Origin of the sequence: Yinghuangia aomiensis (assembly GCF_039542225.1) — a bacterium.
Lineage (GTDB): Bacteria > Actinomycetota > Actinomycetes > Streptomycetales > Streptomycetaceae > Yinghuangia > Yinghuangia aomiensis.
Window position 1 is genome coordinate 518,743 of sequence record NZ_BAABHS010000001.1, and the last position, 44,917, is coordinate 563,659.

A 44,917-nucleotide genomic window follows, 5' to 3' on the forward strand; every position below is an offset into this window, starting at 1 on the left:
CCCAGGTGGATGATGTGCTCGCTGCGGAGCTCATTCGACGTGCAGCCGAGGACCAAGCCGCACGCGAAACGTCTATGGAGACCGGCGACGCCGACGCGATGACGCGGGTGGACGCGGAGAACTCGGAAGGGGCGCATTGTGCGTGGTTGCTGGCTCAGCACGCTGACCGTGCACCGCAGTTCCAGAAGCAGGTTCTCACCCTCCTTGAAGCCGCCGTTGCAGCCGGCGACGCCGCGCAGCGCGAACTCGCCTATCTGACCAATCGCGTGTTGGTCGCGGATGTGCATGTTGACCGAACGAAGTCGCCGACGGTGCGCCTGAAAACGTGCCTTCCGGGGAGGTGGTGGGGTAAGTCGCGCGGGGTTCACGCCGCTTCGCCGAGGAGGCATCGGCCCCGGGACACGTTCGACGCGCTCGGTCGTGCCCCACCGGCGCGCTCAGTGGGGCCGGAGGTGTTCGGGTAGGTTTTCCGATCCGACCAGGACCAGACGGAAGCGCTGGTTCAGACCGCCGTGGCTGGTGTACTGGTTGATCGGCGTGTGGTCGTCGGGATTGGCGCCCTGTACATCCAGGCACTTGCCGGCGAACGTCCTGATCTCGAACAGCCCTCGGCCGACCGGGTGAAGGGTGAACCGCTGGTTCGGCCCGCCGTGCCTGGTGTATTGAACGATCCGCGTGCGGTCCTTGGTGCTGGCGCCATGTACATCCAGGCACTTGCCGACGAACGTCCTGATCTCATAAAGGCCTTGACCGAGCGGGTGGAGAGTGAACTGCTGGTTCGCCCGCCCGTGGCACCCGTACTGGACAATCCGCGTGTGGTCCTCGGTGCTGGCGCCCCACACGTCCAGGCACTTGCCGGCGAACGTCCAGATGTAGAACGGGCCCAAAGGAGCCGCGTCGAGCCGTCGTAGCGCACGAGCCAGCTCGGTGGCGTTCAGGTACCGCTGATCGGGGTCTTTGTTCAGCAGGGTCAACACGAGGTCGTCCCACGCGGGCGGGATGCCTGCGGACACCGAGTTGGGCGCGGGCGGTTCCTGGGTGAGGTGCGCGGACAGGTGGCCCATCGTGTCGGGGGCTTGGAAGGGCGGCTGACCGGTGATCAGCTCGAAGAGGAGGCAGCCGAGGGAGTACAGGTCGCTGCGTGGCTCCGGAAAGCCGCGTGCCTGCTCGGGGGCCATGTAGGCGGGGGTGCCCACGATGAAACCGGTCTGGGTGAGCTGGTCCGCGGTCGCTGTGGGGTGGTGGTCGGCGGCTCGCGCGACGCCGAAGTCGAGGACCTTTACGGTGCCGGACGGCGTGACGACGATGTTGGACGGCTTGACGTCCCGGTGCATGATCCCAGCGCCGTGTGCCTCGGCGAGGGCTTCGGAGATCTGTGCGCCCCACCGGGCCGCGTCCGGCAAGGCGACGGCGCCCCGGCTCAGCACGTCGTTCAGGGGCTCGCCGTGGACCAGCTCCATCACCAGGAAGGGGACCTGATCGTCTCCGGCACCGGTCTCGCCGAGGTCGTGGACCGTCACGATGCCGGGGTGCTGGAGCCGGGCGGTCAGCCGTGCCTCACGCAGGAACCTGGCGCGCGCCTGAACGCCGCGGTGTCCGCCGCCGGCGAGCTTGGAGACCAGTTTCACCGCGACGGAGCGACCCAGCGTCTCGTCCTGCGCCTCCCAGACCTCCCCCATCCCACCCTCGCCGAGCTGCCGCACCAACCGGTAGCGGCCTGCCAGGAGTTGGTCCTGCACAGCCAAACCTCCCCCGTCTCGGACATTCCCTGCGTCTCCCGCGACACGGCACAACGCGCCCGCGCACCACCCTGCGTGACGACTGTAGCGCCGAACGCCCCTGAGAATGACCTTGGTTGCCGCACCGCGCGGTCGAATGTGCTTCCACCACACGCAGGCCCCAACCCGTCAACGCGAAAAGCCGAGCATTAGGCCCCTGCTGCCCGGTGCTGATTCGGAGAAGGCGACCCCAGCTGAATGGGACGCAGTAGCTCGACGATGCCGACGGCGGGCTGCGCCCCCGGCCAGCAGCCGACCCTGACCGTCTCGACGAACGGCGCGCGGCCATGGGGATGGAGTCAGCGGCGGACTACGACCGGCGCATGCACGAGGTGTACCGCGGCCGTTGAGACCTCCGAGTACGTCGCCTTTTGACGGCCCGCTCTGTCGATGGGGTCGCTCGTTGTGGGCGGTTGGCCGTCACGGGCGGTGCCGGATGTCCGTATCGGTCGCTGCTTGCGCGGCGGGGCGACCGATCGCTGCCGCTCGGGAGTGACCCTGCGCCGGCTTGGTGGTTGTGTTCAGGGCACTCGGGGTGGGGAGTTCGGCGAGGCGCCGGATGCGCCAGGCGGTGACGTGGGCGGGGTCGGTGGCGGTGTGGAGTTCGCGGCTGCTTACCGCTTGGCGGAGGAGAGCGTCCGGGTCGTGGCCGGCGTGTGCGGCCTGGTCGAGCGTGGCGGTCAGTAGATCCATGCCGGTGGGGCTGATTTTGTGGTGCAGGGCGTCGGGCAGGGCGCGGAGCGCGGCCGCGGTGTGCCGGTGTCGGGCGTCGGCGGGGAGGTTGCGCGCGGCGGCGGCGAGGTGAGCGACCGGGGCGGACTGGCGGTAGGCGTTCCAAAGGTGGTCGGCAGCCTGGCGGGCTGCGGCGGCTTGCTGGCGGTGGCCTTGGGCGGCGTGCCAGCGACCGGCGGCGATGACGGCGACGACAAGGGTGGCGAGGACGGTGCCGAGGGCACCGCCGTCCTCGGGTCTGGCCGGCCCCGCGCTGAGGATGTCGCGGGCGGCGCGGCGTAGGGCGCGTTGGTCGGCGTTGGCGGCGCGGATCTGGGAGCGGGCGGCGCGTTCGTAGGTCCTGGCGGCTTCCTTGAGTTGCTGGCGCAGGAGTGGTTCGTGGTGGCCTTCGGCGAGGGCTTCGAGGACCTCGTGGATGCCGGCCGTCGCGGCGGCTGCCCGTTGCCGGCGTGCTGAGTCGGAGGCAGCGGATCGGGTCCTGTCCGGGCCGGGTAGGAAGTCCGGTTCGGGTTCCGGGGTGTCGAGAAGGTCGTGGGCCTGGTCGAGGGAGTCGGCGGCCGCGTGGCGGGCGCGTCCGGCGCGGGACGACCGTGTAGTCGGCCTGCGGCCGCCGGGGCGCCGTGTGGTGCCGTGTGCCGTGTCCTCGGTGCCGACCGCTGAGCTGTCGAGGACGGTGGGGTCGGCGTCGGCAAAGCGGCGGCGCAGCTTCGGGAGTGAGAGGTCGCCGGCGAGCGTGGACCCGGCGAACCAGACCTGGCCGCCGGCCTTGTTGCGGTCCCCGAGCTTGCCGACCGCGTATCCGATGATGTCGCCGGAAGGGGCGGTGCGCTGCTTGACGAGCAGGCCCGCACGATGCAGGCGGGCGAAGAACTCGCGTTCGGTTGCAGCCCCGGTGGCAGCCAGGCGTACAGCGGCGTGGAGTTCCTCGCGCGGGGTGAGTGCGGTGCCGGTGCGTTCGGCTTTGAACTGCTCGGCGCTGCTGGGGCGTCTTGCGGCGGTGCCGTCGCCAGGGTTGAGCTGCCGTAGTCCGAACTCCTTCTCGATCTTCCGGCATTCGGCTTGGGCCTTGCGGCGGTCGTTGTCGATGGTGCCGACGGTCAGGTTCGCACGGACGCGGGTGACGACGATGTGGATGTGGTCCTCGGCGTGGCGGACGGCGATCCACCGACAGCGGTTCGGTTCGTCCTCGTTGGCGAGACCAACCGCGTGGACGATGCGTTGTGCGACCGTGGCCCATTCGTCGTCCGTGAGAGTGCGGTCGCCCGGGGCGGTGCGGACCGGGCAGTGCCACACGTGACCCTTGGGTAGTCGGCGTCCGCTTTGTTGGCGTTGCGCGACGTGGAGGTCGAGGGCGTCCGCGACCTGGTCGAGGGTGACGCCGGGGTGGCGTCCGGGGTCGGGGGTGAAGCCGTCCCAGGACGCCACGATGTGCGGGTCGGTGTGTTCGTCGCGGTGTCCGGGACCGTAGAGGTATTCCAGGAGTCCGCGGACGCGGTCGCCTTTGCTGATGTCCGGGACCACGGTTCACCGCCGTGCGATCCGCAGAGCTGCGGAGTCCACGGATGCGATTGCGGACGCCAGTTGGTTGCGGAGCGCGTCGAGTCCGCGGAGCGTGGCGTCCGCGTCCGGGAGGAGTCCGGGATCCAGGAGTCCGGAGTTGAGGACGCGGGCGACCTGGTTGAGGTTCGTTCCGACCCGCGTGAGTGCGGTCCGCGAGGCCGCGAGTTCCGCGACGGCCTCGTCGTTCGCGGACTCCGCCATCACGGTCACCAGGGCGACGCCGAGTCCGGGATGCGTGTCGTGGATCCGGGCGGCGGCGACCAGCAGCCGCGCCGAGAATCCGGCCGGGGTCAGACCGGCGTGCACGGCGGCGTCGCGGACGGCGGCGAACTGGTCGGGCAGCAGGTAGGCGCACACACGGTGGCGGCTGTGCTCGGGCTGGTACTGGCGCCGCCGCCGCGGCGCTGCGGGCGTGGTGGGCGGCTGGGTGGTGTGCGCGTGGGCGGCGGCGACGAGGAGGCGGTGCGCGAAGTCTGCGGGACGCAGCTGCTGACGCGCGGCAGCGGCAGCAACAGCGGCATGCTCGGCGGCGGTCAGACGTGCGCATACACGGCGCTTGGCGCTGCTGGAGTCGCGCGCGTCGGCGGCAGCATCTCCCCCTCCCGGCGCCTCCGCCGGCCCCTGCTGCGGCCCCCCGGCCGAAGCGGGGCACCCGTCTCCCGCGCACCCCCGGGCGTGGGCAAGCGTCGTTGGGATCCCGACGGGATCCCAACGAGATAGCTTGCTCCGCTGCGGGCCGTAGCTGCTCGGCTGCCTTTCGTCACGCGACGGGTACGTTTCGGCGGCGGTCACGCGACGGTCCGGGTGGCGACGGTGCGGTCGACGGCGTGCTGGAACTCGGCGACGAACGCGAGCGCATCGGCGCCGGTCGGCAGCGGCTCGGGCTCGCTCGGGTAGTCGCGTCGGATCATCCAGCCGTCGTCGTCGGTCTTCCACGCGGCCTGGATGAGGCCGTTCACGACAAGGGTGATCAGCCAGGCTTCCACCACGGCGGCGGTCGTTTCGGCGCTGTCGATGAGGGGCTGGTTCATGGGTCGCTCCAGTTCAAGGGGCCGGGCGGGCGGCATGGGTGCCGCCCGCTCGGCGGCGTGGGTGACGGGCTAGTTCGGGGCGGTGTCGTCGCGCAGCGCGGCCATGAGGCCGTTGATGCGGTCGTTGGAGATCCGGTGGCCATGGGTGCGGATGACCGTCGCGATCTGCTTGCGGCTCAGACGGCCGTCGGGGAGCCGCGGTGCGGTCCGCGCGAGCGCGATCAGCGTGTCCTCGGAGACCGGTTCGCCGCGCGGAGTTCGCTCGGGACGGGGTCCGGAGTCCCGGCGTCCGGAGACCCGGCGCGTGCGATCGGTCCGCGCGGACTCCGCCGTCCGCCGATCGGCACGCGAGGATTCTGCCGTCCGCTGCCGCGTTCCGGACTCCGCCGCGCGGTGCGGACCGCGGGGGCCGCGTCCGCTCCCCGGACGCGACGACGCCGCCGCTTGCATGCGCGGACTCCGCGACCGCGCCCGGACGCGCACCGAGTCCGCTGCAGCGTCCGGACTCGGGCCGGAGTTCGAGTCCGCTCCGAAGCGCATCGCCGGGGACTCGACCGGCGAGTCCGCGGCCGGGGTGGGCGCGTCCGGATCGGATTCGCGGCTGCTGCCGGCGAGGACGCTGTTGCTGCGTGGGGGAAGGTCATCGCCGCCGACCGCGGGGTGCGGTTGCGGTTGGGCGGTGTCGTGCGGGAGCGCCCGGGCGATGTGGCGGTTCGTGTCGGGGCCAGGGGGCTCGGGCGCGGGCACCGGGGTGAGGTACGGGCCCGTCTCCGTGGGCTGCGGCGCGTGGTGCTCGGTAGGGGTTCCGCCGTCGCGGGCGAGGACGATGTACAGATGGACGGCGCCGGCGATGGCCAGCGGCGCTGCCATGGACAGGACGCCGACCGCGATGTCGCCCAGGTGCAGGCCGTCGGTCGGCGTTTGCTGGTTCAGGCGCACGGCGTGCAGGGAGTTCGCCCACACGCTGGTCGCGGTGGCGATGCCGACGAGGGACCAGGCGTAGACGCGGGCCCGCAGCCGAGCGTCGCGCAGGACCAGCAGTGCGCGGATGCCGTAGGCGATGAACCCGTCGATCAGCAGCGGGAACAGCCACGTGAGCTGGCTGCGGACATGGATCGCGCCGGCCATCTGGCGCAGAGCGTCGAAGGACTGGGCGAAGGCCGCGCCGCCGAGCGCGATGATCGCGACCCGGTCCCAGCGGCTGACACGGGTCGGGGAGCCGGACGCCGGCACACCTACATGCCGCGTCATGCCGCCGCCTGGACGGTCGTTGCACTGGTGCGGCGTGGGAAGTCGAGGACGACTGCACCGTCGGCGGCTGCGGTCGCCTGCTCCTGTTCGATGGCGCGCAGTTCCGATTCGTCGGGTTCGATGTCTGCGTCGTCGAAGCCGGGTGAAGCCGGTGCCGCTCGGCGCGGAGTGTCGTGTCCGGTCCGGAGCTTCTTGGCCTGGTCGCGGGTGAGGCCGAGCCGCCAGGCGAGTTCGTCCATAGGCAAGCCGTGGGCGACGAGGTGCTTGGTGACGGCGGCCTGTTCGCGCGGACTGAGGTGGATGTCCGCACCGCCGAGCGCGGCTTCGACCCGGTCGGCGTCGAACCGTTCCGCGAGGGCTTCGAGGAGGGGCTGGCGTTCGGCCCAGGTCAGGCCGCCGCGGATGCCGGTGCCGTAGCGCATCCCAGGCTCCTCGACGGCGAGCGCGGCCTCCAGGCAGCGGTCGCGGACCGGGCACACGCCGCACATCGCCAAGGCTTCGCGGGTGTTGCGGCTCCCGGTGCGTTCGAAGGCATCAGGGTCCGGGGTGTGGCGGCAGGCGGCGTTGTCGATCCACGTCGAGTTGCCGCGGCGCGGGTAGTCCGCGCGAGGGGCGGTCTGTTCGGGCATGGCAAGGATCCGTTCTGCGGCGAGGTCGGTCAGGTCACCGCCGGGCCAGGGGCAGGGACCGCGTGACCGAGCCGTCGTGGCGCGAGTCGGGGAAGTGGATAGGGGAGCGGTACCGCGGTCAGAAGCCCGCGGCGGGCGGGATGTCCGCGGCGGCACACGGGCCGCACAGGCCGCCCCAGCGGTCCCGGCCGGTCCGGGACCTGCAGGAGGTGCACCGGGCCTTGCCGGCGGGCGGCTGGGCGGATTCCCGGGCCGCTCCCGGATGATCGCCCTCGGGCATCTGCACGGTGGCGGCGTCGGCTTCGTGCCTGCTGCGGCAGGCGATGCACAGGACGCCTTCGCTGCCGGGGACGCCGCAGCCGGGGCAGGCGTATCGGCTGCTCGGACGTGCCGGTTCGGCGGGTGCGGGCGTGGCCCGGGTGTCGCCGCCCTGATGGCGCGGCTGGACGTGGTGGTTGGTGCGGCGGTCCTTGCGGCGTTCGGCGCAGGCCGTGCACGCGGCGGCGGTGTCGACGTCGATGCCGTCCTCGCATCGCGGATGCCCGCACTCCCCGCCTCGGACCAGGGCGACCGCGACACCGATCGGCCGTTCCAGCGCACCGGCGGCGTGCTGGGCGGCGTAGCGGTGGGTGTGCCAGCGCCGGGCGGCCCGGGCGGCGAGTTGCTCGACCGATCGTTCGCCGAGCTGCGCCTCGATCGCCGTGACCAGCGTGCGCGGAGCCGGGTTCCCGCCGGCTGCCTCGACCAGCTGCGTCAGCTCAGGCGGCAGCGCGGCGACCACGGCCGCGACGTCGGCGGTCAGCAGCGGAGTTCGATGCGGGTGGGACTTCCCCGCCGGCGTGCCGTTGCCGGACGCGGCATCGCCGCCTTCAACGCCCAGGTCCTTACCTGGGTGAGATGCCCTTCGGGCGTCAGCGGCGCTACGCGCCGAAGGCGCCTCTGGTGAAGGGATCTTGTAAGGGTTCTCTATAAAGGGCGTCACCGGTGCAGCCACCCTGGCGTCACCCGTGCGGCTACCCCTGGCGTCACCGGTGCAGCTACCCCCCGGTGCGTCAGTGTCCGACTGAGGCTGGTTCGCGGTGTTGTCGGGGGTGGCGTCACCGGTGACGCCACCCCCGATAACGGAGCCCGCGGCCACGGCATCGTCGCGACCGCCGTGGTCGGCCGAGACGGGGCGCTTGGCGCTGCGTCGGCGTTCGGCCTGAGCCTTGGCGACGGCGGCTGCCGATGCACCGGCGGACAGCGGGTCCTCCCAGGTGCCGTTGCCGTGCCACATCACCCCCGCGTCGTGCAGGTGGTAGACGTTCGCGTCGTGGACGGCGGGGTTGTCCGGGTCGATGCGGCGCTCGATCGAGATCAGGCCGGCGACGTCGAGTTCGGCGAGCGTGCGGTCCAGCGTCGACAGCGACACACCGAGCTGCCGCGCCAACTCCTTGCGGTACGGCTTGCCGTCGCCGGTCTCGCGGGACTGCGTCCCCGCATACGACACGAGGATCGCGTACAGGACGCGGGCGTTCGCGCTGTACCGCGGGTCGCACATCCACCGCGACGCGACCATGCCGAACGGCAGGTTTCCCCCGCGACGGACTTCGGGAGCCAGGCTCACCGGTCATCCCGAAAGTCAGTGACCAGGTTGCCATGGTGGAGATCGAAGGTGTGTGGCGTGCGCCAGTCGACGTCGGGATAGAGCCGGGTTACCCAATGGGCCACTGTGATCGCGGTGCTGCGAGGTAGCACGAATGGGACGCCGGACGCTCGGAATGGAGTCACGCAGTAGGCGCCTTTGGCGCAGATGGATATCCGTACCCGGGATACTTTGGGTGCAATTTCCCGAACAAATTCGGCGACCGCTTCCGGGGTGCGTGTGCCGCGAGCGGACGGGACCGCCGAGACCGGCGAGGCCTCTTCAGGCATGGGGGTATCCTCCGAGGTGCGTGACGGGCCGGGTGTCTGGTAGGCCGCCGACCCGTCGCTGTGCTGTTGCTCTGCTCACATGGCAGGCGCATGTTCGGGTGTCTGGAGGTTGCCGCCTCCAGGCGCCCGACCTGCTTCTGATGACGGTGACCAGGGAAACCGCCAGTGCGAGCACTTTAGTACTCGATGGGCCCGAGAAGCTACATCACAGTGCTCGCATCGCCACCAGGGTGCTCTCGCTTGACGCATTCCGCCCTCCTTGCGCACTCTGGTGTGACGTGACGGCAGGGGGCGAAGGGGAAGGGCAGTGGCCCATGGCAGGCAGCGGACGCAGCGGTGACGGCCGCACCCTGTCTGAGAAGTTGGCGCACCTCTTCGGGACTGTGCACCCGGCGTCCCGGGGTCCGTACAGCAACGCTGAAGTGGCCCGGGAGATCCGCGCGGCCGCCGACGATGACGCCGGCCTGTCCGCGAGCGCCATCGCTCAGCTTCGTTCCGGCGCCAAGACCAATCCGACGATGAAGACCATCGAGGCGTTGGCCTCGTTCTTCGGTGTTCCGCCGGCGTACTTCTTCGACGATGCCGTGGCGCGCCAGACGGACGCCGAGATTGCTGAGATCACGGCCATGAGGGATGTGCAAAGTGTCGCCATGCGCGCCAGCGGCCTTTCCGAGGGCAGTTTGAAGATGGTTCTCGCGGTCATCGATCACGCCCGGGCGCTGGAGGGGCTCCCAGAGCTGGATGAGGGCGAGCCGCCGACCGGCTCGTGAAGTTATGGGCGTATGGCCTTGCTTGCCCGATTTGGGGTCGTGACGTTTGTCATTGCACAGTGGCGCGCTTTGGTTTCGCCGCCAACGTGGCCCTAGAGTCCCGTGTACTCCGCAGTCATTGATAAATCGACCGCGGTTGGTAATGCACGACTCCGGGTTTCCCGGACCATTCTCCGGGAGCACGCGTGAACCTGCGCGGACTACGGGCTGGCTGCCTACAGCGGATCCGGGACCTGCGCATTCCCGCGCCGTTCGACATCGACGAGTTCTGCGCGAACGTTTCGTCGATGCGCGGCCGCCCGCTCGTGCTCACGCCGCTGCCGGAAATCGAGCACCGCGATGTGCCGTGCGGGATGTGGCTGGGCACGACCAGCATCGATTACGTGTACTACGCGGCCGAGACATCGAAGCCGCACCGCGATCACATCGTGGTTCACGAACTCGCGCACATGCTGTGCGGCCACAAAAGCTCCATCGATGCGGACTTCGCGCGCCTCCTCCTGCCGGGTACCAACCCGACGTTGATTCGGCGGCTTATGGGACGGAGCGGCTACCCCAACTCCCAAGAGCAAGAAGCCGAGATGATGGCCACGGTGATCATGGAGCGCGCATATCGCGACGCTGGGGCGCCGTCGCAGCACGCACGGTCGGGACTCAAGCGCCTTGACGCGACCCTTGGCCTGACTCCTGAAGACGAGCCGTGGCGATGAGCGCTACCGATGTTCTCCAGGTCGTGGCCACAGTGGCCATCGTGGCCGTCGCGGCCGTCCGAATCCCGAGTGCGGTCCGTCGTGCGGATGACCGCCCGCTGTGTCTGGCTCTCGTGGCGCTCGGCCTGGTGATGGTGCAGTGGTTCGTCGACCGTTTCGGCATCGTGGATGTCGATCGTGTCACCGACGTCCACAGCCTTACCACGTTGCTGCGGCACCTCTTCGGCCTGGCAGCCACCCAAGCGACGTTGGCCTACTTGGCGCTGGTCACCAATGTGGGCCGCACCGTGAAGGCCCGGCGGCTTCGCTATCTGCTGTCGGCCGTCGTCGCTGTCGGCATGACCACCACGTTCGCCCTCGTGCCGCGCCTGTCCGAAGTCGACGACTTCTTCACCGCCTACGCCGGCGAGGCTGCAGCCACGGCGTACTGGGTGATCTTCATGTCCTACCTGGCAATCGCACTCGGCTGGGCGTTGGTGATATCCGTCAGCTATCGCAGGGAGGCCGACAAGAGCCCCTTGCGCACAGGACTGGGCTGGGTGGCAGCCGGAGCCACGGTTGGCGTTGGCTACATCGTTCACAAGAACGTCTATGTCATCGGTCGACAGTTCGGAATCGACCTCATGGCTCCGAATACGTCTACCGCTGTCACTGCGGCGCTCTTCGGAATCAGCCTGGTTCTGATCACCGTCGGAACCACCATTCCTCTCGCGGCGGCATGGCTGGATGCCGCACGCGATCACAACAACGACCGCCGCCTGAAACCGCTTTGGGCGACCCTCGTCGAGGTGCAGCCGACGATCGTTCTGGGGTCAGACGCGGAGACCGGAAACCGCCTGTACCGGCGGTACATCGAAATCCAGGACGGCCTGCTCGAACTCCGGGACTTCTCGGACGTGGCCTCTTTTGCCTCCGCCTCGGCCTACGCGAAGGCGCAAGGCATGACCACGGAAGCAGCGGAGGCGTTTGCCGAGGCAGTTCGAATCCGCGTTGCCGCAGCCCGACATCGTGCAGGCGCGCGGGTCGGCCCAGACGAGAGGTGCGTCCCCACCCTCGTCGACGACTACCAAGCCGAAGTGGCGCGCCTGGCCCGAATCGCCCAGGCCCTGAGGAACTCGCAGGCCACTTCTTATGCCGACTCGTTGATCGTCGGCTACGCAGCAAGACCCCGCACTACCAAGGAGCCGACACCATGACCGGGCTCGCCACCCCTGCGACGACCTCGAACCTGCGCCGACGAGGCGCTCGGCTCGTGACGGAGGTGTTCGCGCCGGCCATTCTCGTCGTGGGCGTTCTCCTCGCGGTCGGATGGCACAGCACACACTCGATCACCGGCGTCGGTTGGGGACTCCTGGCCGCGTTGTTCTGCGGCATCATCCCGATCTCGTTCATCCTCTTCGGCGTTCGGAGGGGCTATTGGACCGACCGCCACGTTCGTGTCCGCCAACAGCGGGCCGTGCCCATTGCCGTGACAGCTGCCTGCGTGATCGTCGGCCTCTGCGCGCTCGCAGCGCTGGACGCGCCTCGGGAAATACTCGCCCTGATCCTGGCCATGCTTGCCGGGCTCGCAGCGACCATGGCGATCACCGCCTTCTGGAAGGTGTCGGTGCACACGGCAGTCGCGGGCGGAACGTCCACGATCCTCATGCTCGCGTACGGCCCCGTCATGCTCGTTACGGTGCCAGCGGTCGCGTTGGTCGGCTGGTCCCGAGTCGTGCTGAAGGACCACACCGTGGCCCAGACCATCGTGGGCGCTCTTGTGGGTGCCGTGGCCGCGGCGGCGGTGTTCTCCTGGGCACGTTGAGACTGCGCGGCAGGAAGGCAGGACCCCACAATCGTCTTGGTGCCGAACGCCGCAACTCCCAGCACCAGTGACCCTTCGCCGCGACGCCGGTTGCCCTGTTCCCGGTCGGCGACGGTCGTGACTCGTGCATAACGATCGGGTTGGGCCTTGCAGTCGACCGCGCGGGGGCTTCGGGACTCTCGCGTAGTCCTGACCGGGGATCGGCCAGAGCCGATCATCTGGCACTGCCTGATAGTCCTGGGCGGGCCCGGGTGAAGTCCCGCCGCCTTCCCAGTCGACCCACTCCCGCCACATGGGGTGGGCGACGACCATCACCCATGCGCCGGAGCGGCCGCGTCGCCAGCGGACCGCGCGCGCGACGACCGTGCCTGTCCCCTCTGGCAATGTAACCCACACCCACGGTCCGCCGGTCGATGGAGGCGGGGGAGCGTCGCCGGGCGGGGGTGGCCGCCGTGGCGGCGCAGGGTCGGCAGGAGGCATGCCGATGTCGCGGCGGCACGTTCGGCGAACGTGCCCCACACGCCTGCATTGTTCTTACGCCCCACACATGAATCGTACTGGTGTTCGATTCATTCTGGTCCGTGTCACCCGGCGCGACAGGCGAGGATGGTGTGCCACACCTCTTGCTTCCTCTGTCCGGAGACGATCATCTGATGGCCTCGCATGCGCCTATGCCGGAGGACCTGTGGCAATGGGTCGCGAACCGCGTCCCTGGCGCAGACGGGGGCGCGGACGTGTCGTGGCCCCGAGGAAACTCCAGGGTCTGGAGGGTGGCGTCCGAAGGCGGCGATTCGGTGTTCGTGAAGATCAGCCCCAGCGTCGCGGCTTTCGAACGCGAAATCGCTGGCTACGCGCACGCCGCTGCCGCGTTGCAGCCGCACCAGGCACCGCGGCTCTTGGCCGTAGACCTGGACCTCTTGGCGATTATGAGTTCGCCGTTGCCCGGCCGCGTCGTGCGGGGCCTCCCCTTGGAAGCGGCGGAGGAACGCGAGGTCCACGAGCAGGCCGGGCATCTTCTGCGCGGCTGGCACGACCACTCCCAGGCCCCCTCCGCCCATGACAAACAGACGATCTACGCCGCAATCATCGCCCAGGCCGACGAGGCCAACGCCTGCCTGGAACGCACGGCCGCATACTTGGACAGCGCCCAGTGCGCACTCGTGCAGTGCGTCGTCGACGAACTGCCGCTCCTCGTCGATGAAGTGCCGATTGTTTTCCGGCACGGCGATCACGCCACCCGCAATTGGCTGTGGAACCCGGCCGGCAGCGTCGGGGTTATCGATTTCGAGACCGCCGCTGTCGGTATTGCCGCGGAGGAGTTTGTCTGGCTGTCAGGCGCGGTGTGGCCCGAACGCCCTGACCTGAAGAACGCACACCTCACCGGGTACGGGCGCCCCCTGTCCGAGGCCGAGGAGAGGCTCCTGCTCCTCCTGGCCGCCCGCCTCGGAGTCTCCTACCTTTCTTCCGGGCTCACCAAGAACCGGCCCGACCTGGTGGCCCGCGGTCGGTACGTGCTGGAACGCATGGCGAGGCAAGCCTGCCATCCAAGGCCGGGGAGTCAGCCCATGTGACGCGTGGCTGCACGCCATCGGGTGCAGAGCTCGTGGACCGTGGAGTATCGGAGGGTGGGATCTGCGGCAGTTGCCTGCTCTACGACACGGAGTTGGTCGCTGGTGCCCCGCCACGCGGACTCTGCGTCCCCGGAGTCCATCAGCAGCCGGATTGCGCGGCCGAGTGCGTAGACCGTGGTGCGTTCGTTGATTTCGGCGCCGGCGGTGGTTTCTTCGGGTGCCATGTATCGGGTGGAACCGGGGAGCCGTTCCGTGCCAAGGGTGAACGGCCCGGGGCGGTACTCATCCAGGTCGCACAGGTGCATCCGGTCACGGGCGAAGTCGTAAAGGAAGCACCCGTCGTAAAGATCAACTCCGACGAACCCGGCGGCGGCGATGACCAGGTGGGCCTGCAGGATGCGTTCGAGTGCCTGGTGGACCAGGGGCAGCGGTAGTCGGCGAAAGTGGGCCATCGGCGCAGTCGGGGCGGTGCGGTCCGGCCTCGTGTGCACGGTGGGGTGGTAGAGCACCTGCCCGTCAACCCACGGATAGACCAAGGCCGGTCGGTTTGCTGCGGTGAAGCTGTGGCGCACGGGAATGACGGCGGTGTGGCGGATCCGGGTGTGGAACTCTCGGGCGCGGTCGAGCGATCTGGCTCCGGCCGGTGTGGTGGCGGACTTGACGAACCAGCGACTGTTGTCGCCGGTGCGCACGCCGTATGAGATACATCCGGAGTCCTGCGCGTCGAATACGCGGAAGATGTGCCCCACGGTGGGGAGGTACGAGTCGAGCGGACCGCTGCTGCGGACGGCGAGTAGGCCGGAACCGGTGGGCATGCCGCCATCGTGCCTGAGAACACCCATCAATTCCTGGGCGTATGTGGACCGACAGGGGGAGCCGTCGAATCGGGACCGCTGCGCCTTCTTTTGCCCGGTCCCGGCCCGGGCGAGCAGGTCGGTGGTCGGTGGGGGCGGGGCCGGCGGTCATACGGCGAGCCGGTGGCGGAGCCAAGCGCGGTCGGCGTGCGCGGCGCGTTCGCGGTAGGCGCGTAGTTCGGGTCCTGTGGGGGCGCGGGCTTCGGCTTCCCAGTAGCCGGTCAGACCGATGGCCAGACCGGTGACCGCGTCGGGCGGTGCCGCGGCGTATGCGGGGACGGAGCTGACGAGTTGTTCGGCGGCGGAGGGGGTGTGGCCGGCGATGATCAGCTGCGCGATGAGGGTTGCGGGGTCCGCCCAGGCGGCACCGCGGACGGCCCAGGCCCAGTCGACGAGCCATGCGCGGCCGGTTTTGTCGATGAGGATGTTGTCGGCGCGGATGTCCAGGTGCGCGAGGGTGTCGCCGTCGCCGGTGTCGATTGCGGCGGTCTCGGCAGCGGTGAACGCGTCGATCTTGTCGAGGTACCAGGGGTGCAGGTCGGCGGGCGGGTTGTCGGCGAGGCGGTGCCATCGGGTGAACAGGTCGGCGAAGTCGTCGACCATGGTGCGGGCGCCGGGCAGCGGGCAGAGTGTCAGCGCCGGGGCCAGGTGGGCGAGCAGGTCGACGACGGCTGGCAGGTCGGGTGATCCGGGGGCGAGGTCGGGGTGGCGGCCGTCGACGGCTGTGTACGCCTGGATGTGCCACGTGGAGGTGTCATCCGCCCACCACAGTCGCGGCACGGACGTATGCGCCGGGAGCGCCGCGTTGACCACCGCCTCGGTCCGGTACATGTCGGCGAGTTCGTGCTCGGCGGGGATGCCTTTGAGGAAGACGGTGCGGTCGTCGGCGAGGCGGGCGGTTGAGGCCAGGCCGGTCGTGTACCCGCCGTCGTGGCTGCGTGTGTGGACCACGGGGGACCCGAGGCGCTGTTCGACGGCGGCTCGGGTGTCGGGGTCCAGGTCGGTCCAGCGGCGGCGGGGTGCAGACACCGGCGGCGATTCCTCTCGTGGTTCAGATGCGGGTTGAGGGCCTGAACTCCGTGCCGGACGCGGGTTCTGCCCTGCGGGGAGGGCGTACAGCAGGTTCGTGTAGGCGACGGCGCCGCCGTGGAACATGACTTTGAAACCGGGGATCGAGCCGGTGAAGGCCTCGGTCCCGATCACCTCTTTGCTGCCGCTGGAGATGACGAGGGCCCGTAGCCACGCGAGGAGTTGCGTGGTGTCGACGCCGCCGTCGTTGCCGAGGTCCGGGACGGGGACGGGGTCGAGTGCGGTGTCGGCCTCGGTGGGGTCCTCGGGGGTGTTGTAGTCGTCCCCGGGGCGCTGCTGGGCGGTGATCTGGGTGTAGGCAGTTCCGCCGGACGTGGTCGTCAGGACGAGCCCGTAGGCGCTGTACATGACGTTGCTGTCGCCGAAGTTGCGGACGTCGGTGACGGCTGGGGGCGCGGCAGCTTCCATGAGCTGGGCCAGGAACGTTTCCAAGCGGGCGGGGCGCACACATCCTCCTGAATTCCGAGGCCGTGTTCGGCATGTTTGGTGCATTTTGCCGGTATCGGTGGTGGCAGATGTGGGTTCCTCGTGAGACGCGCCGACGGCCCGACGGACGAACTCGGTCGTGAGGTGTCGCCGGCTTCAGGACTCGTGGCGCGTGGAGCGACTCACCCGGGCCCGAGGGGTCTTCAGGTGGTGCTGCTGTGCTGGGTGTCGGGCACTTGGGGCAGCCAGGAGACTGCGGTGTCCCGGCAGGATTGGTTGACCGGGATGAGGCGGGGGTCGTCCGGGTGGTCGAGCGCGCTGATGGTGATGCCGATGGTGGTGTCGCCGTAGTCCCGGGCGGCGATGCTGCTGCCGCAGCGGGGACAGAAGGCACGCGCGGTCTCGCCCGGGTAGGTGTCGAACCACGTCGGTGCGCCGCCGTCGCCAGTCCAGGACAGCCCGGCCGAGGGGAAGCCGACCCAGGCCATCATCGGGCCGCCGCCGAGCTTTTGGCAGTGCGGGCAACTGCAGGTGTGCGGATAGTCCGGGGTTCCGGTCACGGTGAACCGGATCCGTCCGCACAGGCAGCCTCCTGCATGGACCTCGGTATGGACCTCGGTGTTACGGCTGTCGGCCATCGGTTCGGATCCTTTGCTCTGTGGCCGGCTCGGCCGAGTGGACTTCTTCGGGGGTGTTCGGGTTGTCGAGGTGGGCCGGGAACGCCGGAACCGGCGGACGGTGGCGGGATCATCGAGCGCGCCCGGCCCGGGCGAGGTCAGGGCGCGTGGCCGACGGGCGCGCTGGTTGCGCTTGCCGAGTAGGTGAGGTGGAGGCGGCGGTGTCGCTTGTCGAACACCGCGCCGCCACCGAGGGCGTGGTCGGGCGTGCCGGGGGGATAGGCGGTGATCTGGGGCAGGGCGGTGCGGTCGTGGTCCCAGGCGCGGATCAGCTCGGTGATGCGGGCGGCGAGTCGGGGGCCGCGGGGTCCGTGGCCGGTGGCGCCGAGTTCGAGGTCGAAGGCGTGCTCGGTGTTGGCGGGGTCGGGGCGGTGGGTGAGGTAGGCGACGGAGTCGCCGTCGACGAGGGTGGCGGTGCGCAGCGCGATTCCTCGGTGGGGTCCGGGGTCGACGATGCGGAAGGCGCCGGGTTCGGCTGCGATTCGCAGCCACACCGGGTCGATCGAGGTCCTGCGGGGCAGGATCGCCCCCGACCACACGGTGGTCCCGGGCCTCTTCAGGGCGGTGCCGACGGCATCCGGGTCGATGGGTTGGCCGGTGTCGTAGACCAAGCGGGCGTCGTCGGAGTCCAGTGGTGCGGTGAGTTCGCCGCCTGCACCTGAGCCTTGCATGGGCACGAACCCGCACATCTGAACGGACCGGCTCGCCAAGGTGCCGTCGTCGGTGAGGTCGAAGCCGATGGAGCGGGTCTGTCCGGCCCACCGGAGCGGCACGACGATCCGTCCGCCGGGCGCGAGTTGGTCGGTCCACGCAGGCGGGATGTCCCATGTCCCCACCGTGATGATGACGCGGTCATAGGGGGCGTGCGGCGGCCACCCGTATTCGCCGTCGCCTTCGTGCACCAGGACCTGGTCGTAACCGCTGGCCGCGAGGCAACAGCGGGCGCGCGCGGTGACGTCGGGATCGATGTCGATGCTGACGACCAGCCCGGTCGGACCGACGAGCTCCTGGATCATCGCCGCGTTAAGGCCCCCGGAGCCGACTTCGAGGACGCGCATGCCCGGCCCGATACCGGCCTGTTCGAGCATGAAGGCTTGGATCCGCGCGGCCGAGACCGAGCTGAGCGCTGCTCCGTCCTCGTCGCGTTTGGTGACGTAGGCAGTCCCCGCCGCGTACGCCTCGACGAGGCTTGCCTCGGGGATGAACACGTGGCGGGGGACCGCGAGGACGGCCGCGGCGACGGGGTCGCTGCGGACCGCGTCCACGCCGCGCAGTTCCTCCAGCAGGCGGGTGCGCAGCTGCTCCGCGGTGAGTTCGTTCAGGTCAGGTGTGCCGGTGGTCACGGGTGGCGTCTCTCTCTTCGGCGGGGTGGTGGTCGGCGGGAGGCACGTGTGTAGGGGCGGACTCGTGCATCAGGTCCCGGGCACCCGCAGTCGCGTCGCGGCCGGAAGCATGTCCGGGCGGTCCGTGTGGGCGTGCGGTGTCGGCCGCTGCCGCAGTCGGCGGCGGGGATGACAGTTCGGGGGTGCGCGGGTCCGGGACCGCGGGTGGACGCACGCGCAGGCCTCGGACGCAGGCGGCGGCAAGCGGGAAGGCGGCCGCGGCGATCAGGAGGACGCCTGCGGCGGCGAGTGTGTGGTGCATGCCGGCGCGGTCGGCGGTGGGGCCGGCGGCGAGGTAGGCGGCGGGGACGAGGGCTCGTTGCCCGGTTCCGGTGATCGCGGTGAGCCGGTTGAGGACGTCGATAGCGAAGGTCTGCTGCGTCCAGGTCTGCCACACGATGATCGCGGTGTTCAGGGCGGCGCCGACCGCGAACGTTGCTGCGACCAGCACGGCCAGCGGGGCGTTGGCGGCCATTGCCATGGGGGGTCCGGCCATCACCGCAGCGGACACGCACGTCGTCCACCCCGGCCTGACCGGCGGCCTCTTCAGGCACACCGCTGCCCCGGTTACGAGGCCGGCCGTGAACGCAGTCACCACCGTGCCCCACCCCGCGGCCCCGCCGAGCCGGTCGACGGCATACGTAGGGCCGAGGACGAGGTACGTGGCGAGCCACAGCGGCACCACGAACGCCCCGGACACGGTCAGATAGACCACCGCCCGGTAGCGCCTGAATTCCGCCCACCCGGCGACGACGGATTCCCGAACCGACGGCTCGGTACGCGGGGGGTCTGCGACCCGTAGCCGGGTGATGAACGCGGCCGCCGCGAGGAAGCTCGCGGCGTCGATGGCCGCGGCCCAGCCCGGCCCGGCCGCCGCGATCAGCAGCCCTCCCACGGCCGGGCCGCCAATCTTGACCGTGTTGATGCCCGCCGACATCAGCGCGACACCCGCCCCCTGCAACGGTTCCGGAAGGGTCTTGGGGATGAGATTGGCGCCGCTCGACGCTGACAGGGCCGTGACCGCACCGACGAGGACCGCGAGCGCGATCAGGTACGGGACACGCATGGCCCCGGTCAGCAGCAGGACCGCGGACGTGGCCTGCAGCAAACCCAGCAGCCGGTATCCGGCGACCTGGACGACGCGCGGCGGATACCGGTCACCGATCACCCCGCCGACGAGAGGCAGCAGTGTCTCCGACACCATCCCCGCCGCCAGGACGATGCCGAGATCTGTGGCGGTGCCGCCGACCTGCAGCGCCCCGAACGCCAGCGCGAGGGGCGCCATGCTGCTCCCAGCGGCCGACGTCCACCGCGCAGCCGCCACGATCCGGTACTGCGGAAATGCCAACGGCTTGACGGAGGCACGGGCCCCTCTCGGCTGGCCGGGCACGCCCGGCGCGCTCATGGCGCCCACCGCCGCAGCGACGGGGTGCGCGGGGGTGTGTCCAGGAGCGGTTCGACCGCGGCCGCAACGTCGCACACGGGCTGGCGGGTGGTGTCGAGGACCTCGCCGAAATCGGACAGCCACTGGTGCGCGGCGCGGTAGTCCTCCGCGCGACGCTGCCGAAACCTGCGGACACGGGCGGCGGTCTCCGCGTCAGCGTCGAACCAGGTGTCGGACACGATGCGGCGCAGCAGCGTGTCCGGTGCGGTGTGCAGGGTTACGTGCCGAACGGCGAAGCCGTGGCCGTCGAGCCGCTGCAGGATCTCCTCGAGATACGTGCGGCGCAGCACACTCATCGGCATGACGAACGGGCCGGGGTGGTCGAGTGCGAGGGCGGCCGCGGCGGCTGGGACGAGCGCCCGCCATGCTCGCGTGTCTTGGTAGTCGCGTGCCGCACCGGGGAGTTGGTGGCGCACCAGGGTTCCGACGGCTTCGGGATCGTAGACCAGCACGTCGTGCCGCATGGCTTGCAGCAGGTGTGCGCACGTGGTCTTCCCGCCGCCCAACGGGCCGTTGATCATCAGCAGGACCTGCTGCTCGCGCACGACCAAGCCGTCAGGGACCGGGTTCACGGCGAACCTCCGCCTGTGATGGCCCCGTTCTCTGCACCGGGCGCTGCTCCGAGACCGGTCGCTTCGGGAGCTCGGGAGGCCCGGTCCGCGGCTGCCGTCATGTCGTTGTGAACGGGCGGGCGCGTGGCTTCCTGAGGTTCGGGTGAAATGGTGCGGAGGCGCCGGATCAGGGAACGCGCGACCAGGAGTGCGGGAAATGCGTTGGCGACCAGCGGCAGCGCGACCGCGGCCGCCGTCCCCGTTCGGGTGGCAGTCCGGCCAGCGAACAACGGGGTGAAGTCCCGCTCCTGCAAACGTTGCTGCGGTACCGGGGATGCGTGGTCGTCGCCCGCCGCCGGGGTGAGCGGGGCCGTTGGGGGTGGGGTCAATCGACAGCCCCCCGCGCGGAGACGCCGTACCCGGTGCCGCCTCGCTGCCGTGCCTCGACGGCCCGGAGCACCCTGGCGTGTCCAGCGGGCCCTTGGAGGACAGCCGCCTGCGCGAGGGTGGCCCAGCGCCAGGATCTCGACTCGTTGTCCAAAGCCAGGTCGGTGTCCGCGTGGATGGTGCCGCCGTCGAAGACGAACTGTAGGACCGGTGCGGCCATCTCGCCGTCCATGTCCGGATCCGCGGGCCGCCAGTCCACGTCCAGCAGCGGCGCCTCGGCTGGCAGGCGCAGCCCGGTTTCCTCGGCGAGTTCCCGGGCCGCCGCCGAGCGGGGGTCCTCGCCGGCGTCCACGGCTCCGCCAGGCAGGAGGTGGCCGTCGCGGTAGGTGGGTTCGAGGAGCAGGACACGGCCGTCGGGGTCGGTGACGAGGACGGCCGCCGCGATGTAGTGGCGCGGCAGGGCGGCCAGCCATTCCGCGCGGGGTACAAGAGGCCGGTCCTGCTCGGTGTCGTGTGTCATCGTTCGTCTCCCGTCTGAGCGGGGACGCGCACGATGGCCTCCCACTGCGCCCACGTGCCGCCCTGCTCGGGCGAGCGTTCGCGCCGGGTGAGCCGGATCGGGAGCACGGGCTCGCAGCCGGCGAGCAGGCTGGCGAGTTCGGTCTCGGAGTAGAAGTGGACGGCGAGACCGACTTTGTCGGGCCGGTGGCCGCCTGGGCGGTAGAGCACCGTGCGGGAGCCGTCGTCGTGTTCGCCGATGACGTCGTGGTCGCGCACGATGTCGGTGCCGATTGCGTTCACCCGCACGCAGAACAGCCCATCGGGTGCCACACGATGCAACGCCGCCTCAAGAAGGCCGCGGGCTTGGTCGCGGGTACCGTGCTGGAACACCTGGATACCGAGCACGACCGGATACGTGGCGCCGCCCGGCAGTGAGTCGAGAGAGCCGTGGAGCAGCCGACCGGCCCGCTCGGGCGCCCGGCGGGCGAGTTCGGCCAAGCCGACTGCGGAGATGTCCAGGCCCAGCAGATCGAGCCCGCCAGCCACCAGCGGGAGGTAGTTGCGGCCGTTGCCGACGCCGACGTACAAGCCGGTCCCGGGCAGCAGGCCCTCGCTGTCGGCGGCGGTGAGGATGTCCTCGACGAACGGCTCCGGAGCCAGACCGAGGAACCGTCCCTCGGCGAACTCGCCGTCCCAGTAAGCCTCGGCATCGGCCTGGCCATCGTTCTCGTTGCGGGTCACGACAGGTCCTCCGCGGGATCGGTCGGGGGCACCAGGCCGCCAGCGGCTTCGCTGACCGGCTCGGCATCGGCGCGGGGCGTGGGCACCGGGCGGGCGCCGCGCCGTGCATCGGGCACCTCCGGGCCGGGCGTGCAGGAGGAGGTCCCGTCGGGTGGGGTCGTCGGGGACGGGATCTGCAGTTCGCGGGCCTGGATGTCGAACATGCGCCGGAACGCTCCGTCCAAGGCCATGAGTTCGTCCCAGGTGCCGGACTCGACGACCCGGCCGCGGTCGAGGACGACGATCTGGTCTGCGCGGCGGGTGGACGCCATGCGGTGCGAGATCAACACCACGGTGTGGCCGGCGTCGGCCAGTACCCGCACCTTGTCGTACGCGGCGATCTCGGCGGCCGGGTCCAGGGCGGCGGTCGGTTCGTCCAGGATCAACAGGGCTGCCTGCCGGTACACGCCGCGTGCGAGCGCGAGCTTTTGCCACTGGCCTCCGGACAGTTGCACGCCGCCGGCGAACGAACGGGACGCGAGGGTGTTCCAGCCCTGCGGGAGGTCGGGCAGGAGGGTGTCGGCGTTCGCGGTGGCGATGGCGTGGTGGAACACCGGGTCGTTGTCGTAGGTTGGCAGGTCTGTGGGCGCTTGGGGGCCGTCGGTGCCGCGCGCGGTGGGCAGGCGGCCGATGCGGATGTTGTAGCCGGAGGTGAACGGAAAGCGGACGAACTCCTGGGTGACGAGCCCGACATGGGCGTACACGTCGTCGCGGTCGAGGTCGCGGACGTCCACCCCGTCCCAGGTCACGGCGCCGCTGTCCGGCGCGTACACAGCTGCGATGACTTTCGCGAGGGTGGACTTGCCCGAGCCGTTCTCCCCAACGAGCGCGACCACACTGCCCCGGGGGATCGTCACGTTGACCTTGTCGAGCGCGGGCGTGGCCTTGTCCGGGTAGGTAAACGTCACATCCCGAACGTCGATGACCGCCGGCGCGCCGGGCACCGGCAGCCCGCCGGACGGGGTCGCGTGCTGCTCGGCTTCGGTGCACGCGGTACGGAAGTCGTCGAACCACAGCGTCTCCGCGAACAGCCTCGCCGCCTGCTGGACGACGTTCCGTAAGCCGCTGGATCCGCTGCGGATCGCAAGCACCGCGGTCCCCGCGGTGGCCAGCGGCACCCGCGAGGTGAGCAGCAGCCACCCCAGCACGACATACGTCGCGCCGGTCGCCAGGCCGCTCGCTGCGGCTGCGACCCAGTTGGTCGCGGCGGTCGCGCGGGCGAGCCGGACCTGTTCGCGCTCGGAGTCGTCGGACAGGGCGGAGAACTTGTCGATGAGGTGGTCGCCCGCGGCGTGGACGCGCAGTTCCTGCCCGGCGTGCTGGGACGTCAAGTACCAGCTGATCTGGTCGAGCATGCGTTCGTTGTCCCGCCAGGCGCGGCGGGACGCGTAGCCGCGGCGGGAGGTGGCGAGGGTTCCGTAGGCGTGCGGCACCACGATCAGCAGGAGCATGGGCAGCAGGACTGGATGCAGCACGGTCAGGACGCCGCCGGCGGCGATGAGGGAGATGACGGCGCCGGTGATCCCGACGGCGTGCCCGAGCATTGCTCTGGCGGAGTCGCAGCCGCTGCGGGCGGCGTCCAAGAGCTTCGCGAACTCCGGAGACTCCATGTGCTGGAGTTCGACGCGGATGGTGCAGCGCAGGAGTTCCTCGTCGGCGGCGCGTTCGACTTTGGGTTCGAGGCGGCCGGCCGCGATGGTGGAAATGCCGGCGAAGATCTGCCCGAGGATTGCTGCCAGGCCGATGGCGAGCAGGGCGGGGAACGAGGCGCGGACTCGGTCCGGGGTGGGGCCTGCGGCGAACAGTTCGACCATCGCCGAGTTCGCCGCCAACAGCCCGAACGCCCCGGCGATGCCCTCGGCGAGTTCGGCGCCGAACACCACGAGGACCGCGGCACGGTCGGCCGACCAGGCCAAGGCGACGGTCTTGCGTAAGGACGCGGGGAGGCTGCGGGCCATCTGCCGCAGGGTGATGGTCTCCCAGGTGTCGTCGTGCCGGGTGTACCCGGAGTCGTAGACCAGGCGGCCGCCGAACAGTTCGCGGGCCGCGCGGCCAGGATCGTCGATGGGCTCCTGGCGCCGCAGCCGGAGCCGGCGTTGGCGCGTCGGCGGCGTCTCGGATAGGGGTGCGGGAGCGGGTGTTTCGTCTGTCATCGGTCACCTCCGCGTGCGGTGTCGGACAGGGGTGTGCCGGGTGGAACGGTCCACATCAGGCTGGGGCTGCCATGGACAGTGAGCGTGCCGTCGTCAGCTGCGGCGACGGTGTACCGGCCGGGGCTGCCGGCGGCTTCCCACATGTGGTGGAGGCTTCGGTGTCGGCCCACGGGTTGCTCGGTCCGGTCGGCCGGACCGACCACCGGCCGATGTGGCGCTGCAGCCGACGCCGGACTCGCGGCCGTCGTGGACCTGGGTAGGAGCGGTGTCGCTCCACGACAGGTGCGGTGCCAGGTCGGAGAGGGCGAGCACGTGCCGGGTCGGTGCAGCACTGCGGGGCCGATGCCGATGCCCCGGTCGGCATACCGGCGGCCTCCACCCGGGCAGGTGGTGCCCTGGTGTCGAGGAGTTCGGCGGGAAACGTTGCGAGTGTGCAGCGAATACTGTCTGCGGTGCGGTCGAGGACGAGTAACGGGTCCCGGCCTGCCACACGGAGAGCGGCCACGAGTCGACCTACCGGCGCCACCAGCCCCAGCCACGCCGCGGGCCGCGCATCCGCACGGCGGCTTCGCGCAGGCGTTCCCCGCCTCGACGTGTCCGCCCGGCGCGGTGACGGTGGCTTCGTCCGCCGTGTTCGTACGGCCGGGCGGGTCAGCGATGGTCTTCGGCACGAGCATCGACTCCTTCGTCAGGTCCGGGCCGCTGGCACACAGAGGTCAGGGCGGTCAGCGGCCGTTCCGCAACTGCGCGAGCCCCGCCAACCCCCGCGCCAAGACTTCGGCGTCGTTGTCCTTGGCGCCCCAGTGCGCGCTGTCCAGCGCGTCCAGCACCACCCACCCCGCCAACGCGATCTCCTCGTCCGTGGTCAGGGAGCGGCCGTAGCCGTCGAAGAACGCCTCGCGCAGATCGGGCCGCTCCTGCCAAGGCCCGTTCACCAGCAAACGGAAGTCCCTTACCGATGCGCCGGGTTCGGCGCGCTCGAAATCGATGACCCGCACCCGGGAGTCGTTGTTGTACAGCCAGTTGCGGGGTTGGAAATCACCGTGCGTCGGGACCATGGGCAGCGTCACCTGCGCCGCGGCGACGAGAACTGCCTGGGCGCGGCTCAGGTCCGCGTCGGTGAGCCGGGCGCGGCCCAAGTGCTTGAGCACATAGGCGGAGGGCAGCGCCGACGCCGTCGCCGCGGGGCAGATCGCGGTGTCGTGGATACGCCGGGCCAACGCGCCGGCGAGCGCGTGCACCTCAGCGTCCTGTCCGGGCGGGAGGGGCTGGAACTTGACCGGGACTCCGGGGAGCGGTGTGACCAGGATCCCGGGGAGCGCCGAGTCACAGGCCAGCAGCCTGGGGGTGTCCTCGCCCAACAACGTCACCCAACTCTCGTACGCGGCCACTTCCCGACGGTGAAACTTGGGCGTGGAGTGAACCTTCGCGAAGACCGCGGCCCCATTGGGCGCGCGCGCCTCCCACACGCGTGAGGCAGCGCCCGGCCACGAACGGGACCACACATCCACGTCGGGCCCCAGCACACTTGTGACCAGCGCCGCCAGTGGCCCTGGCATCTCGTCCACGGCGCTCGTCACCGGTTCCACTCGCCCCGGCGCCCGTGCTCTGCAACCTTGGAGAGTTCAAGCCAGAACGCATCTGCGCAGGCAGTGGCGGATTGCGGCATGGTGACAGGCCTCCCATGAAGACGGAGCGGGGCTGCGGGACGGCCCCGCCGTGGAATGTGGGGGTGCCCAAGCCTGCTGCCTCGCGTCCGGGGTGTGGCAGAGCGCACAGGGTCGAGTGACGGGCGCATACTTCGAACGTGCGCTCGACCAACCGTGCGGCTGTGGCTTGGTCCTGCGGCGGATGCACCACGGATCTTCGAATCCAACGCTGCGACCGCTGACAGAAGTTGGCGACGGTTCCGAAAGTCCGTCGTCGAGCGGAACCCCCAGAGCTGGGGCGTCGGACGCAGCGACCGACCGGTCACGGGTTCGACCAGGTCCGGCGCGGCGATGCCTGGGCGGCGGCAGCGAGTTCGCCTTCGACCGTGTCGAGGTGCTCGAGCAGTGACACGACCATGCGCGCCCGTCGGTCCCAGTACAGGTCCACACCCGTCTGGTCGACCGGATCCGGATCGAGGTAGTGCTCGTAGACCCCGTAGGTGGAGAGCAAGGCATGGAGCAACGCCATCCGCGCGCACGCCGCCACCTGTTCGGGGACTAGCCGGGGGTTGGCGTCCCGGTAGGCCGTCACCATGGCCACCGCGGTGGCCAACCATGCGTCGGTGTCGGACTCGGCGACGGTGAGTGGGTCGAAGGCGATTCGGCCGAGCTCCCACGCCGCCGGCAGCACCCGGATCCGCGGGTCCAGCACCGCGGCGACCCGGTGGCCGCGCATCAGCAGATTGGACCGGGTGAAGTCTCCGTGCACGAGCTGCCGGACCACCGGGGGAAGGCCCTCCGCCAGACGGCCGTGATGGCGTTCGATGTCCTTGACTCGGGTGCGGAGTTGGTCCAGGCGGACGGCATCCGCGTCGGTGGCCCGGCCGTCGCGCTGGAGGACCCGGATCGCGTCGACGGCCTGGCGGGCGCGGGCGATCGACGTGGACGGCGGTTTTGTCCACCACAGCTCAGGGACTGGTACTCCGCCGCTGTCGGTGGTGGGGCGGCCGGCGAGCCAGCGGTGGAACTGTCCCAGGACGCTGCCGACCTCGGCCGCTTCGTCGGACGTCCAAACCGTCCGCGACGTGTGCGCGTCGGAGACGAAGTCCTGCACCGACACAGCCCGCCCGCCGACCGGGACCAGCAGCCGCCCCTGGCCGTCGGCGAGCGTCTTCGGCGCGGGAAGCCGCGCACGGGTCGAGAGCCGCGCCTGCCGCTCCAACGCGAGCATGCGCGCCTGGTAGTCGTGGGAGTATCCCGGACGGCGAACCTTGGCGAAGTACCGCTCCCCGGTTGGGTGGACCAGCACGGTGAAGTTGTCCGTCTCCGTCCCCTCAGCGAATCGCTCGATTTCGGTCGCATGGGGAAGGCCGTAGTGCTCGGCGAGGACGCCACGCAGCCATGTCCCACCTGCGGCGGTGGTAGCGGTGTCGGGCATAGGTCGCGAGCCTCCAGGGTCGTGACAGGTCGACGCGGACGGTTCTGCCGGTGCGCCGGGTGTTCAACGTGTTTGGTGGGCCTAGAAGCGAAGCGGACGGCGTCGACGGCCAGGCGCGCTTCGAACGTTCACTCCGCCAGCCCTGCGGTTTCGACCCGCCCGTGCCGCAGCACGCGGCGCGGCCGACGGGCCGAAGTGGTCACGTGGTCCACCCGGCCTCTGCGTAGATGACCCCGGCGGTGATTGCGGCCAAGGCGCCAGCGGTGTAGGGGACGATCGAGGCGGGCAAGGCGTCCGGCGGCCACCACTGGAGTGCCACGCAGCGGTCCGGCTCGCAGTTGGCGATGTGCCCGGTGTAGCGGTCGACACCGAAGAACAGCTGGAGCCGGGCGTGCCCGTTGTCCGGGTTGCGTTGGTGCAGCGTGTGCAGGAGGTGGAGCGCGTCGGGGTCGATCCCGATGCCGAGTTCCTCGTGGGCTTCGCGCACCGCGCACTGCTGCGCCGACTCATCTTCGAGGTGGCCGGCGGGAACATGCCACTGGAGCGCGCCGAACGCGGCGGTGGCCGGGCGCAGACCCAACAGGACGTGGCCGCGGTGGTCGGTGATGACGAGGTGGACGCCGATGACTAGGCGATGACGCACGGGCGCTGCCTCCGGGAGCGACGTAGGGGAACTGGTGTTCTAACGTCGGGGTGTGGACCAAAGACACGGCGTTGCAGGAGCGGGTCTTGGACGGACTGCACCGTCCCTTGCTACGGGTGCAGAACGAGTCCGCGTCAATGAGCAACGTGCTGGGGCTGCGCCGGATGAAGTCATCCGCATCCTCCTGGGGCGTCTGGTGAAGGCGCGTGAGCTGCAGCCGGGGGGATTGCCGTACGGGTCGCCGCACGAAGCGGCCGTCCGCGCTGCACATGTGATTTCGTGCTGGTTCGGCGGAGGGGATTCCGCGGCTTCAGCGGACCAAGGCGGTCTCTGGACACACCCTTGCGAGTTCGGCAGCGCCCAGCCAACGGGGTTCTACGAGATTGCACGGAACCCCTCGATGGGGTGACGCGGCCGGCCCGCGGGTGGCGGGGTTAGCGGCTCGCGAGCGCGGGCCGTCGCGTCGTCGGCGTGCTGGTGTGGGGGCCGCGGTCCGGCGAAGAGCTGAGAACTTCACCCAGGTTCGCGGAGCGACAGTTGCCGAGCAGGATGGTGTGGCAGCCGCGGGGAGGCGGACCTTGATCACGACATCGGCGATCTCGGTGGCCGTGCAGGGGGTTTGGTGGGCGATGGCGGCGCGGCCGAAAGGTCCCGGGTGGCGAACGACGTGGGCAGTACGTCGTCGGGCAGGAACGGCAGGTCGTCGACGGGGTGACGCATCCGCTGCCAGCCTCCACAGTAAAAGCGCGGGCACGGCGGATGACCCGCGGGGTCTTGCGTGAACTCAGCCAAGAGCGTCACGCAGGGCTTCCTCCATGGCAGGCAGCCGGTGCAGCAGCAGCAGAGCTGCCTCGTGCCTCACCCGCCCGTAGGCCTCGAGGGCGGCGTCGATGATGTGCGGCCTTTCGATCGGTACCGACAGCGGAAAGGCCGAGCAGAGCATGGCTGCACAGCCGACCCGAAGCGAGGACGTGAGGTCGTCCGCGGGCGCCTTCGGGTTGGCGTCTCGGTAGGCCAGGGTGAGATCGGTGTATCCGGTGAGCCAGCTCTCCGCACTGTTCTCCAGGACGCTCTGCGGGTCGCAGCCAAGACGTGCGATCTCCCAGGCGAGGTACCCGGGTGCGGGCGGTCGGAAGTCCACGATGGCGGCTACCTCGTGGTCCTGGAACAGAACGTTGGGCCCGGCCGTGTCGCCGTGCAGGATCTGGACGGTCAGCTGTGGAAGCGAAGATAGGGTGCGCTCGACTTCCCCCAGGATGGCTTGTCGCTCGCGCGCCGCTTGCAGCGCCCACGTCTCGAACTCCCCGAGCCCGGGCCTGCCCTGGTACGCCTGGACCAGGCGCTCGAAGCGGTCCCGCGCAGCGGCCACATCGCACACCGCGGCACCGGGTTCCAGGGTGGGCGCGGCGGCGGGGTGAGCGGCGAGCCGGTTGTGGAGCCGGCCCATCGCTGTGCCGACCGCTGCCCACTTTGCACCCCTCAGGTTGCCCTCGGCAGTCTCGGTGTGCGGCACGTACGACCACACGGACATCGGCAGGCGGCCGCGGGTCTCGATGAGTTCGTGCTCGCGCGTGCGGGTTGCCCGCGCGGTCGCGACACCTCCATCGGCGGCGTACTCGGACAGTTCCACCGACGCCCGCTCCAGATCCAAGTGCTCTCGGGTGCGGTAGACCTTGGCGAAGTGCCGCTGTCCCGTCTCGTCCACGACGGCGTAGTTGTCCGTCGCGGTGCCTTCCGGGATGCGCGCGATGTCTGCCGGGTGCAGTCCGTACCCGAGGACCAGCGTCTCGGCGACCGCCATGATCTGCTCCCGCTCGGCGGCACCGCTGGGCGCGGAACGCGCGGCGACAGGGTCGGCCGCGGGCTGGTGAGATGTGGTGGGCATGGTCTCCTCGTCGAAGCGCACAGCGACAGGGGTCAGATAATGAGTGGGCGGCATGTGGTCGGGGCGATCTGGCGCCGCGGGAACGGCCTGCGGCCGACTGGTGCTCGGCGAGCCGCGGCGGGTGCAGCGGGCCGCAAGATCGCCGACGGACGACGTTTCGTCGACGTGGTCACCTGATTGCGCCTCCCTCGTTCGGGTTGTCGCAGTACCCGAGTCCGACCCGGCATCGCCTCTGTCGGCAGGGGACTGGCCGACCAAGCCGACATTGCCCCGGCCGCGTGAATCGGCTGATCGAGACGGTGAACGCGGTAGCCGACACCGGCCTTTGGTGGCGGAGGCACCCCGTTCGGGATTGCGTAGGCGGGACGTGGGGCCGGTCGGCGGGCGCCGCGGCACCAGGTCGAGATCGCATAAAGTGCGGGCGCACGGATGCCTGCGTCGTTCACCGAAGAGGTTCTTGGGCGCCCTCGTTTGTCTGCGCGGGCATCCCTCGGGCCGCACCACCAGGAGGAACCAGTGTCGTCGCCGCACGTGCTCACCCCCGTGGAAATGCTCGCCGAGGCGAAGAAGCAGCTGGGTCTTCCGCACATCGTCGTGATCTGCGGCTCCACTCGTTTCATGGCAGAGATGGCCGAGGTCGAGGTACGGGAGACCGAAGCCGGACGGATTGTGGTGAAGCCGGGTTGCGACCTGAAGTCGCCGCACGCACTGTGGCCCGATCCTGTCGAAGCTGAGGCGCTGAAGGTTCGACTCGACGCCTTGCACCGGTCGAAGATTCTGCTTGCCGATGCGGTGCTCGTCGTCGGCGACTACATCGGTGACAGCACCCGAGACGAAATCGCCTACGCCCGGTCGCTGGGCAAGCCGGTGGAGTTCACGCACCCCGAAGTCGATCCCGATTCCTGAGGACCCGCTCATCAGCCCCTCCGTGGGCACCCCCTGGAATGGATCATCCAGCGGGCGGCGTGGCGGTGAATGCAGACTCAAGCAGCGGAGGCCCGCATCGCGGCCGTGATGGCGGCAGCGAGAGGCCGCCGCTGGTCCATCACGTAGAAGTGGTCGCCCTCGTAGCTCTCGAGCCCGCCAAAGTGCGTGGTGAACGTCTGCCAGGCGAGCAGACGGTCCTCGCCGATCAACTGGTCGCAGCGGCCCGCGAATACCGAGAGCGGAACGGGCAACGGTTCGGGGTCGGGGGGAGGAGCCCAGGTGTCCACGAGTTTGAAGTCGTTGCGGAACACCGGAGCGAACTGGCGCCAGACGGCGTCGTCGTCGAGGAGCTGCGGTGGGCTGCCGCCCACGTTCCGCAGCCAGCCGCGCAGTTCGTCGTCGGACATCAGGTGACGGCGGCTGTCGGCGCCGGCCTCACCTCGCGGGGCGCCGTAGGCGGACACGCCCAGCCAGTCCGGGAGCGGTGCCCTCTGGCGGTGCAGGCGGCGGGTGAGCTGGTAGGCGATGAGTGCGCCCATGCTGTGGCCGAAGAACCCGAAGGGCCGGTCGAGCAAGGGGGCGATGGCGGTGTGGAAGTGGTCGACCAGCCGGTCGCAGTCGTCGATCAGCGGCAGTGTCTGCAGCCGGCCTCGGCCGGGGGCCTCCAGGAGGCACAGTTCCCAGTCCTGGGGGAAGTGGTCCGCCCAGCCGCGGTAGAGCAGGTGCGAGCCGCCGGCGTGGTGGAACAGGAACAGGCGCATCGCCGGGTCGCTCAGTGGCCTCGGGCGGATGACCGGGCCGGCCGACGTGGCGCCGACGACCTTCGAGACGACGAAGGTGTGCAGCTCGGCGAGGGTGGTGGCACCGCCGATGACGATGGTGTTCTCAGGGACACCGAACACGGTCTCCACTCGGGTGGCGATCTCGAGCATCAGCAGCGAGTCGATCTCGAGCTCGTCGGAGAAGTGCGCCTCGTCGGTCACCTCCTCGGGTTCGACCTCCAGGACGCCGGCTATCAGCGCGCGGAGATCCTCCATCTTCACAGGCACTGGGGTCATAGGTGTTCGCCTCGCTCCAACGTGGATGGACGAGTGGTCGGTCAAGGGGTCAGCAGGAGCGCGGCTGTCGCGTCGTGGCGCGGTCCTCCAGCCGTGGCGAGCACGTTCCCGGTGGCGTCGCTGTCCAGATGGGCGGCCGCGGCAGCGCACTGCAGGACGCCCAGTGCCCCGGAGAGCGGCCCCAGTTGGGCTTCCAGATCGATCCGGCGCGTGACTGCGAGCAACTGGCCCGATTCGGCATCCTGCTCGCCCGCGAGCCACAGTCCGACGGACCTCTCCTCGGTCACGCCGACGGCGGTCATCGCCGCGGCGAGGTCCCCCGCCCGTGCGTGCCCGGCGACCGTGGCGCGCGGCTGTATGCCCCGGGCAGCGGCTGCGTCGGCCGGTTCGAGGACGACCGCGGCCGCCGCGTCGATGGACGGCGCGCAGAGCAACCTCATCGCCACCTCCTTGGCCGGTTCGACGCCGACGACAACGGCTGCTTCGGCGCGCCCGGCCACGATGAGGTTCCGGGCCCAGGCGAGGGCGTCCAGACCGCTCGTGACGCCATTGCAGACGGTGAGGTTGGGGCCGCGCAGCCCGAAGCGGATGGCCACCCACGCGGCGATGACACTGCTGGACGTCTCCGGCAGGCCCAGCGGGCTGAGGCCCCTTGTGCCTTCCCGGGCAATGGTGTCGGCGGCCGCGCAGACGGCGTCCACGTTGCCCAGATTGGTGCTGACAACGACGGCGGTCGCATCAGCCATGCCCGTGAACGTCGCCTCAGCGTCGGTCAGTCCCGCGTTGCGGAGTGCGAACTCGGCGGCGCGCAGAGCGAGCCGGGACGCGCGGTCCTTGTGGCGCATCTCGTATCCGCGGAGCTCGGATGCCGGGTCGAGGCCGCCCTCAACCGGCAGCGGTCCGAGGAGGTCGCGGTACGTCGCCACACCGGGGAGCGCCAGTCCGATGCCCGTGACGACGACCTCCCGGGTGCGCGGGTGACTCATCCGTGCGGTAGTCGTCTCGGTCATCGGGCGGCCTCCACGATCGTGACCGCGTTGATCCCACCGAAGCCGAACGCGTCGATCTGAGCGACGTTCAGGTGGTCGCCAACTGCAGGGGTGCCCTGCACCAGGCCCAGTCCCACGGCCTCGGGGATCGGGTCGGTGAGTCCCAGAACCGGGGGCACCGTCCCTTCCTTCATGGCGAGGACCGCCATCAGCAGGCTGAGGAGTCCTGAACCGCCCAGGGTATGGCCGGTCATCGCCTTGATGGCGGTCATCCGCGGACCGGGTTCGGCGCCGTGGAAGACGCGGCTCAGGACGGTCGACTCCGTGACGTCGTTGCGGGGGGTTCCGGTGCCGTGCAGCATCACCAAGTCGATGTCCTGCGCCCGCACCCCTGCTCTGCGGTGGGCGTCCTGCATTGCTCGGGTGATGCCGTCGGGATCGGGCGCGGTGGCGTGGCGGGCGTCGCAGTTAATGGACACACCGCGCACCCGGGCGTGCACGGGCCCGTTCCCGGTGCCGGCGCGCTGGACGACGACCGCGGCTGCGCCCTCACCCATCAACATGCCCTTGTGCGAGGTGTCGAAGGGGCGCAGCGCGTCGGGGATGTCGTTCTGTACGCGGTCGAGCGTGCCGAAGCCGCTCTCGGTGGCGGCGTCGGTGCCAGCGACGACGACCGTGTCGGCCATGCCGAGTTCGATCATGTCGGTGGCCATGCCGAGCGCGTACAGGGTGGCCGAGCAGGCGTTGGCGAAGGTGTACGTGGTGGACGCGCCGAAGGTCGCCTTCAGGGCGGTCCCGAAGTGCAGGTCTGCGAGGGCGACGTCCGCGTGGTCGCGCCACCACAGTTCGAGGCTGCGCTGCTCGCGCATGGTGGTCCCGACCAGCACGGGCACCTGCGACAGGTCCTCGCCCAGGCCCGCGTTGGCGACGGCCTGGCGAACCACGGTGGTCAGCCAGCCGGTGGCGCGCCTCGGGATATCGTCGCCGCCCTCGGGTCGGTCGTCGATCTCGTAGGCGTACGCCGCCCGGTACTTGCCCGCGTCGAACACCTGCAGAGGCCTGCGGCTCTCCTGGCCCGCGCACAACGCGGCGAAGATCTCTCGGGGGCTGGCACCGATGTTGGCCACGGCGGCCATGCCCGTGATGTCCCAGGTCACCGTTGCGCCGCCTTCCTCAGCTCGAAGGCGGCCAGCTTGCCTGTGGACGTGGTCGGGAGCTCGTCGAGGAACTCCAGACGGGCGGGCCGCTTGTAGACGGCGAGACCGCCACGGATCGCGGCCATCACGGTACGCCGCACCACGGCCGCGTCGAGTCCCGGCGCGGCCACCAGATACGCCACGGCCTCCTCCAGGCCGTCGGCATCGCGGCTGCCGACCACGACGCAGTCCTGGACCCCGTCGGCGCCGCGGATGACGCTCTCGATCTCCCGCGGATAGACCTTGTAGCCGCCCAGGTTGAGCAGGTCGTCGATGCGGCACAGATGAGTGAACGTGCCGTCCGGCGCACGGCGCACCACGTCGCCGGTGTAGGCGCCGCCGTCGGCGAAGGTGGCCGCTGCGGCCCCCGGGCGGCCGATGTAGCCGAGGGCGACGGTCGGGCCGGCGATGTGCAGCCGCCCCTCCTCCCCGTCTGCGACCGGGGTGCCGTCCACCGTGCGGACGGTGGCGGTGATCCCGGGCACCGGGACGCCGAAGGTGCCCGGACGCCCGTTCGTCGGCGGTGTGCCGACGACGGTGTAGAGCACCTCGGTGGCGCCGAGGCCGTTGAACAGGTCGGCCTGGAAGGCGGTGCGGATCCGCTCGCTGAGTGGGGCGGGCAGGTTCTCGCCCGCCGACACGCACAGCCGCACGGAGTCGTAGGCGGGCGCCGCCGTTCCGGAGGTGTTCAGCAGCGCGGCGTACAGCCGCGGGACGGAGAACAGCACCGTGGGCCGGTGGCGCTGCAGTGCGGCGGTGAGTGCGTGGACGTCGACCGTGCCGCGGATGAGTGCAACGCGGGAGCCGGCTGCCAGCGGGCACAGGACGGAATTGCCGAAGCCGTAGCCGAAGGACATCCGGGCGGTCGACAGGACGGTGTCTTCGGGGGTCAGCGCCAGTACGGTGCCGATGCCGTCGGTCATCGCCGCGATCGCACCGGCCGAGTGCCGGACTCCCTTGGGCATGCCGGTACTTCCCGAGGTGTACTGCACGAGCGCCTCACGCCCCGCGCTCCACGCGGTCGGGGGCCCGGCATCCACCGGGTGGTGTGCGGGGCCGGGCTCGGCCGTTGCCAGAGCGGCGCGGACGTCAGCGCCGGCGAGCCGGGTTGTCGCCTCGAACAGCTGCTCCAGGGCACTTTGCCGCGTGGGGACTGCGTCGAGGTGCACCACCGCGGCGGCGCAGTCGTCGGCGATGTATCGGACTTCGTCGTCCGTGAGCATCGGGCTGATCACCACGGGGACGCAGCCGTGCCACCACAGGCCGAGGACAGCGACGACGGTCGCCACAGAGTCGTCGGCGACCAGGAGGCCGCGGGCGCCCTCGGGCACGGCTGCTGCCTGGAGGGCGCCCGCGTACCCGCGTGCCGCCTCCAGGAGGCCCGCGTAGGTGATCTCCCCGGCTTCGGGGTCGAGGTAGCTGACCCGATCACCCTGGCCGGCGCGGACATGACCCGCCACCAGGCAGTCGACCAGGTCGACCCCGCCCATGCTTGCCGCCCGCTTGCCGAGCACGGACGCCGCGGCGTCCACGCTGGTCAGGGCTGCCGCTTCCTCGGGCGTCAGAGCACCGAACTCGCGCTCGATCGCGACCGCGACCGCGACCTTCTCCAGTGAGCTCATGCTGAGGTCCTCGTAGAACAGGGCGCCGGACTCGATGTCGTGCTTCCCGACTTCGAGGACGGACGCCACGATCTCTCGCAGCCTGTTGTGCGCCGTCTCGCTGGGTTCTGCATCATGCACGGCGGGTCCTTTCCGTATCTGCGTAGCCGAAAGGTGAGATCCGGTGGGAAAGAGTGCGAGGGCGAGCCGGAGACCTGCCCGGGGGGCCTTGTGCCGTCCGCCGGGCCGCAGCTTTGTTGCGGTCGGGGATTCAAGAACGGGATGCGGTGCCGGAGCACTCGGCGGACGTACTCAGGTCTCCAGGCCGACCTCGCAGGGGAATCGGACGGAAACGCCCCTAGGCTCCTCCGTGAAGACAACCCGCGACGAGATCGCGGCCAGGAAGCCGAGCTCGAACATGGTGCCTTGCCCGACGAGCCCACCGGGGTTGCAGACGACGACAGCGTCGGCCTGCCTGAACGCGTCCATGTGCATGTACTTGTGCCGCCACGTGTCGCGGTCGTTCTTCAGGGGGGCCTGGTAGTCGAAGAGGATGAAGTCGGTGCCTATGGTCTCCGGCTTGATCCTGGTGCTGGGCGGGCTCAGCACCACGGTGCCGCTCTCCCGCAGACGGGCTATGGTGGCCTCGATGTATGGCAGGGACTGCTGGAAGCTGCCGCAGACGACAGCGTTCCGGAACTCCCGCCGGACCAGACCTTCCACCATGTCGTTCGATCCGTCGGCGGACATGCCGGTCTCCAGGTAGAACTGCTCCAGCTCGGGCCTGACGATGTTGAAGCAGAGGCCGGTGTCGACGTAGACGCTGTTGACCAGTGCGGCCGCCTCCGGCCGAGGGAGCTGCTGAAAAACCCCGGTGGCGTACAGGCGTGTCGTCTTGTTGTCGACGATCTCGCTGAACGCCGCGAGACCTGTGCAGAACTCGCCGACTTTGTCCGCCAGCGCCGTGTGGGGGAGGTTGTCTTCGAGTGTGAGCCGCTCAGTTTCGAGGAGTTTCAACTCGCCGCCCTCGGAGCGGTAGACGCTGACGCGTGCCGAGCCGAAGTGGACCAGGACCCTGCTTTCTGTCGCCAATGTATTGCTCTCCCTTTTCTCGTTCCAGCGCGTCGGGATCACACGGTATTCTTCGAACCGGCTGCGAAGCCGGCACACATTTCGAAGGACGCGGCGACTAGTCGCCCTGTTCGCCGAAGGCGCTGAGGTATTTGTTGACGAATTCCTCTTTTCTGTCTCCGTTGTATTGAGTGATATAGCGCGGGTGCTCCAGGGGCACGATCTTCTCGAAGAAGCCCTCTTCTTCGTTGACCGTGGAGAGGAATGTGAAGTTCTCGCCACTGCCGATGCAGCAGCACGCCGAGGTGTCGATTCCGAATGACAATTGGCGTTTCAGGCTGTCCACGAGGAAAGAGCGCAGGGCCTTCAGCAGCGTCTTGTTCTCGTAGTAGTTGCAGTTGACCTCGTTTCCCTTGGGGCCCGTTCTCACCAGCCCCAAGGGACAGACGAAACTCATGACGAAGTCGGCATAGAACTTGTCGCGGCCCCCGTAGAGACTGATGACGTCGTGCAGGAACCCGGCGGAAGGCCGGCTCACCGCATACCCGTCGACATCGACTCCCGTTACGCTTTCGAGGAAGCTGGCATCCTCGAACGGGACCCCGGTCACGGCCGTGCCGCGGCGGGCGGGCGAGCTCCCCAGGACCAGGCGGCGCGGCCTGTCGTCGGCGTAGTACTTGCGATAGAACGCCGTCGTCACCTCGCGGACACGGTCCGTCAGGGGACCGCTGAACGGATTGATCACCGTGAATCCGGCAGGCAGTTCGAGCGTCGTTTCCGCAAGTTCCGCGTTGAACTGCAGGATCCGATCGGCAACAGTGGTTTGCCCGGGCATTTCAGAAATCCTTCCTTCGCGCTGGTCGCTCTGGACAGTCCCGCCGAACCGGGCCCGTCTACGATTCAGCCTCGGCGAATACCTGACGGGTCGTCGCGAACGTGGCCAGCCGGAGGGGGTGGTGGAAACATCAGGGGGTGACTGCCGACAGGTAGATCTCGGTACGTGTCGGGAACATCCTGATGTCTTTGAACCCGGCACGATCGAGCTCCTCGCCGATCAGCTTGGCTGTGTCCATCCCGCGATAGAGATCGACGAAATCGGTTCCGGGAATGATCAATCCCGGGACGACGCTGCCCCGCTGAGGATATAGAAATCCGTTGGCCACGGAGACGATTATCGCCGCGCCGGGTTTCAGGACTCTGTGCGCCTCCGAGACCGCTGCGGACGTGTCGAAGAACGACGAGTTGTACGTCCTCAGGGAGACATAGAGATCGAAACTTCTTTCGGGCAGGGCGGACAGGTCTTCGGCGCTGGAGACGACTGTTCTCGCCGAGGGAATGAGTCCGCTTATGTTCGCAAGGCCACGTTCCGCGATGTCGACGAAGGTGATCTTCGGGCAATCCGAAAACAAGACCACCGCCTCGCGGCCGGCACCGACGCCGACGTTGAGGATGTCGCTGGTGGACAGGCGCCTTGCGGACGACTTCCGGTAGACCGACCTGAAGTCGTCAACCCACCCCGCGTCGGCGGTACGCGCGTCAAACGCGTAGTCATAGCTGCCGTACTTCGCGTCAAACGCTTCCGACAGCGCGTCGTTCACAGCGCGATCGGCCTCTGTGTGTTCGATCCCATACCGCTGGGAGAGCAATGAAGCGAGTGCAGTCCTCCCCCTGTTCGCATTGACGTCGCTCCTGGAAAGCACGAACCCACTCGACCTCAGCCCGGTCGATACGGCATCACTGATGCGATGCGCGGAGTAGTGGGGGTTGCAGTCGATACTCTGCTCGCTCGCTGCGTAGAGGTCTCGGTTCTGCTCGAGGATCTCGCGCTGCAGATCGTCGGGAAAGCGGTGTACACGACCTCGTGCGATGACTGGATCGTCATCGAGGTAGCTCGTCAGGGCGGGGTCCGGCAAACCGACGTAAACCCTGCCGATGCGCACCTCCTTCAACAGATCGGAGAGCTCGAACGACTGGTCTGCCGCAAGGGTGTTGATCGTCAGATAGGCGCTGTGTGCGCGGGATATTCCGAGTTCTTTGATCCTGGTCCGCAGAGTGCGATGCCAGGATTCGCCGCGGACTTCGCCCTCGAAGGCGGAGCAAATCAGCTCGTCCGGTTCGGAAACGAGCGCAACTCCGACCCGCCGACCTGTTCGCGGGGCCCTGTGTGCGATGCCAACGGCGAAGCTCATCCAATGGGTGCTGTTCGGGCTCATCTGGGCCTCCATTTCTCATAGGCACGCGCGAGGGGTGTCATCGCTCTTCGGGGATGCGGGCAGGGTTGGCTTGGTCCAGGGATCCATGGCACGGACGCCGCAGCACTTGAGCGGAGCTGGCGGGAGCTCTCCCAGCTCGGCAGCTCGACGTTTTGCTCGGCAACGGGGCCAGCCGCGCGACAACTTGCCCTAGGACGGTCGGCACCGGCGTGGAGCGGCGGTCGCGCCGGCGGGGGTGGTGGCCACCTGTTCCCTTGCGGGTGTCACGGGGTGGGCACGTAGACGGCCGTCAGCGCAATCTGCGGAAGGCTGCCGAAGTAGTTCGCACTCCATGCGTGGGTAAGCCGCGGGTCCATGAGGACCGCATTTCCGGGGTCGGCGTACAGAACCCGTGGAGCGCAGGCGGGGCAACCGGTGCCGCCTAGATGGCTGCCGTCGGCGACCGCAATGCCGCCGAGTGAGGGCGCTGCGCTGGTGAGGGCGAGCCAGGCGACCACGGAGCCCGGCGGCGCGTCGAAGCCGTATCCCACGGGCGGGTCCAAGGTCCTTGGTGCGCTGACGACCAGCCTCGTGCGTATCGCGGTGAAGGCCGGCCCGATCACCTCCGTGACCGCTGCGCGCAGTTGGCTGGCGTTGATAGCCGCGCGGGCCCAGCCTTGATCGGGTCTCGTGTGCGGGTCGTGGTGAACGCGGTGGTTCGGGCCGTACGCGTGCATGGCTCGACCGGCCAGACGTGCTGCTTCGTCGAGCGTCGCCCACGTAACGTTGGGGCCGAAGCCGGAGACGCCGAAGAGGCCCGGGGCGGTGTCCAATTCCAAAAGGGTCACGTGCCGGTCCTTTCTGGCGCCGCGGGGCGGCGCGCCGTGTGGAGGAACATGGCTGCGTTGACGTGGCCCGGGGCAGGCCAGGGCTCCAGCGGACTGTCGCGGGGATGCACGACCTGGGCCTCGTCCGTGGCGATCAGCCAACCGACGTGCGCCACGCGGTCCAGATGCCGCAGCACGACCTGGAGTTGATGCATCCGACTCATCGACAGGCAGCGGAAGCGGCCCTTCCATCGCATAAGCAGGTGCTTGTCACGCGTCGGATGCGTATAGAGCTGCGGCTTGTACTGCACGAAATCCCCCGAACGGAAGTGGTCTACGACAGTGCGGTGGTGATCTCTGCGGCGTTCCGGCACGCGTGCCACGGGGGGAGCCCGCGATGCCGGGACGCCGCTTGGCGCTCCCCACACGCAGCCGGCTCGGCACGAGTTGCCGGTGTGGGGAGGTCTGGGGCGCGCGGCCTTCTGACAGACAGGGTGTCGGCCGGGAGGCCGCGCGAGCGAGTGGCGGCGCTGGATACCGGGGTCAGGCTCCGGCGTAGGCGTGCTCTTCGGCCGGGCCGGCGACCGAGTGTTCGTCGGGTCCCGACAAGAGCGTGTGTGCGACCGTGACAGCGAGGGTTCTGCGTTCGGTCTCCGACAGGTCGTTCCGCAAACTCCGGCAGAGCTTGTTCAGCAACGCCATTCGCGACGACGTGTCTGTGTTCGCTCGGCGGCCGAGGCCTACCGCCGTCTCTGTCACGGGTGCTTCCCCCCGCAGCTCGACAAGATCGCTGGGGTCGGGAGCATCGCTGTATACGTCCCCCAAAGCGGCGTCCATGAGCTGTTCCAACTCTGCTTCGGGCACCCCGTACTCGTTGACGAGGATGTTCTGCATCGACGCCGTCAGGTTTCCGAGTTGCGTGGAAGACCGCTCAAAGTCGACCGCGGCCTCGAACAGCGCTGTTGCCCCGGTGAACGTTCGCGAGACGACCGTCATACGCCCCGGCGCGACGAGTTGACGGACCAGGAGCACGGTCTCGTTGGTGGTTCTGTCGTGCGACAGCCGATACGGCTGGTCCTCGGGCAGTTGCGTTGCCACGGTGTGGATCCGCCCGTCGGGCAGGAAAAGCCGCTGATTGCTCATGAGCCCGTGTTCCCCCAGCTATCAGGCGCAGGGCGAAGTCTGCGTGCCGACGCCGCCAACACGCCATCCGCTTGCGAACGATTGATCGGGTGTATCTCGGGATACGCCCTGGTCAGGTTTCCGCCGGCCCGGCGGTGCCGTTGCCGACAAGGCAATCACCGTGCGCAGGCACGCCGCTACAGAGTCAGGGCAGGCACAGCAAACGCGTCGATCTACGCGCAGGCCGCGCGTCGAACAACGCGCGGTCAGCGCAGATTACTGTCGACGCGGTGACGGTCGGCAGCGCGGACAGCCACGGTCCGGCCGTTGCTGCGCCGGTGCGTGTTCCGGGGGCGCGTTTGGGTCCAGGGCTGCGCCGGGCGACGTGGTGCCGTCCGGGTGCACCGGGTAAACGTGGCACCGCAGTCCGTGCGATGACGGCCAGGTGTGGCGCGTAGCCTTGCCGCGCTCGCTGTCTGCCATACGACCAGCGTGGCGGGGTGGCCAGCAGTACTCCACAATCTTCTACGGTCTTGCACGGATTCACCCGGTGAGGGCTTCGAGCGCTTCGGTGATTCGTGCACGGGCCTGTTCGCCGAACAAGGCTTTGTGAAGGACGGCATCGAACATGTCGGCGTAGGCGCGCAGTTCCGTCGGCGCGGTGACGGTGATCTCGGCACCGAGCAACTCAACGTGGGCGCTGGTGTTGTCGTACATGGTGAACGTTTCGACGATCCAGGTCCCCGAGCGGTCGGCGGTGAACGGGACGATCCCGATCGACAGCGAGGGCAGGCCGGCTGCGGCGATGAGGTAGCCGAGCTGGGCTTCCATCGTGGCGGCGTCACCCATCCGGTTGCGAAGGACGCCCTCTTCGATGAGGAACACACCCCGCCGTGAGCCTTCGCGGATGATCCGCGAGCGCTCCACCCGGGCCGCTGCTGCCGCCTTGGTGTCGGTGCGCAGACCGCGAAAGGTCGCGATCGAGGTCAGCAGCGCTTCCGCGTAGTCGCGGGTCTGGAGGAAACCGGGCACCAGGGTGGAGGAGTACTGCCGGAACAGTTGAGTGCGTGTGTACAGGGGCACGTAGGACCGCTGGATGCTCACGAGTCCGGCCCGTTCTCGCTGCCTCCACTGCACGTACATCGACTCGGCGGCGAGTGCTTGAGCGATGAGGTCCTCGGCCTGGTCCGCGGCCCCGCAAATCTCGCACCACAGCCGTATGTCCGTGGGGCTAGGCAACGTGGTGCCGGTGACGATGCGGCTGGTCTTGGACTCGTGCCAGCCGGCGGCCCTGGCCAGGTGTACGCCTTTGAGGCCAGCGTCGCTCATGATCTGCGCGAGCCGGGTGGCCAGCGCCTCGCGGGCCTGTTGCGCACTGGTAGACGGTGAACGGGGCATCGAATGCGGGACGCAGAGTCAGATCACGAAGTCCTGGTGGGGCACACCGCGTTTCCACGCCGAATCGAACGAGTCGACCAGCCGCGCGGCCAGCCCCGGATCCTCGACGTCGTCGAACCGGAGGAACCGGTCGTCACCGTTGAAGATGTTCCATCTCACCAGCGACCGGTCGAAGACCCACAGATCGGTGATCGGTAGGTGCACGTCGGGTGCGGCGGCCCGATCCAGCCATCGGACCTCTTCCCCTGACCGGACGGTGGCCGGTGTGCCGGCGTGCTCGTACCGGATGTACTCCGAGGCCGGCATCGAGACCACGCGCAAGCGGCGTACCTGGACGCCCCGTGCGGTCGCCGCGGCCACGGTGGAGCAGAAGCTGCTCCAACGCCCCGCATGCGTTGCTGCGGTCAGGCGTCCGGCGAGCCAGTCGGCGAAGTATTCGTCGTCGACGTCGTACCGGTCGCGTAGTTCGAGGTGGACCGCTTCGAACTCGCAGCCCTCGAACAACTCATCCCACGTCCGCACGGTCGGCAAGGTCGCACGCCCTTCTGATCGCATCCGCCATATGACGAGGTAGATGCACCACCGATTCACCGGTGGGAACCGGTCCTCGGGCCGTGCACGCCGCCAGCATCTCCGGCGTAGCGTCGAAGCCTTGGAAGACGAAGTTCCCCGTGTCCCCGTCGACCCAGACCGTCGGGCAAGTCCCGCCCTCGCTCTTTTCGTCGACAGCCACGAACACTAGATCCATGCGATCCCCCGATCGATGATCTTGCGCAACCTTCTACAACGATCCCTCTCCTGGGGGACCGCTGGCCAATCCTTCGAGCGGCAATCGTAAGACGTCGCGAGACACGGCCAACAGTTCCACATGACAACGAAGCCCAGCCTCGAACGCACACGCCCGCTGCCGGGCTGACGTATTGATCCTGCACCCGGGGTCAGAGACGGTTCAGGCCGTCGCGAAGCTTGAGGAGGACCAGCGTGTCGGCTCCGGCTTCGCCGTACTCGATCCGGCGACGGGCCTCGGCCATGGCCGCCTCGCCGAGCGCGTCCTTGATTCTCAGGGCAAGCACGGCGGCTTCGATTGGGCTCGTCCGAAGGCTGAGCGGCCCGGTGATCACGGCGTCCGGCGTCAACACGCGCACTGCCGGGAAACCCAGTTCCACGCACCGATTGGGATATGGCTGATCAGCCAGTTCGCCAGGATCGTGGGTGGTGACACCAGCGCCCGCCTGGTTCTCGGTCACGTTGCACCGCCGGCTACTTCGCCGCGGTTCGTGGCGCGGGGACGGGCCGGGCGCGAGGCGAACGATTCATACGCCGGCGTTTGGGCCGGGTGGGTCATCTGGTCCCTCCCTGGGCAAGTCCTGACGTACGGGAACGGAGCCAGTGCAGACGCGACGTCAGGGCGAGTAGCAGCAACAGTCGGTGCCGAGCGGGGCGCCTCGGCGGCGGACCCTGGCGGTGGTCCACAACGCCGAGGCGCCCGTGCCCGTCCTCTGCCGGGGTAGGAGCGCGGACGGCAGAGGGCGCTTCGGTTGCCGCGACTGCTATCAGCAGCCGCGGTCGAACAGGTACAGGTAGGTCGGCGGCCCCAGGAGCATCGCCGCAAATACGAGGTGACGAACGACCCCCCACCCGCAGCTCAACCCTTGGACGGATCTAATGCCGCGGCGGCGCGGACTCCTGCGCACTACTTGGACGTTCGGTCGAACCGGGCCGACACAGCCTTGCGTCCCCGGCGTGAGTCGAGATGCACCTCGACATGGTCCGCGACTGCGCGCGTCAGCAGCAGGCCACGGCCCGTCTCGACGTCTTCGCCAGCTTCCGTCAGATTATCGAGATCCGGGACGGTGAGGACATCCGGATCGGACACTTCCACGATCAGACAGGACGCGTTGACCCGAACAGTCAGTCCGATGCGACGCCCGAATGGAGTGCCGAACTTCACGGCGTTCGTGAGCAGTTCGGACGCCACGAGGACCGGGTCAAGATGGTCGAACCCGTGCTCTCGGCAGATCTGCTCAACCTCACGTCGGCCGTCCGCGATCCGCGCCGCGTGCGGTGCGTAGGTGAAGTCGAACGTCGCGTCGATGACCGCGGCAGCCGGTCGGCCGATCGCCTCCCGTTGCCCTGCTCGGCCACCGGATCCCGTGGAACACCGCGGCGTGCCAGTGGCGCGAATCCGACCGGTGGTCACAGCGGGTCCGGGCGCTACCAACGCCCCTACGTCGGTGTCCAGTTCACGAGGCACAGGGACCACACCCTTCGGATGAGTGATTTCCAGTAATCAGGCAACCACTGAACGGCTACGTTGGTCATGGGTCGCCGCCACGCACCTGAAATGCGTAGACAGACGCGCCGTTCCCGCGTAGACCAACGCGGCTACGGTGCGCGGACCGCCCGGGAGGGTTCAGTGCCACCGCGCAAGCAGCAGTCATCACCACAGGACCACACTGCGCGCCTCGCGCACTTGGCGGCTGAAATCAAGTTCCGGCGCGAGAAGGCCGGACTCTCGCGCGAGCGATTCGGCAAGCTCGCTTCCGTCGGAGCGACGACCATCGCGTCGTACGAGACGGGCCATCGCCCACTCAACGCACAGTTCGTGCTGCGGGCGGACGAAATCCTCGACGCCGAAGGGGCTTTGACGCGCGAGTGGGAGCGGCTTGCTGCCGACGAACACCCTGCTGACACAGAGTTCTCGTGGTTCATTGAGTTGGAGAAGCAGTCAACCGCCATCCGTGCGTTCGAGAACGCGTTCGTCCCCGGGCTCCTGCAAACCGAGGCATACGCGCGAGGCGGTCATGTCCCTTGAGGTGGTGTAGCTGATCAGTCGGTGGTGCCGGTGGTGAGGGCTGCAGTGTCGGGATAGAGGCTGTTCATGCTGTCGCTGGAGAGGTAGCGGCGGGGGAAGGCGATCCATTCAT

At 69.3% G+C, this 44,917-nt stretch carries 43 protein-coding genes (1 of these 43 cut by a window edge); 7 read left to right on the forward strand and 36 right to left on the reverse strand.

The features are described 5' to 3' along the window. The 9 genes from ABEA93_RS02220 to ABEA93_RS02260 all read right to left on the reverse strand — a co-directional run. A protein-coding gene (locus tag ABEA93_RS02220) for a hypothetical protein (protein WP_345673491.1) crosses the window boundary here: on the reverse strand, window positions 1-287 show its 5' portion. The gene continues 64 nt to the left of window position 1, outside the view; the window shows 287 of its 351 coding nt (coding positions 1-287); the start codon lies at window positions 285-287; its stop codon lies beyond the left edge, outside the window. 150 nt (window positions 288-437) lie between these two features. Beyond that, window positions 438-1,739 carry a serine/threonine protein kinase gene (locus tag ABEA93_RS02225; protein WP_345673492.1) on the reverse strand — a complete coding sequence of 434 codons (1,302 nt, stop codon included), beginning with the start codon at window positions 1,737-1,739 and terminating at the stop codon, window positions 438-440. A 459-nt stretch (window positions 1,740-2,198) separates the two neighbouring features. Continuing rightward, window positions 2,199-4,031, reverse strand: a complete 1,833-nt coding sequence (locus ABEA93_RS02230; protein WP_345673493.1) for a relaxase/mobilization nuclease domain-containing protein — start codon at window positions 4,029-4,031, stop codon at window positions 2,199-2,201. A 3-nt stretch (window positions 4,032-4,034) separates the two neighbouring features. After that, complete coding sequence (gene mobC, locus ABEA93_RS02235; RefSeq protein ID WP_345673494.1) at window positions 4,035-4,862, reverse strand: plasmid mobilization relaxosome protein MobC; 828 nt, start codon at window positions 4,860-4,862, stop codon at window positions 4,035-4,037. Continuing rightward, on the reverse strand, window positions 4,859-5,101 hold the full coding sequence (locus ABEA93_RS02240) for a hypothetical protein (RefSeq protein ID WP_345673495.1): 243 nt from the start codon (window positions 5,099-5,101) through the stop codon (window positions 4,859-4,861). Before ABEA93_RS02240 ends, mobC begins: the two co-directional genes overlap by 4 nt. A gap of 69 nt (window positions 5,102-5,170) precedes the next feature. Then, the gene (locus ABEA93_RS02245; RefSeq protein ID WP_345673496.1) at window positions 5,171-6,352 is read right to left on the reverse strand and encodes a DUF2637 domain-containing protein; all 1,182 of its coding nucleotides are present in this window, start codon (window positions 6,350-6,352) and stop codon (window positions 5,171-5,173) included. Beyond that, window positions 6,349-6,981, reverse strand: a complete 633-nt coding sequence (locus tag ABEA93_RS02250) for a WhiB family transcriptional regulator (RefSeq protein WP_345673497.1) — start codon at window positions 6,979-6,981, stop codon at window positions 6,349-6,351. The genes ABEA93_RS02245 and ABEA93_RS02250 overlap by 4 nt, the downstream gene beginning before the upstream one ends. Window positions 6,982-7,099: 118 nt before the next feature. Continuing rightward, window positions 7,100-8,587 (reverse strand): hypothetical protein, encoded by a 1,488-nt coding sequence (locus ABEA93_RS02255; RefSeq protein ID WP_345673498.1) that lies wholly within the window; start codon window positions 8,585-8,587, stop codon window positions 7,100-7,102. Beyond that, window positions 8,584-8,895 (reverse strand): hypothetical protein, encoded by a 312-nt coding sequence (locus ABEA93_RS02260; protein ID WP_345673499.1) that lies wholly within the window; start codon window positions 8,893-8,895, stop codon window positions 8,584-8,586. The genes ABEA93_RS02255 and ABEA93_RS02260 overlap by 4 nt, the downstream gene beginning before the upstream one ends. A 314-nt stretch (window positions 8,896-9,209) precedes the next feature. On the opposite strand from ABEA93_RS02260, the gene ABEA93_RS02265 reads away from it, so the two are divergent. The 5 genes from ABEA93_RS02265 (at window position 9,210) to ABEA93_RS02285 (ending at window position 13,750) form a co-directional block, all read left to right on the forward strand. Continuing rightward, window positions 9,210-9,665 carry a helix-turn-helix domain-containing protein gene (locus ABEA93_RS02265; protein ID WP_345673500.1) on the forward strand — a complete coding sequence of 152 codons (456 nt, stop codon included), beginning with the start codon at window positions 9,210-9,212 and terminating at the stop codon, window positions 9,663-9,665. A gap of 185 nt (window positions 9,666-9,850) precedes the next feature. After that, a complete protein-coding gene (locus ABEA93_RS02270; RefSeq protein WP_345673501.1) occupies window positions 9,851-10,375 on the forward strand; it encodes a M48 family metalloprotease in 525 nt (174 codons plus the stop codon). Next, window positions 10,372-11,571, forward strand: a complete 1,200-nt coding sequence (locus tag ABEA93_RS02275; RefSeq protein ID WP_345673502.1) for an MAB_1171c family putative transporter — start codon at window positions 10,372-10,374, stop codon at window positions 11,569-11,571. The genes ABEA93_RS02270 and ABEA93_RS02275 overlap by 4 nt, the downstream gene beginning before the upstream one ends. After that, window positions 11,568-12,179, forward strand: a complete 612-nt coding sequence (locus ABEA93_RS02280; RefSeq protein WP_345673503.1) for a hypothetical protein — start codon at window positions 11,568-11,570, stop codon at window positions 12,177-12,179. The genes ABEA93_RS02275 and ABEA93_RS02280 overlap by 4 nt, the downstream gene beginning before the upstream one ends. Before the next feature lie 671 nt (window positions 12,180-12,850). Next, window positions 12,851-13,750 (forward strand): aminoglycoside phosphotransferase family protein, encoded by a 900-nt coding sequence (locus ABEA93_RS02285; RefSeq protein WP_345673504.1) that lies wholly within the window; start codon window positions 12,851-12,853, stop codon window positions 13,748-13,750. Here ABEA93_RS02285 and ABEA93_RS02290 read toward each other — a convergent pair. From ABEA93_RS02290 to ABEA93_RS02350, 13 genes are all read right to left on the reverse strand, one after another. Next, a complete protein-coding gene (locus tag ABEA93_RS02290; RefSeq protein ID WP_345673505.1) occupies window positions 13,738-14,499 on the reverse strand; it encodes a protein kinase family protein in 762 nt (253 codons plus the stop codon). The two genes, ABEA93_RS02285 and ABEA93_RS02290, sit on opposite strands and share 13 nt — an antisense overlap. A 213-nt stretch (window positions 14,500-14,712) precedes the next feature. Beyond that, window positions 14,713-16,140 (reverse strand): hypothetical protein, encoded by a 1,428-nt coding sequence (locus tag ABEA93_RS02295; RefSeq protein ID WP_345673506.1) that lies wholly within the window; start codon window positions 16,138-16,140, stop codon window positions 14,713-14,715. Window positions 16,141-16,322: 182 nt separating this feature from the next. After that, the gene (locus tag ABEA93_RS02300; RefSeq protein WP_345673507.1) at window positions 16,323-16,757 is read right to left on the reverse strand and encodes a GFA family protein; all 435 of its coding nucleotides are present in this window, start codon (window positions 16,755-16,757) and stop codon (window positions 16,323-16,325) included. Between the two features lie 137 nt (window positions 16,758-16,894). Next, window positions 16,895-18,139: a methyltransferase, FxLD system gene (gene fxlM, locus ABEA93_RS02305; protein ID WP_345673508.1), complete on the reverse strand. Its 1,245-nt coding sequence runs from the start codon at window positions 18,137-18,139 to the stop codon at window positions 16,895-16,897. Next, the gene (locus ABEA93_RS02310) at window positions 18,120-19,583 is read right to left on the reverse strand and encodes an MFS transporter (protein ID WP_345673509.1); all 1,464 of its coding nucleotides are present in this window, start codon (window positions 19,581-19,583) and stop codon (window positions 18,120-18,122) included. The genes fxlM and ABEA93_RS02310 overlap by 20 nt, the downstream gene beginning before the upstream one ends. Beyond that, window positions 19,580-20,194 (reverse strand): AAA family ATPase, encoded by a 615-nt coding sequence (locus tag ABEA93_RS02315; protein ID WP_345673510.1) that lies wholly within the window; start codon window positions 20,192-20,194, stop codon window positions 19,580-19,582. The genes ABEA93_RS02310 and ABEA93_RS02315 overlap by 4 nt, the downstream gene beginning before the upstream one ends. 364 nt (window positions 20,195-20,558) lie before the next feature. Continuing rightward, a complete protein-coding gene (locus ABEA93_RS02320; protein ID WP_345673511.1) occupies window positions 20,559-21,080 on the reverse strand; it encodes an NUDIX domain-containing protein in 522 nt (173 codons plus the stop codon). Then, complete coding sequence (locus tag ABEA93_RS02325; RefSeq protein WP_345673512.1) at window positions 21,077-21,802, reverse strand: class I SAM-dependent methyltransferase; 726 nt, start codon at window positions 21,800-21,802, stop codon at window positions 21,077-21,079. Before ABEA93_RS02325 ends, ABEA93_RS02320 begins: the two co-directional genes overlap by 4 nt. After that, on the reverse strand, window positions 21,799-23,994 hold the full coding sequence (locus tag ABEA93_RS02330; RefSeq protein WP_345673513.1) for an ABC transporter ATP-binding protein: 2,196 nt from the start codon (window positions 23,992-23,994) through the stop codon (window positions 21,799-21,801). The genes ABEA93_RS02325 and ABEA93_RS02330 overlap by 4 nt, the downstream gene beginning before the upstream one ends. A gap of 725 nt (window positions 23,995-24,719) precedes the next feature. Beyond that, window positions 24,720-25,553: a phosphotransferase gene (locus ABEA93_RS02335; protein ID WP_345673556.1), complete on the reverse strand. Its 834-nt coding sequence runs from the start codon at window positions 25,551-25,553 to the stop codon at window positions 24,720-24,722. A 412-nt stretch (window positions 25,554-25,965) separates the two neighbouring features. Then, window positions 25,966-27,081 (reverse strand): phosphotransferase enzyme family protein, encoded by a 1,116-nt coding sequence (locus tag ABEA93_RS02340; RefSeq protein ID WP_345673514.1) that lies wholly within the window; start codon window positions 27,079-27,081, stop codon window positions 25,966-25,968. 199 nt (window positions 27,082-27,280) lie between these two features. Further along, a complete protein-coding gene (locus ABEA93_RS02345) occupies window positions 27,281-27,724 on the reverse strand; it encodes an NUDIX hydrolase (RefSeq protein WP_345673515.1) in 444 nt (147 codons plus the stop codon). Window positions 27,725-28,508: 784 nt separating this feature from the next. Then, the gene (locus ABEA93_RS02350; protein ID WP_345673516.1) at window positions 28,509-29,609 is read right to left on the reverse strand and encodes a phosphotransferase enzyme family protein; all 1,101 of its coding nucleotides are present in this window, start codon (window positions 29,607-29,609) and stop codon (window positions 28,509-28,511) included. Window positions 29,610-30,125: 516 nt separating this feature from the next. On the opposite strand from ABEA93_RS02350, the gene ABEA93_RS02355 reads away from it, so the two are divergent. Next, window positions 30,126-30,515, forward strand: a complete 390-nt coding sequence (locus ABEA93_RS02355) for a hypothetical protein (protein ID WP_345673517.1) — start codon at window positions 30,126-30,128, stop codon at window positions 30,513-30,515. 77 nt (window positions 30,516-30,592) lie between these two features. Here ABEA93_RS02355 and ABEA93_RS02360 read toward each other — a convergent pair whose 3' ends face one another. From ABEA93_RS02360 to ABEA93_RS02425, 14 genes are all read right to left on the reverse strand, one after another. Further along, window positions 30,593-31,594, reverse strand: a complete 1,002-nt coding sequence (locus ABEA93_RS02360; protein ID WP_345673518.1) for a thioesterase domain-containing protein — start codon at window positions 31,592-31,594, stop codon at window positions 30,593-30,595. 41 nt (window positions 31,595-31,635) lie between these two features. Next, on the reverse strand, window positions 31,636-32,604 hold the full coding sequence (locus ABEA93_RS02365; RefSeq protein ID WP_345673519.1) for a beta-ketoacyl synthase N-terminal-like domain-containing protein: 969 nt from the start codon (window positions 32,602-32,604) through the stop codon (window positions 31,636-31,638). Next, window positions 32,601-33,740 carry a beta-ketoacyl synthase N-terminal-like domain-containing protein gene (locus ABEA93_RS02370; protein WP_345673520.1) on the reverse strand — a complete coding sequence of 380 codons (1,140 nt, stop codon included), beginning with the start codon at window positions 33,738-33,740 and terminating at the stop codon, window positions 32,601-32,603. Before ABEA93_RS02370 ends, ABEA93_RS02365 begins: the two co-directional genes overlap by 4 nt. Next, window positions 33,737-35,521: an AMP-binding protein gene (locus ABEA93_RS02375; protein ID WP_345673521.1), complete on the reverse strand. Its 1,785-nt coding sequence runs from the start codon at window positions 35,519-35,521 to the stop codon at window positions 33,737-33,739. Before ABEA93_RS02375 ends, ABEA93_RS02370 begins: the two co-directional genes overlap by 4 nt. Before the next feature lie 171 nt (window positions 35,522-35,692). Further along, window positions 35,693-36,514 (reverse strand): hypothetical protein, encoded by an 822-nt coding sequence (locus tag ABEA93_RS02380; protein ID WP_345673522.1) that lies wholly within the window; start codon window positions 36,512-36,514, stop codon window positions 35,693-35,695. Window positions 36,515-36,569: 55 nt separating this feature from the next. Further along, entirely contained in the window at window positions 36,570-37,286 is a 717-nt protein-coding gene (locus ABEA93_RS02385; RefSeq protein WP_345673523.1) for a uracil-DNA glycosylase family protein, read from the reverse strand. Between the two features lie 130 nt (window positions 37,287-37,416). Continuing rightward, window positions 37,417-38,664: a class I SAM-dependent methyltransferase gene (locus ABEA93_RS02390; RefSeq protein WP_345673524.1), complete on the reverse strand. Its 1,248-nt coding sequence runs from the start codon at window positions 38,662-38,664 to the stop codon at window positions 37,417-37,419. A 263-nt stretch (window positions 38,665-38,927) separates the two neighbouring features. Then, a complete protein-coding gene (locus tag ABEA93_RS02395; protein WP_345673525.1) occupies window positions 38,928-39,491 on the reverse strand; it encodes a phytanoyl-CoA dioxygenase family protein in 564 nt (187 codons plus the stop codon). After that, window positions 39,488-39,781 (reverse strand): hypothetical protein, encoded by a 294-nt coding sequence (locus ABEA93_RS02400; protein ID WP_345673526.1) that lies wholly within the window; start codon window positions 39,779-39,781, stop codon window positions 39,488-39,490. Before ABEA93_RS02400 ends, ABEA93_RS02395 begins: the two co-directional genes overlap by 4 nt. A gap of 232 nt (window positions 39,782-40,013) precedes the next feature. After that, on the reverse strand, window positions 40,014-40,613 hold the full coding sequence (locus ABEA93_RS02405; protein WP_345673527.1) for a hypothetical protein: 600 nt from the start codon (window positions 40,611-40,613) through the stop codon (window positions 40,014-40,016). 522 nt (window positions 40,614-41,135) lie between these two features. Continuing rightward, window positions 41,136-41,990 carry a helix-turn-helix domain-containing protein gene (locus ABEA93_RS02410; protein ID WP_345673528.1) on the reverse strand — a complete coding sequence of 285 codons (855 nt, stop codon included), beginning with the start codon at window positions 41,988-41,990 and terminating at the stop codon, window positions 41,136-41,138. Window positions 41,991-42,008: 18 nt separating this feature from the next. Then, on the reverse strand, window positions 42,009-42,512 hold the full coding sequence (locus ABEA93_RS02415; protein ID WP_345673529.1) for a DUF6879 family protein: 504 nt from the start codon (window positions 42,510-42,512) through the stop codon (window positions 42,009-42,011). A gap of 416 nt (window positions 42,513-42,928) precedes the next feature. After that, entirely contained in the window at window positions 42,929-43,237 is a 309-nt protein-coding gene (locus ABEA93_RS02420) for a hypothetical protein (protein ID WP_345673530.1), read from the reverse strand. Between the two features lie 446 nt (window positions 43,238-43,683). Further along, window positions 43,684-44,190 carry an ATP-binding protein gene (locus tag ABEA93_RS02425; protein ID WP_345673531.1) on the reverse strand — a complete coding sequence of 169 codons (507 nt, stop codon included), beginning with the start codon at window positions 44,188-44,190 and terminating at the stop codon, window positions 43,684-43,686. Between the two features lie 216 nt (window positions 44,191-44,406). Between ABEA93_RS02425 and ABEA93_RS02430 the strand changes: the two genes are divergently transcribed. Continuing rightward, window positions 44,407-44,805 (forward strand): helix-turn-helix domain-containing protein, encoded by a 399-nt coding sequence (locus ABEA93_RS02430; RefSeq protein WP_345673532.1) that lies wholly within the window; start codon window positions 44,407-44,409, stop codon window positions 44,803-44,805. The last annotated feature ends 112 nt before the right edge of the window (window positions 44,806-44,917 follow it).

What these genes read in the sequence shown, in the direction of transcription:
- ABEA93_RS02335 (WP_345673556.1), bottom strand. Translation starts at nt 25,553, where the DNA reads ATGCCAGGGCCACTGGCGGCGCTGGTCACAAGTGTGCTGGGGCCCGAC.
- ABEA93_RS02410 (WP_345673528.1), bottom strand. Translation starts at nt 41,990, where the DNA reads ATGCCCCGTTCACCGTCTACCAGTGCGCAACAGGCCCGCGAGGCGCTG.
- ABEA93_RS02265 (WP_345673500.1), top strand. Translation starts at nt 9,210, where the DNA reads ATGGCAGGCAGCGGACGCAGCGGTGACGGCCGCACCCTGTCTGAGAAG.
- ABEA93_RS02360 (WP_345673518.1), bottom strand. Translation starts at nt 31,594, where the DNA reads ATGACCCCAGTGCCTGTGAAGATGGAGGATCTCCGCGCGCTGATAGCC.
- ABEA93_RS02385 (WP_345673523.1), bottom strand. Translation starts at nt 37,286, where the DNA reads ATGCCCGGGCAAACCACTGTTGCCGATCGGATCCTGCAGTTCAACGCG.
- ABEA93_RS02240 (WP_345673495.1), bottom strand. Translation starts at nt 5,101, where the DNA reads ATGAACCAGCCCCTCATCGACAGCGCCGAAACGACCGCCGCCGTGGTG.
- ABEA93_RS02340 (WP_345673514.1), bottom strand. Translation starts at nt 27,081, where the DNA reads ATGCCCGACACCGCTACCACCGCCGCAGGTGGGACATGGCTGCGTGGC.
- ABEA93_RS02260 (WP_345673499.1), bottom strand. Translation starts at nt 8,895, where the DNA reads ATGCCTGAAGAGGCCTCGCCGGTCTCGGCGGTCCCGTCCGCTCGCGGC.
- ABEA93_RS02245 (WP_345673496.1), bottom strand. Translation starts at nt 6,352, where the DNA reads ATGACGCGGCATGTAGGTGTGCCGGCGTCCGGCTCCCCGACCCGTGTC.
- ABEA93_RS02310 (WP_345673509.1), bottom strand. Translation starts at nt 19,583, where the DNA reads ATGAGCGCGCCGGGCGTGCCCGGCCAGCCGAGAGGGGCCCGTGCCTCC.
- ABEA93_RS02365 (WP_345673519.1), bottom strand. Translation starts at nt 32,604, where the DNA reads ATGACCGAGACGACTACCGCACGGATGAGTCACCCGCGCACCCGGGAG.
- ABEA93_RS02285 (WP_345673504.1), top strand. Translation starts at nt 12,851, where the DNA reads ATGCCGGAGGACCTGTGGCAATGGGTCGCGAACCGCGTCCCTGGCGCA.
- ABEA93_RS02390 (WP_345673524.1), bottom strand. Translation starts at nt 38,664, where the DNA reads ATGAGCCCGAACAGCACCCATTGGATGAGCTTCGCCGTTGGCATCGCA.
- ABEA93_RS02350 (WP_345673516.1), bottom strand. Translation starts at nt 29,609, where the DNA reads ATGCCCACCACATCTCACCAGCCCGCGGCCGACCCTGTCGCCGCGCGT.
- ABEA93_RS02275 (WP_345673502.1), top strand. Translation starts at nt 10,372, where the DNA reads ATGAGCGCTACCGATGTTCTCCAGGTCGTGGCCACAGTGGCCATCGTG.
- ABEA93_RS02250 (WP_345673497.1), bottom strand. Translation starts at nt 6,981, where the DNA reads ATGCCCGAACAGACCGCCCCTCGCGCGGACTACCCGCGCCGCGGCAAC.
- ABEA93_RS02405 (WP_345673527.1), bottom strand. Translation starts at nt 40,613, where the DNA reads ATGAGCAATCAGCGGCTTTTCCTGCCCGACGGGCGGATCCACACCGTG.
- ABEA93_RS02280 (WP_345673503.1), top strand. Translation starts at nt 11,568, where the DNA reads ATGACCGGGCTCGCCACCCCTGCGACGACCTCGAACCTGCGCCGACGA.
- ABEA93_RS02300 (WP_345673507.1), bottom strand. Translation starts at nt 16,757, where the DNA reads ATGGCCGACAGCCGTAACACCGAGGTCCATACCGAGGTCCATGCAGGA.
- ABEA93_RS02320 (WP_345673511.1), bottom strand. Translation starts at nt 21,080, where the DNA reads ATGACACACGACACCGAGCAGGACCGGCCTCTTGTACCCCGCGCGGAA.
- ABEA93_RS02330 (WP_345673513.1), bottom strand. Translation starts at nt 23,994, where the DNA reads ATGACAGACGAAACACCCGCTCCCGCACCCCTATCCGAGACGCCGCCG.